Origin of the sequence: Halochromatium roseum (assembly GCF_016653315.1) — a bacterium.
GTDB classification, from domain to species: domain Bacteria; phylum Pseudomonadota; class Gammaproteobacteria; order Chromatiales; family Chromatiaceae; genus Lamprobacter; species Lamprobacter roseus.
Genome location: NZ_NHSH01000061.1, coordinates 340174 through 392152, shown reverse-complemented (window position 1 = coordinate 392152; position 51979 = coordinate 340174). Strand labels below are relative to the sequence as shown.

At 64.0% G+C, this 51979-nt stretch carries 43 protein-coding genes (1 of these 43 cut by a window edge); 25 read left to right on the top strand and 18 right to left on the bottom strand.

What is annotated here, in order from left to right:
• Window positions 1-264, bottom strand: a 264-nt coding sequence (locus tag CCR96_RS15300; protein WP_201220968.1) for a helix-turn-helix domain-containing protein, incomplete at its 3' end; no start/stop codon positions are given.
• 192 nt (window positions 265-456) lie between these two features.
• Window positions 457-1653, bottom strand: a complete 1197-nt coding sequence (locus tag CCR96_RS15295) for an alpha/beta hydrolase (protein WP_201220967.1) — start codon at window positions 1651-1653, stop codon at window positions 457-459.
• A gap of 806 nt (window positions 1654-2459) precedes the next feature.
• On the opposite strand from CCR96_RS15295, the gene CCR96_RS15290 reads away from it, so the two are divergent.
• The 3 genes from CCR96_RS15290 to CCR96_RS15280 all read left to right on the top strand — a co-directional run bounded on the left by CCR96_RS15290 (window position 2460) and on the right by CCR96_RS15280 (window position 4857).
• Entirely contained in the window at window positions 2460-2858 is a 399-nt protein-coding gene (locus CCR96_RS15290; protein ID WP_338035890.1) for a Rap1a/Tai family immunity protein, read from the top strand.
• Window positions 2859-2979: 121 nt separating this feature from the next.
• Window positions 2980-3213, top strand: coding sequence for a glycine zipper family protein (locus CCR96_RS15285; RefSeq protein ID WP_201220966.1), 234 nt, complete (start codon window positions 2980-2982; stop codon window positions 3211-3213).
• A gap of 117 nt (window positions 3214-3330) precedes the next feature.
• Window positions 3331-4857 carry an esterase/lipase family protein gene (locus CCR96_RS15280; protein WP_201220965.1) on the top strand — a complete coding sequence of 509 codons (1527 nt, stop codon included), beginning with the start codon at window positions 3331-3333 and terminating at the stop codon, window positions 4855-4857.
• A 15-nt stretch (window positions 4858-4872) separates the two neighbouring features.
• Here the strand turns inward: CCR96_RS15280 and CCR96_RS15275 are convergent, their stop codons facing one another.
• The 3 genes from CCR96_RS15275 to CCR96_RS15250 form a co-directional block, all read right to left on the bottom strand.
• The gene (locus CCR96_RS15275) at window positions 4873-6801 is read right to left on the bottom strand and encodes a V-type ATPase 116kDa subunit family protein (RefSeq protein ID WP_201220964.1); all 1929 of its coding nucleotides are present in this window, start codon (window positions 6799-6801) and stop codon (window positions 4873-4875) included.
• 77 nt (window positions 6802-6878) lie between these two features.
• Window positions 6879-10163 (bottom strand): translocation/assembly module TamB domain-containing protein, encoded by a 3285-nt coding sequence (locus CCR96_RS24665; protein WP_242519104.1) that lies wholly within the window; start codon window positions 10161-10163, stop codon window positions 6879-6881.
• A gap of 25 nt (window positions 10164-10188) precedes the next feature.
• On the bottom strand, window positions 10189-12222 hold the full coding sequence (locus CCR96_RS15250) for an autotransporter assembly complex protein TamA (RefSeq protein WP_201220959.1): 2034 nt from the start codon (window positions 12220-12222) through the stop codon (window positions 10189-10191).
• Window positions 12223-12574: 352 nt separating this feature from the next.
• Here CCR96_RS15250 and CCR96_RS15245 point away from each other — a divergent pair, with 352 nt between their 5' ends.
• On the top strand, window positions 12575-13681 hold the full coding sequence (locus CCR96_RS15245) for a phospholipase A (protein ID WP_338035889.1): 1107 nt from the start codon (window positions 12575-12577) through the stop codon (window positions 13679-13681).
• Here CCR96_RS15245 and CCR96_RS15240 read toward each other — a convergent pair.
• Both CCR96_RS15240 and CCR96_RS15235 read right to left on the bottom strand, forming a co-directional pair.
• Window positions 13626-14132 carry a DUF3037 domain-containing protein gene (locus CCR96_RS15240; RefSeq protein ID WP_201220958.1) on the bottom strand — a complete coding sequence of 169 codons (507 nt, stop codon included), beginning with the start codon at window positions 14130-14132 and terminating at the stop codon, window positions 13626-13628. The two genes, CCR96_RS15245 and CCR96_RS15240, sit on opposite strands and share 56 nt — an antisense overlap.
• On the bottom strand, window positions 14129-14863 hold the full coding sequence (locus CCR96_RS15235; RefSeq protein ID WP_201220957.1) for a HipA family kinase: 735 nt from the start codon (window positions 14861-14863) through the stop codon (window positions 14129-14131). The genes CCR96_RS15240 and CCR96_RS15235 overlap by 4 nt, the downstream gene beginning before the upstream one ends.
• A gap of 31 nt (window positions 14864-14894) precedes the next feature.
• Here CCR96_RS15235 and CCR96_RS15230 point away from each other — a divergent pair, with 31 nt between their 5' ends.
• The 7 genes from CCR96_RS15230 (at window position 14895) to CCR96_RS15200 (ending at window position 22405) form a co-directional block, all read left to right on the top strand.
• Window positions 14895-15047, top strand: coding sequence for a hypothetical protein (locus CCR96_RS15230; RefSeq protein WP_201220956.1), 153 nt, complete (start codon window positions 14895-14897; stop codon window positions 15045-15047).
• Window positions 15048-15289: 242 nt separating this feature from the next.
• Entirely contained in the window at window positions 15290-17476 is a 2187-nt protein-coding gene (gene katG / locus CCR96_RS15225; protein ID WP_201220955.1) for a catalase/peroxidase HPI, read from the top strand.
• Window positions 17477-17588: 112 nt separating this feature from the next.
• A complete protein-coding gene (locus tag CCR96_RS15220; protein WP_201220954.1) occupies window positions 17589-20174 on the top strand; it encodes an ATP-binding protein in 2586 nt (861 codons plus the stop codon).
• A gap of 172 nt (window positions 20175-20346) precedes the next feature.
• The gene (locus CCR96_RS15215) at window positions 20347-21147 is read left to right on the top strand and encodes a response regulator transcription factor (RefSeq protein WP_201220953.1); all 801 of its coding nucleotides are present in this window, start codon (window positions 20347-20349) and stop codon (window positions 21145-21147) included.
• 70 nt (window positions 21148-21217) lie between these two features.
• Complete coding sequence (locus CCR96_RS15210) at window positions 21218-21757, top strand: hypothetical protein (protein WP_201220952.1); 540 nt, start codon at window positions 21218-21220, stop codon at window positions 21755-21757.
• A 136-nt stretch (window positions 21758-21893) separates the two neighbouring features.
• Complete coding sequence (locus CCR96_RS15205; RefSeq protein ID WP_201220951.1) at window positions 21894-22118, top strand: addiction module protein; 225 nt, start codon at window positions 21894-21896, stop codon at window positions 22116-22118.
• Window positions 22115-22405 carry a type II toxin-antitoxin system RelE/ParE family toxin gene (locus CCR96_RS15200; protein ID WP_201220950.1) on the top strand — a complete coding sequence of 97 codons (291 nt, stop codon included), beginning with the start codon at window positions 22115-22117 and terminating at the stop codon, window positions 22403-22405. Before CCR96_RS15205 ends, CCR96_RS15200 begins: the two co-directional genes overlap by 4 nt.
• A gap of 110 nt (window positions 22406-22515) precedes the next feature.
• Here CCR96_RS15200 and CCR96_RS15195 read toward each other — a convergent pair whose 3' ends face one another.
• Together CCR96_RS15195 and CCR96_RS15190 are read right to left on the bottom strand one after the other, a co-directional pair.
• A complete protein-coding gene (locus tag CCR96_RS15195; protein ID WP_201220949.1) occupies window positions 22516-23640 on the bottom strand; it encodes a baeRF11 domain-containing protein in 1125 nt (374 codons plus the stop codon).
• 224 nt (window positions 23641-23864) lie between these two features.
• Window positions 23865-25793 carry an SLC13 family permease gene (locus CCR96_RS15190; RefSeq protein ID WP_201220948.1) on the bottom strand — a complete coding sequence of 643 codons (1929 nt, stop codon included), beginning with the start codon at window positions 25791-25793 and terminating at the stop codon, window positions 23865-23867.
• A gap of 205 nt (window positions 25794-25998) precedes the next feature.
• Between CCR96_RS15190 and CCR96_RS25110 the strand changes: the two genes are divergently transcribed.
• From CCR96_RS25110 to CCR96_RS15170, 5 genes are all read left to right on the top strand, one after another.
• The gene (locus CCR96_RS25110) at window positions 25999-26133 is read left to right on the top strand and encodes a hypothetical protein (protein ID WP_274601123.1); all 135 of its coding nucleotides are present in this window, start codon (window positions 25999-26001) and stop codon (window positions 26131-26133) included.
• Window positions 26134-26146: 13 nt separating this feature from the next.
• Window positions 26147-26929, top strand: a complete 783-nt coding sequence (locus CCR96_RS15185) for a 3-hydroxybutyrate dehydrogenase (RefSeq protein WP_201220947.1) — start codon at window positions 26147-26149, stop codon at window positions 26927-26929.
• A 40-nt stretch (window positions 26930-26969) separates the two neighbouring features.
• Window positions 26970-27581: a rhodanese-like domain-containing protein gene (locus CCR96_RS15180; RefSeq protein ID WP_201220946.1), complete on the top strand. Its 612-nt coding sequence runs from the start codon at window positions 26970-26972 to the stop codon at window positions 27579-27581.
• Window positions 27582-27616: 35 nt separating this feature from the next.
• Window positions 27617-31273 (top strand): mechanosensitive ion channel domain-containing protein, encoded by a 3657-nt coding sequence (locus CCR96_RS15175; protein ID WP_201220945.1) that lies wholly within the window; start codon window positions 27617-27619, stop codon window positions 31271-31273.
• 183 nt (window positions 31274-31456) lie between these two features.
• Window positions 31457-31741: a hypothetical protein gene (locus CCR96_RS15170; protein ID WP_201220944.1), complete on the top strand. Its 285-nt coding sequence runs from the start codon at window positions 31457-31459 to the stop codon at window positions 31739-31741.
• On the opposite strand, the gene CCR96_RS15165 is transcribed toward CCR96_RS15170, so the two are convergent.
• On the bottom strand, window positions 31663-32613 hold the full coding sequence (locus tag CCR96_RS15165) for a hypothetical protein (RefSeq protein ID WP_201220943.1): 951 nt from the start codon (window positions 32611-32613) through the stop codon (window positions 31663-31665). The genes CCR96_RS15170 and CCR96_RS15165 overlap by 79 nt on opposite strands.
• A gap of 6 nt (window positions 32614-32619) precedes the next feature.
• On the opposite strand from CCR96_RS15165, the gene CCR96_RS15160 reads away from it, so the two are divergent.
• Window positions 32620-32892: a hypothetical protein gene (locus tag CCR96_RS15160; RefSeq protein WP_201220942.1), complete on the top strand. Its 273-nt coding sequence runs from the start codon at window positions 32620-32622 to the stop codon at window positions 32890-32892.
• Here CCR96_RS15160 and CCR96_RS15155 read toward each other — a convergent pair.
• Both CCR96_RS15155 and CCR96_RS15150 read right to left on the bottom strand, forming a co-directional pair.
• Window positions 32858-35869 (bottom strand): class I SAM-dependent DNA methyltransferase, encoded by a 3012-nt coding sequence (locus CCR96_RS15155; protein WP_201220941.1) that lies wholly within the window; start codon window positions 35867-35869, stop codon window positions 32858-32860. The genes CCR96_RS15160 and CCR96_RS15155 overlap by 35 nt on opposite strands.
• Before the next feature lie 342 nt (window positions 35870-36211).
• The gene (locus tag CCR96_RS15150) at window positions 36212-36550 is read right to left on the bottom strand and encodes a PBECR2 nuclease fold domain-containing protein (RefSeq protein ID WP_201220940.1); all 339 of its coding nucleotides are present in this window, start codon (window positions 36548-36550) and stop codon (window positions 36212-36214) included.
• A gap of 315 nt (window positions 36551-36865) precedes the next feature.
• Here CCR96_RS15150 and CCR96_RS15145 point away from each other — a divergent pair, with 315 nt between their 5' ends.
• The 4 genes from CCR96_RS15145 to CCR96_RS15130 all read left to right on the top strand — a co-directional run bounded on the left by CCR96_RS15145 (window position 36866) and on the right by CCR96_RS15130 (window position 41448).
• Window positions 36866-38452 (top strand): GntP family permease, encoded by a 1587-nt coding sequence (locus tag CCR96_RS15145; protein WP_201220939.1) that lies wholly within the window; start codon window positions 36866-36868, stop codon window positions 38450-38452.
• Between the two features lie 164 nt (window positions 38453-38616).
• Window positions 38617-40041 (top strand): dihydrolipoyl dehydrogenase, encoded by a 1425-nt coding sequence (locus CCR96_RS15140; protein ID WP_201220938.1) that lies wholly within the window; start codon window positions 38617-38619, stop codon window positions 40039-40041.
• A 143-nt stretch (window positions 40042-40184) separates the two neighbouring features.
• A complete protein-coding gene (locus tag CCR96_RS15135; protein ID WP_201220937.1) occupies window positions 40185-40712 on the top strand; it encodes a hypothetical protein in 528 nt (175 codons plus the stop codon).
• A gap of 244 nt (window positions 40713-40956) precedes the next feature.
• Window positions 40957-41448 carry a Uma2 family endonuclease gene (locus CCR96_RS15130; protein ID WP_201220936.1) on the top strand — a complete coding sequence of 164 codons (492 nt, stop codon included), beginning with the start codon at window positions 40957-40959 and terminating at the stop codon, window positions 41446-41448.
• A gap of 46 nt (window positions 41449-41494) precedes the next feature.
• On the opposite strand, the gene CCR96_RS15125 is transcribed toward CCR96_RS15130, so the two are convergent.
• A complete protein-coding gene (locus tag CCR96_RS15125) occupies window positions 41495-41650 on the bottom strand; it encodes a hypothetical protein (RefSeq protein ID WP_201220935.1) in 156 nt (51 codons plus the stop codon).
• A 407-nt stretch (window positions 41651-42057) separates the two neighbouring features.
• Window positions 42058-43116 carry a patatin-like phospholipase family protein gene (locus tag CCR96_RS15120; RefSeq protein ID WP_201220934.1) on the bottom strand — a complete coding sequence of 353 codons (1059 nt, stop codon included), beginning with the start codon at window positions 43114-43116 and terminating at the stop codon, window positions 42058-42060.
• A gap of 389 nt (window positions 43117-43505) precedes the next feature.
• Between CCR96_RS15120 and CCR96_RS15115 the strand changes: the two genes are divergently transcribed.
• The 3 genes from CCR96_RS15115 to CCR96_RS15105 all read left to right on the top strand — a co-directional run bounded on the left by CCR96_RS15115 (window position 43506) and on the right by CCR96_RS15105 (window position 45595).
• Window positions 43506-44408, top strand: coding sequence for an alpha/beta fold hydrolase (locus tag CCR96_RS15115; RefSeq protein ID WP_201220933.1), 903 nt, complete (start codon window positions 43506-43508; stop codon window positions 44406-44408).
• Window positions 44409-44641: 233 nt separating this feature from the next.
• On the top strand, window positions 44642-45328 hold the full coding sequence (locus CCR96_RS15110; RefSeq protein WP_201220932.1) for a hypothetical protein: 687 nt from the start codon (window positions 44642-44644) through the stop codon (window positions 45326-45328).
• A 21-nt stretch (window positions 45329-45349) separates the two neighbouring features.
• Complete coding sequence (locus tag CCR96_RS15105) at window positions 45350-45595, top strand: hypothetical protein (protein WP_201220931.1); 246 nt, start codon at window positions 45350-45352, stop codon at window positions 45593-45595.
• A gap of 173 nt (window positions 45596-45768) precedes the next feature.
• Here the strand turns inward: CCR96_RS15105 and CCR96_RS15100 are convergent, their stop codons facing one another.
• The 3 genes from CCR96_RS15100 to CCR96_RS15090 form a co-directional block, all read right to left on the bottom strand.
• On the bottom strand, window positions 45769-46005 hold the full coding sequence (locus tag CCR96_RS15100; RefSeq protein ID WP_201220930.1) for a DUF433 domain-containing protein: 237 nt from the start codon (window positions 46003-46005) through the stop codon (window positions 45769-45771).
• Between the two features lie 178 nt (window positions 46006-46183).
• Window positions 46184-47656, bottom strand: a complete 1473-nt coding sequence (locus CCR96_RS15095; RefSeq protein ID WP_201220929.1) for an alpha/beta hydrolase — start codon at window positions 47654-47656, stop codon at window positions 46184-46186.
• A gap of 98 nt (window positions 47657-47754) precedes the next feature.
• Window positions 47755-50169 (bottom strand): alpha/beta fold hydrolase, encoded by a 2415-nt coding sequence (locus tag CCR96_RS15090; RefSeq protein ID WP_201220928.1) that lies wholly within the window; start codon window positions 50167-50169, stop codon window positions 47755-47757.
• 123 nt (window positions 50170-50292) lie between these two features.
• Here CCR96_RS15090 and CCR96_RS15085 point away from each other — a divergent pair, with 123 nt between their 5' ends.
• On the top strand, window positions 50293-50847 hold the full coding sequence (locus CCR96_RS15085; RefSeq protein ID WP_201220927.1) for a hypothetical protein: 555 nt from the start codon (window positions 50293-50295) through the stop codon (window positions 50845-50847).
• Window positions 50848-51217: 370 nt separating this feature from the next.
• On the opposite strand, the gene CCR96_RS15080 is transcribed toward CCR96_RS15085, so the two are convergent.
• Window positions 51218-51979, bottom strand: partial view of a cation:proton antiporter gene (locus CCR96_RS15080; RefSeq protein WP_201220926.1) — the 3' portion only. Its footprint extends 504 nt past the window's final position; 762 of the gene's 1266 nt are visible here — the last part of the coding sequence; its start codon lies off the right edge, out of view; its stop codon occupies window positions 51218-51220.

Below are 51979 nucleotides of genomic sequence, written 5' to 3'. Positions count from 1 at the left end.
ACCAAGAATATCGAAGGTTGGGTAGTTCTTTAAGTAAAACAAAACAAAGAAAAGTTTTAGCTCAGGAGTAGATAAAACACCTAAACGTCCACCACCCGGACGTCTTTGACGGCTTGCTCGATTTTTTTGGTAATTTTTTCGCCTATCTTGATCGAGAGCGCGAGTGAACTCAATCAGCAATTTATCAAAATCCTCTTCAGAAATCCCTGTGAAAGCAAGAAATTGCCGCTTGTTTCTGATATTGATCGATTTGAATTTTCTCATTTTGAGTTTTATTAAAAAATGGTTGCCATTCAATTATTAATAGGGTCGAATTATAACTTTTCAAGGTTAAGCTGTTGTTTTGAAAAAGCTTACTGAAAGAATGCTCGTCAGGTTACTGAAAAATAAAAAAATATTATTTAGTCACAAGTCTATTATGAGTCTGTGATATGAGACTGCGATCCGGATCCTGCGTCAGCGACCGCGGGTGAGGACCGAGTAGAGCCGGCCGTCGGCTGTGCGAAATTGGTAGCGCTGACGGTTCAGCGGACTACCAGGATTGGTTAGGCGCAGAAACATGTCGTCGAAATACTCAGGCACCTCGAGACTGAAGTTATGGAAGTTGCGCGTGCGATTGACTGGCGTCACGTCGACCAGCGCGACCCGGCCGTCGTTGCGATCGACCTCGACCAGCTCCAGCAGTTGCTCGATCTCATCGATGAGTTCGGCATCGGTCTTATCGAGCGTGCTTTGCCCGAGTCGGCGCTGCAGATTGACCAGTCGACTCAACAGCAGGGCGCGGTCGTTCGATGAGACGTAGATGGTTGTGTCGTCGACCAGCGCTGCGAGCTGATGCTTGAATTGCGCGTTAAATCGGCTGCTGCTGATGTCGGGCGCGGTCAGGATGACATCGCTGATCTCGCGCTCGGCGTCGGCGAGGTCCGGGGCCTGGGCGAGCAGCGAAATCGCGTCGACCACGACCTGTGAGCCTAAGCTGTTGGCCACCACCCAGAGACGCTGCGGGCGGACCTCATCGATCAGCAGGCGCAGCGTCGCCGCGAGTTCGGCGCCAGAGGCGGTCGCGATGCGCTGTGCTTGGCGGTAGCCGCGCAAGCTGTCGCCTTGGTTTCCCGGCCAGTCGAATACAAGCACCGGGGCATTGATGTCGAGGATGTGGGCGAGGAAGGCGGTGCCGCGCATCGCGTAATTCATGTCCGTGCGCAACCCATGCACAAGCACAAGTATCCCCCGATGCGGTGAGGCCGAGACCATGCCGCGCAGCTGTTGGATGAAGGCGGTCTGGTCGAGCCGGGTGATGTTCCTGATCTGGATCTCCTCATCGAGGAGCCAGCTGCTTTCGTCCAGCCACATGCCCAGGCCCAGGGTCGGCTCGATCTCGGTATCGAAGGAGCCGAACAGCAGCTCGGACGAGCGCTGGTTGCCAATCCGCTCGATCAGTGGCTCTGGGCCAGGTTCAGCGGTCCGGTTGCTGACAAAGAAGAAGCGAAAGACATTCTCAGCTCCGACGCGTGCGACCTGCATGCGCCGAAACTCGAAGGCTTCAGCGCGGCTCAGAGCGGCATTGGTCGAGATGAAGAAGACGTAGCCGCCGAGCGCGGCGAGCAGCGCCAAGACCAGACCACCGATCCAGAGCACCCGTTTCTTTGTCATCTTCATCGCCTGACCTAATTACTGAATCCTGTACTGAATCCTGCTGCGAGAGGGTAACTGGATCAGGGCCGTCGTCCAAGCGACTGCGAGCCCAGCACCAACGATCGGTTTTGCCAGTTCATGGTCGCCTTGCTCTTTGGGCGATCGCTGCGGTGCTAGCACGCCGTTACGGCCGCGATGTTGATCCATTCACAGACCTTGTGCACAACCCTGTTGATGGATTGCCGATAACGAACGCAATTCATTGGCTGAACAGGGCGTTGTAGGCTTCATTGTCGATATGCGCAGGGGTTGGTCAGCCGATATTAAATCAATGACTTGGCGCGCTTGCGCGCTCCCGTCACGAGAACGCTCGAGCGGTTCTTGTCAAGCTCGGGTTATCCACGGTGCCTGTGGATAACCCTGTTCGTAACTGGCGGACCTAGGCCGCCCGACCCTTGCTCTGGTTACTGTTTTGTGACGTGCCGCTTAGATCGGTCAATCGCTGAACAGTGCGGAACTTTTTTCGAACCCCGCTGAAAGGCGAAGTGGGATTCGGTCCCAAGCTGCGGCCAGACACTCGAAGCCAGGGTCACGGCTATTTTTTAAGCCCGAAGATGCTAACCCAGCGCTGGCGCGGTCGCGTATGATTCGATCGCTTAGGCCTGAGGATTGCTCTGCGGCTCGATCGTCCGATGCCAGTTGGCAAGTCACCTGTTGCTCAGCCGACGTCGACGGCAGTGCAGTGATGTACCTTGACTGCACTGTTGCAGCCACCTCATCGAAGTTCAGATCCGTTTCTCTCAAACTAGCGAAGGAGTCCCGCCGTGTCTTCTCCCCGTCGTTTTGGTCGTGAGACCGCCGCTTTGACCTCTGTGATTGCCTTGGTTGGAATGATGGCCGGTCCAGCCATCGCCGTTGAAGCCGAGGATCTGCGTTTCGACACCACGGAAGACCTCTATCAAGTCTGCGCCGCTGACCCAAGCTCGCCAGCCCAACTGGCCTGCACCGGCTTTATCGAAGCAACCGTCCAGTATCACGATGGGGTCGCGAACAAGCGCGATATGAAGCGTCTGATCTGCTACCCGGAGGGCACCACGGTTGCTAACGGCCGCACGGTTTTCGTCGCCTGGGCAGAGGCGAACAAGGGCGACGCTGAGCTCATGGGTGAGCAGCCGGTGGTTGGCTTGGTGCGGTCATTGGCTAAGGCCTATCCCTGTCGCTGAGCCTGTTATGGCGCCGGGGCGCGCATCGATGTCATAAAGAGCGCGACGGCTGCCGATGATGCAAGGCCGCGCGAAGCAATGTCGACTTAGCGCTATATCGACTTAGACTGGAGTGTTAACGATGAACCGTATTGGCCTCCTGGTTGTAGTGATGATTGTTGCAACGCTGGTGTTGATAGGTTGTGGCGAGACCACCACCAGCCGTGCCGGCAGCGGCGCCCTGATGGGGGCGGCTGGTGGTGCTGCGATTGGCTCGCTTAGTGGTAATGCGGGCCGTGGCGCTGCGATTGGCGCCGGTACCGGCCTGATCGGCGGCTATCTATTCGACCAACATCGGCGCGGCAATATCGACTAGGTCGCTGCTTATGTGAACAGACCGAGTACATCTGCTGAGCATATCGGCTTCCGATTCGCTTTGGCACTGATTCAACAAGCCATAGAGCGACTTCCGCGACCATTTGAGCGGCGGGCCATGTCGTGGCTTGTCGGGCAGTTGGGATCACCGTCGCCAGCATGGCTTGCGTTGGCGCTGATGGCACTCGCACTCAGCGGCTGTCAGTCCCTCGCGCCAACCAAGCCAGCGCCGGAACTGGCTCGGGAGCATCTCGAGCAGTCCCTCGCCATTCTCGGTTCGACACAGGCGAGCGATGCCGAGCGCACTCGAGCGCAGACTCAGTATCGGCGCACACTGGAGCGCGTTCTGCCCGCGGTTGCCGAGGGTGAGGTTGCACCTGAACTGATCATAGCCCCCGCTGATCCGCCGAACTGGCGCGATCCGCAGGACTTGGCCGAGATCGATCCGGTGCGCCGGCCCGCCAAGGCCGATTCAGGGCTACAGCGGCCTGGATTGGGGGCGCCCGCGGTTGGCTCGATCATTCCGGGCGGGGCCAACGCACCCAGACGCGGCTACCGGGTTCCGCTCACAGCGCTGGCCTTACCGGCACCGAAGGCCGATCAACTCCGGGTCGCTCTCGCTGATCCGCTGCGCGTGGAGTCGATTGATCTCGGTCCTGTCGCGGGTCCGCGAGACCAACGCCAGCCGCTGCCGGTCGCGATGGATCTCGAGGCTCCGCTCGATGCCACTCGCGCACTGGGGCCGGGGCCGCTCGCTGGTCTACATTATCTGCTGCGTGCCGATCGCTTTGCGGGTGAGTCGCGGCTGACCTTCTTGCAGCCGTTTGATCCCGAGAAGCGACCGCTGGTGCTGGTCCACGGCTTGATGACGACGCCGCAGATGTGGAACCGACTGGTGCGCGAGTTGATGGCGGACCCGAGCGTGCGGGAGCACTACCAGTTCTGGTTCTTCTATTATCCAACCGCACAACCGGTACCGCTTTCGGCCATGCAGCTCCGCGCGGAGCTGGATCAGGCGGTGGCGGTTCATGGGCCGACCAAACCGATCGTCTTGGTCGGCTACAGCATGGGCGGGGTGTTATCCCGAGCCCAGATTACGGGGTTGGACGCCGTTGCGGCGGAGCAGATCCTGCCCGGAGTCTCGCAGCTGCCGGCCAGCAGTCCGGTGCGGCAGGCGCTGATCTTCGAGCCGCGCGACGACATCAGCCGTGCCATCTTCATGTTTACGCCGCATCGCGGCAGCAGGCTTGCCACGTTTAATCTCGCGCTCTGGGTCTCGCGCTTGATCCGGTTGCCAAACTGGGTTCGCAATGAGCTCGAGTTGGTCACTGATCGTCTGGCGGGTCTCGACGCCGACCGTATTCCAACCAGCATCCAAGGGCTCTCGCCCGATTCTCCATTCCTGGCCTTACTCGATCAGGCCGAGATCAGCGTGCCGACGCATTCGGTGATTGGTAATCGGGGGCGGCGCGGCGAGATCAGCCGCAGCTCCGATGGGGTCGTCCCCTATTGGAGTGCCCATCTGCCGAGTGCCGAGTCTGAGGTGATCGTGCCGACCGGCCATGGTGGTTTCGCGCATCCGCTTGCGGTGCAGGAGCTGATCCGGATCTTGCATGAGGATCTCGCGTTAGTGAGTAGTGAGTAGTGAGTAGTTGAGGACTCATTGGGTGGTGGGTGGTTGATGGACTGGCTGATAGATGCGGCCATCGGCATGCAAGAAGCGGATGAAGAACTCGAAGAGCACCAGTCGTGTGGTTTGCACGAACACGATGAGACCCTCGAGCACGACGGCGAACAGATTGCCGAGCACTAGGATCAGTAGCCAGCCCAGGGGATGCTGCACGCTGTCCGTGTCCGCGAGCGTCATGATCGCGTGCGAGAGGGCCGCATGGGCGAGCGCAAAAGCGCCGACCCGAAGAAAGGACAGGGTGTTCAGCGCCAGCTCGAAGAGACTCAGTAGCAGCCTGCCAAGCGCTTCGCCCAGCGCCGCGCCAAGCACCGCGAGCCGTTGCGCCCTCGCCTGCATGGCACTGCCGACGAAGTAGTGCAGCAGCGCCAAGGGCACCAGCCAGAGGATCTCATGGACGAATGGGGTCAGTAGGAGCAGTAGATAGAGCACGAGGACTGCCGCGTCTACCTCCAGCCATTGTTGTAATGTGCCGCGCCACTGCGCCTCTAGGCCAGCAAAGACGAGGCCGAGCAAGAGCAGCAGGACGCCGAACAGCAGTGGCACGCCCAGCACGATCATCGGTGCCTCGAGCGGCTTCAGCCAGAGCGCCGGGATGAGAGTATCGAAGCCGAACAGGTCACCAAACAGCAGGCCGAAGAGCATCGCCGAGAGACCACAGGGGAGCAGGAAGCGGATCGCTGGCCAGCGCCACCAGAAGAACAGGGCAAAGGCGACCAGCATCAGGCCGTGGCCGACATCGGGAAACATGTAGCCGAACAGCAGCGGCACGATGAGCGCGAGTACGCCACTGGGGTCGACCTCGGCCTGGCCTGGCGTGCCCCACATCAGCAGCAGCGGCTGAAATGGCTGCGCCCACCAGGTATTTAGAGTCATCACCGGCGATTTGACCGAGGGTGGCGGCTCGGGGAAGCGCATGATCGCGCGGATATCGGCATCCCATAAGCGCTGCTGGAGTTGGCCTGGCTCGGGCGCGACGGTCCAGCCGGTGATGTGGCAGAGATCGTGCGCGCCGAGCTGATGTGCCGCATGCTCCAGATACCACGCCAAGGTCTCGAGATTGGCGTGGGCGGCGGCGATCTTCGGATCAGCACGGAGCCTGGCCAGTTCGGCCTCGATGGCCTCCAAGCGCGCCTGCTTTTCTCGTCGCAGCGAGTCGATGTCGCGGCGTTGTTGGCCGCGATCGGCGCTCAGCCAGGAAGGCATGCCGAGCGGCTCGCAGCCTTGCTCCAAGACCATGCGGCGCACGATGTCAGCATCTTCGGGCTTGCCGAGGAGGAGCGCAAAGTCATGTCGGGGGCCGTGGGCGACCCGATGTACCAGCGCTTGCAGGGCGGGCTTGCCATCGCTGTGGGTCTCGGTATCGCTGTCGGTCTCGGTCTCGGTCTCGGTCTCGGTCTCGCTGTCGCTGTCGCTGTCGCTGTCGCTGTCGGCGTCGTCTTGCGGGCAGGCGAACAGGCATTTGCATAGAAAGTGGCTGTGATGCGTCAGGCCCTCTAGATCGATACCTGCCGCATGCAGGGTCGCGAGGCCTTCATCCAGCAACCTGAGATAGTCGAGTTCGGCCTGCGCTTGCTCCTGGTGCTGGTGCAGATAATCGACGCGCTTGGCCCAGGCCTGTAGCTGATGCAAGGCGGTCCGGGCCAGAAGCGTTGGGCTGCCGACGAGCGCGGTCGGCTGCGCTTGACTGTTGGGGAGATCCTCGCGGTGCGCCTCGGCCAGCGCCCGGTAGCCTTGAATGGCGTCGTGCAGCTTGCGGGTATCGACGCGCTCTGGTACCCGCGGGTCGAGTTCCAGCTGGACCGCCCCCGAGCTGGCGAGCAGTTCAGTGGCGAGCAGGGTCTGCTCGCGCGGAACATAGGTCTCGAACCAATGGGCTTGGATCGGACGCAGTCTGAGCATGACGGATGGCCTCTCGCGCGTGCAGCTGTCTCCTTTAAGCCTAGCTCAGTTGAGCGCGCGCGTGCGTGCTCGCCTGATCAATACTCGAACTCGAAGGCCGCGCCGGCGCGCGCGCCGCTGTTGGCGCCAACATCGGTCTCGAGGCGAATGCGCGGGCCGACCTGCATGCGCAGGATGCCTTGGGTGTCGCCGACTCTGGTGCCTTGGCGGGCGCCGAGATAGACACGCTCGCTGAGGTAACGACCGCCTTCGAGGATGGCGTCGCCGCGGCCGTGGCCCTCTGCGCCGTGATCGAGGCGAAAGCGATCGAGCCCGAGTCCGCTACGGGTGCGCTCGAGCAATCCGAGTGCAGGGTTGTCGATGCCCGCCAGTGAGGTTGCGGCCAGACCGAGTCGTGCGATTTGCAGCGCCGAGAGCCGGGAGCGCGAGAGGCCAAAGAGCAACCGGGCGAGCACCTCGTCCTCGGGCATCTGCGGCTCGCCGGAGAGCCGGATCCGAGGTCGGCGTGCGCTGCCTTCGACGCTGAGGATGGCGGTGGCGCCCTCGGCCGTGACCCGCGCCTCGAGGTCGAGCGTCGGGTCGAGCATCGAGGCGCCATCGAAACCGATGCGTCCGTGGCTGAAGCGCAGCGGCTGACCGAGCAGCGCGTACTCGCCGCGCAGCAGCCGGAAGTCGCCGATGATGGCCGGATTGGCGAGGGTGCCGCGGGCGTTGATCTCGCCGCCAAGCTCGGCATCGACCCCGCGTCCGGTCAGGGTGATGGCGCGTGGGGCATCGATGCGCAGGTCGAGCGCGACCCTGGCTGGCGAGCCGAGTTCGATGCCGCTCCTGGGTCGCGGATCTCGCCGAGCTTGGCGACGCGGCCCGATCTCCTTTACCTCCAGCGTCGCAACGGTCGCCGGAAAACGCTCCGGGATGCGCAGCGCGATCTGGTCGAAACGAAGGCCGCCTTCGAGTCTCATATCGCCCGCTAGCTCGCCGCTGAGCCGAAGGTCGGCATCGGCTTGGAGCTTGAGTGCGTCGCGTCGCACAGGGCTCGCCTGGCGGGCAATGAGGCTGAGGTCAATCGGCTGCCTGGGTGCCTGCCAGCCGAGGCTGCCGCTCAGCTCGATCGTTCCTGGGTCGGCCCGTGCGCTCAGCCGCGTCAGTCTGAGACTGTCGCCGGACAGGGCCATCTCGCCATCGATCTGAGTCAGGACCAGGCCGCTGAGCTGATCCTTCCAGGCACCCTCGCTGAATCGAACGACGCCCTCGAGCCGCGGCTTGTTGAGTCGGCCGCCGAGGCCGAGATCCAGTGCGAGCTGACCCTCCAGTGTGCGGCCACTGGCGGCAAGTTGAGGGTTGAATAGCCCCGCGTCGAGACGGCCGCGTGTGTGTAGCGAGAGGGTTCCGAGCGTCGTGAACGGCGAGCCGTCGATTTGGCCGCGTAGGTCGAGATGAGCGTGCCTGCCAGCCAAGGCCGATGCCTCGATGGTCGTCGCTTGCGAGCCGACGCGCAGCGCGATCCTCAGCTCACCACTTGGCAGGCCGACTGCGGCACCGTTCTCCGAACGGATCTCTCGTGCGAGCAGATCCAGACGACCGCTTGGTGCGCTGTGCTCACCCTCAAGACGCGTCTCGAGGTCGATAAGCCCATTAAACCCGCGCACAGGCTCGGGCAGTGCGGCACTGCCTGGCAGGAGGTCGATCAGGGTCGCGAGCGGGATGTCGATTGCGCGCGCATCCAGAGCAAGCGCTGGTGCGAGCCGCCCGCTGAGCCTGACGCGGCCACTGGTCCCAGGCCATCCGCTCGCCGTCGGCGCCGAGAGCGCAAATGTCAGTGTGTCGATGTTCAGGCCATCGCTGAAATCGATAGACCCTGACTCGATCAGCTGCACTCCAAGGCCGTTAGCAGTGACCGCCGGGGTTCGCGCACGTGCAGACCCGAGCGCAGACCCGTTGTCACGGAGCCCCTCTCTCTGTGGTGTCGATTGGTCTGGTGCAACTTGGTCTGGTGCAACTTGGTCTGGTGCAACTTGGTCTGGTGCATCAGGCCTGCGCCGAATGAACTCGAGCGAGGCTGCGCTCAGCCGCAGCAGACGGTCGAAGGGCTTCAGCTCGCCAGTGGCGCTGAGCTGGAGCTTGGCGTCGCCGCTCAACGGCTTCAGGCGCAGTCTGGCTTCGGTATCCAGCAGCAAGTTGGTGATCGGTCCGCTGACCTCTGCGTTGAGGTCGGCGTCAACGCCGGGCGAACTCAGCTCAACCAGCTTAAGGGCCGAGTGAATCCGGGGCTGCTCCAGCACATCCTCGATCTCGGTTCGCAGCGCCAAGCGCCCCAGCCGGACCTGCTGCAGAAGCTGCAATCCCTCACCCTCAAACTCGGCGATCAGCAACCCGTTCGGGTCTGAGATCAGCTCGACGTTGAGACGTCCGGACAACGCGACAGGCGCGGAGATTGGGAGCCAAGGCGCGAGCAGCGGATTCAGCGCGTCCAGCTTGGCGACCTGAAGACGGATGTCGCCGAAGGGGAGGGGGTCCTGGCTTGGCCATCGCAGCTGGCCCGAGGCGCCGATTCCGGACCAGTGGCTGTCGCCCAGTGAGAGTTCTAGCGTCTTGTCTTGGTCGCGGCGCAGCTGCATCTGCACCGTGATCGGTTGACCGGCCCAGTCACCATCGAGCGCCAGGCTGGCCTCGGATGTCGCGGGGCGGCGCTCGAAGCGAAGGTTGACGGTCGCGAGACCTCTCAGGTCGGACGGATCGAGCGGCCTGATCGCGAGCGTGGTCTCGAGCGAGCCTTGGCGCGAGAGCACGGCGGAGCCCTGAATCGACAGGATTGGCGCCGCTGCGATCAGGCCGTTCAGGCGCAGTCGGTCGATCTCCAGTCGCTGTAACTTGAGAGCGAGCGGGGGTGACCATTCACCGTTGGAGCCGGTGTTGCCCGACGGCAGACGCCGCAGGTCAACGGCAGTGGCGGTGAGCGCGCGGATCTCGAGTGTGGCGACCAAGAGTGCGGTGGGATTGAGCTCCAGCTGAGCCTGTTCGATCCGCAGCCAGCATCCGTCCGCGTCGGCGAGTTCGAGCGACGCCAGCCGCGGTGCGAACGGCAGCGAGCCGCCGAGGCCGCTGATCCGCACCCGGCCGGCGGTTCCGGTGTTGATTGCGCTTGCGATCAGGTCGCGGCCGCGCTCGCTGTTGAGGCCAATCAGCAGGCCAACGCCAAGCAGGAGCGCGAGGGATGGACCCAAGGCCAGCCTCAGCCAGGCCCAGAAGCGCTCCCGGCGCCGTCGGCGTTGCCGTTGGCGTTGGCGTTGCCGATGCTGATGCTGATGCTGATACTGATGCTCGCGCGAGCGTTTCGGTGGCATCGTTTTCTTGCGCGTCATCGTCGGGATCTCGGCTTGCTCGGCATCAGAATGCCTGACCAATGCCGATGTAGAGCTGGACCGAGGCCTCGCCTTCGGCCTCGGTCAGCGGGCTCGCCAGATCGAGCCTGATCGGACCCACTGGGGTATGAAATCGCGCACCGAGCCCGACGCCCACGGCAAGGTTGCCGAAACCCTGGAAACCGTCCGCGGAGACGTCGGCGACATCGACGAAGGCCGCGACCCCCCAACGAGCGCCGATCCGCTGACGCAGCTCGAGGCTGCCCTCGAGCAGGGCATCGCCGCCCGCTGGCGAGCCGTTGGCGGTGCGCGGGCCGATCGACTGGTAGGGATAGCCGCGCACCGAGCCGCCGCCACCGGCATAGAAGCGCCAGTCGGGCGGGATGGCGTTGGCGTTGGCGCCGAAGATGCGGCCGATGGCGAGTCGCAGGGCTAAGACCCGGCGTCCAAGCCGCTTGGGCCTGGCCCCAACAGTCGGCGATGCGGGCGATAAGGGCAATGCGGGCAATGCGGTCGATGCGGGCGCTTCGTTGCCGACGGTTGGCGTTGACAGGTCGAAGTAGATCGCGCCGGACAGCCGTGTGCGCACGAAGCTGTCGCCCTCATCGCCTTGAACCCAAGGGGTCGGCGTGAGCTGCGCCGCCAGCCGCCAGCCACGGCGTGGATCGAGTGGGTCGTCGCTGGAATCCCAGTCGGCGGTGATCGGGAGCGACAGCAGTCGAAGCGCTTGAGCCGGTCCGTCCTGGACGATGCGCGCGTTCTCGACACCGATCCCGGCGCCCAGGCTGAGCTGTGCCGAGACCCGCTGCTCGAGCAGGGCCGACGCGGTCACCGCGTCGCGGTTGTAGGCATCCAGGCGCTCGCTGACCGCGCCCAGCTCAAGCCGCAGATCGAGATCGCGACGCCAGAGATCGGGAATCCGCAGGCTGGCGCGGACAAAATCGTTGATGTCGCCGATCGGCCCGGCGGAGAGCTGACTGACCTCCGCACCCAGGGTCAGGTGCTCGGCGCCACCAAAGAGGTTGCGATGGCTCCAGGACGCCGCGAGGCTGCCACCCTCATCGCTCGAGTAGGCGCCCGCAAGTCGCAGCACCCGCGGCGGGCGCTCAACCACCTCGAGTCGGAGCGGCAGACGTCCGCTCGCATCCGGCGCGGTCGCCGGGGTCAGGCGCGCCGAGGCGAGGGCGTCGTTGGCGAGCAAGGCCCGTCGCGCGGCCTCGAGCCGGCTCGGGCTGAACGGCTCGCCCGGCCTCAGGCCAAGCCGACGCCGCACGGTGCCCTCGCGCAAACGCTTAAGGCCGATGATCTCGATCTCGCCGAGGGGCAGGCGTTCGCCAGGCTCGACCTGATAGGTCACCGCCATGGTCCTTGTCCAATGGTTGACGATGACCTCGGGTGGGGGGACTTGCGCGAGCGGAAAGCCGTCTTCTAGGAGTGCTTCAAGCAGTGCGAGGCCGGCGGCCAGCACCTCGGGCGCGGTGGCTGGCGCGCCAGGCTTTAGCGTAAAGGCGGCGCGGGCGACGGCTGGCACCGGACCCGCGAGCTGCACCGAGTCAATCCGATACAAGGGGCCGGGATCGATCAGTAGGTCAACCATCACGCTCGTTGCCGGCGGCAACGCTTCGAGCCGTGACAGCAAGCTGGGATCGCTCAGAGCGCGGCCGTCGATGCGGATGCTGATCAGGGCATCGTAGTAGCCAAAGCTGCGCAGGACGTGATCGATGCGATCGAGGTCGCTGTTGGCGCGCGCGATCAGCCCGAACGGGCCGACCGGCGCCGATTCGCGCAGGCGCTCGAGCACCGATGTCTCGGCGATGCTAGGCTCCAGCAGCGGGTTTGAAAGCGGCGCGATGTTCAACTGATAGGGCAGGTGCAACGGATAGGGCAGGTGATCAGTCCCTGTCTCGCCATTGCTTTGGATCGCATCCACGGGTTCGCTGTTCGAGTGCTCTGGACTGCTGCCGCGCGGGTCGCGGCCTCGGGGTCTATCCAGCTCGATGCCTGTTGGTTGGCCGTTCGACGCATGGCTCGCCAAGGCGAACAGGAACAGCAGTAGCAATAGAGGTAGGGCACGTGGCGCGAGCCAAAGGCCTGCCGGGACAAGCCTGTAGAGTTCTGGCCCAAGAGCGCGATTGAGACCGCGCCCAAGCCTAGGCCTGAGACCAAATCCGACAACAGGCTTGAGACATGGTCTTGAACCTGGCCTCAGATCAAGTCCTGGTGTGAGACCTGGCCCGAGATCAGGGGCGCGCCTCTGGCGCGATCTCGACACTGGGCGTTGATGGCGAAAAAGAGGTTTCAGAAGGTTGTTCTCAGCAGCGACGCCCGAATCGCACTCTCGCCGCCGAGAGTCACGGACGATGATGCTATCGTTTTCCGACGCATTCTTCACACGCAGGAGGCGAGAAATCGTGCTTCAAACAACAAAGACTGTGCAGCGGCTGGGTTTGCCAATGCTGCTGCTGGCGACCTCTTGCCTCGCGCTGCCAGAGGTCGCCAGCGCGGCGGCAGGGATGCAGGCTTGCGCCCAGATTCGCGATGATCAGCGCCGCTTGGCCTGTTATGACCAGATCAGCGGCCGCGCGACCGCGCCGGCCCCGACGGCGAGGCCTCTCGATGCGGACCCAGCAGCCCGCAAGCCCATGCGGATCGCCGATGCACAGACCCCGAAAGCGGAGTTCAGCGATGCGGCCCCGAGCGCATCCGACCCGTCCGGATCGCTGTTGGATCGGGCCTGGAGCTTTGAGCCGGACAGCGATCGCTATCTGATCAAGCTCTATCGCCCAAACTATCTCAATCCGGTGCGCTATCAGAGCCGCACCAACGACAAGCCTTTTGATCCGCTGTTCAACGCCTTTGATACCGCCGACGGTGATCTCGACAAGGTTGAGGCCGCGTTTCAGATCAGCTTCAAGAGTCGCGTTTGGGCGACCGATGATCGGCGTCTCGGGTTCTGGTTCGCCTACACCCAGCAGAGCTTCTGGCAGGTCTACAACGGCGACATCTCGAGCCCGTTTCGCGACACCAACTATAGGCCCGAGCTGAAGGTCGCCTGGCAGCCGCAATGGTCCTTCGGTGGTTTCGATTGGCGCCTGCTGAGCCTGGGCTATACGCACGAATCCAATGGCCGCTCTGATCCGATCTCGCGCAGCTGGGATCGCCTGGTGGCCGAGATCGGGCTCGAGAAGGACAACTTCGCGCTGCTGATCCGGCCTTGGATCAGGATCGACGATTCAAGCTCGGACAAGGATAACCCGGACATCACCGATTACTACGGCTACGGCGACATCACCGCCATCTACAAATGGCGTGGCCACAGCTTCACGCTGATGGCGCGGGGCAATCCGGCCGAAGCAAAGGGCGCGGTCAGAGCGAGCTGGATGACACCGAGGCTCCTCGGGCCGTTGCGCGGCTATGTGGTCGGCTTCAGCGGCTACGGTGATACGCTGATCGATTACAACTTCAAGCAGAATGCAATCTCGATCGGGGTTGCATTGAATGACGTGCTTGATCGCTAACCAAGACTGTTTCGCGAGACTCTTTCGTGACGAAATTGCGTTCGATGTAGTACGCAAACAGCTCTTTCAGGGTTTGTATTGGATCATCCGCTAACACCACGCGCTGCTCGCTAAATCGGATAATCGTCTCGCGCGGGCGTAGAACCTCTGCGAACATTCGTTTTGCGAACTCGCTATCGTTGGTATTGGGGTGTCGATCAAAACCCTCGGACTTCAGCAGTCTGTGAACGCGTTCCAGCTCCTCTTGGAGCTCGAACATGGCCTGACGAAATACCTTAGCGTCGAGCGCTGCGAAGAACTTCGTGATCCGTCCATGGCGACGGGTCAGCAGCTCGAAACCGAAATACCTCGCGGCCGGCGCCATCATCACGATACCCACGTTGGCGAACTCGCCTGTCTCCACGAATGGCATGAAGCGCACGATGGCGTATTGGCAGGGTGTCTTGCTCATGTCCAAGTCCAGAAGTCGTCGTTCTCGAAGCCCCTGAGCAATGCCTCGACCGCTCGTGTATCGAAGTCCACCGGGACCGTCTGCTCGTTATCGACGAACCACCAGGCATTGGGGATTTCGCTGAGGATCGTCGGCCAGGCATCCAGGGCGTTCGACAGCCGCTCATGGTATTCATCGCGCCGAAAGAAGTCACCCGAGAGCTGACGTGCTTGCGCCGCAAACACATGATGCTCGGAAAAATCGGTTCGTTCGGCCGCTGGATCGAAGGCTTGGTTGTGGTCAATGACGACCAGTTCTCTCGCGCCCGGCTCCCAGAACAGATTGGGGTTGCCGCCGTATTCCCCGAGGCATCGATCCGCGTTCCGTACCCACCAATCGAAGATCAGCACGTCCTGCTGCAACGAGTCGGGCACCTGATCGATGCCAGAGATCGTCAACTCGGTCACTTGGCGCTCCAGCGAACCGAAGGCCAACCCTGCCCCGAGTCCGTCCAGCGGCGTCCCCACATTGAACTCGGCCAGATCCTCCGGCACCAAGACCTGCTGAAAGGGTGCCACGGGCAAACCCATCAGCACAGCCAGCCGGCCCGCGACCCACTCGCAGATCTGGCTGCGTCGCCCTGCGTCTTTGCCTTTGACGAAATACACCTTGCCGTCGTCACACCGGCAGATGAAGGGCCGGGTCATGCCTTGCTCGGATCGGCGCAGGATTTCGACGATCTCAACCGGCACTTGTTGCTCCAGTTGAACCAAGAATCGGTGAATGAGCACGACCAGTAGCCTGAGCACGGTGAACGGCGCGCGTGCCGATCGTCAGCGCCAGCAACAGGAGCGCGATGAGCAGATCGATTGGCATAACAATACGTTGTCGATGCTAACACCATGGGAAGCTGGCAGCCGAGTCTGGGGATATTAGGCGAGCTGGGCAATCGGCGGTGTCGATCAGGTACATGCAGCAAACCGATTAGCCACCCATGCTGCCCACGCGTAGCCTGAAATCCTGCCTGGAGTCCTCCGTGAAGACCTTCTTGAAGTCCTCCTCAAGGTCCTCCTCAAGGTCCTCACTGGCAGGCATCTCACAGACAGGCGTCTCACAGTCTCACAGACAGGCACAGGATCGCCAAACCACGTTCATTGACACCACAAGCAGAGGCAACGATGACAAACACCCCAACGAGCACAGCCGGCCAATGTCCAGTGATGCACGGCGCCAACACCGCCGCTGGGTCCACGGTCATGGACTGGTGGCCAAAGGCGCTGAACCTCGACATTCTGCATCAGCACGACCGCAAGACCGATCCGATGGGCGAGGCCTTTGATTATCGCGAAGCGCTCAAGCAACTCGATGTCGATGCGCTCAAGCGCGATCTGCACGCGCTGATGACCGACAGCCAAGCCTGGTGGCCGGCGGACTGGGGCCACTACGGCGGTCTGATGATCCGCATGGCCTGGCACGCCGCCGGCTCCTACCGCATCGCCGATGGTCGTGGTGGCGCTGGCACCGGCAACCAACGCTTCGCGCCGCTGAACAGCTGGCCGGACAACGTCAATCTGGATAAGGCACGCCGGCTGCTGTGGCCGATCAAGAAGAAGTACGGCAACGCGATCAGCTGGGCAGATCTGATCATCCTCGCCGGCACCGTCGCCTATGAATCCATGGGTCTGAAGACCTTCGGCTTCGGCTTCGGCCGCGAGGACATCTGGCATCCGGAGAAGGACACCTACTGGGGCTCTGAGAAGGAATGGCTGGCGACCAGCGACAGCGAGGGCAGTCGTTATTCGGGCGAGCGTGACCTGGAGAACCCGCTCGCCGCGGTGATGATGGGGCTTATCTACGTCAATCCCGAAGGCGTCGATGGCAAGCCCGATCCGCTCAAGACCGCGCATGACGTGCGCGTCACCTTCGCGCGCATGGCGATGAACGACGAGGAGACCGTGGCCCTGACCGCCGGCGGTCATACCGTCGGCAAGTGCCACGGCAACGGCGACGCGGCGCAGCTCGGCCCCGATCCAGAGGGCGCCGAGCTGGAGGATCAGGGCCTCGGCTGGATCAACAAGACCCAGCGCGGCATCGGTCGTGACACCGTCAGCAGTGGCATCGAAGGCGCCTGGACCAGTTATCCGACGCGCTGGGATAACGGCTACTTCAAGATGCTGCTCGACCATGAGTGGGAGCTGAAGAAGAGCCCAGCCGGTGCCTGGCAGTGGGAGCCGGTCGACATCAAGGAGCAGGACAAGCCGGTCGATGTCGAAGACCCCTCGATCCGCTACAACCCGATCATGACCGACGCCGACATGGCGATGAAGATGGACCCGGTCTATCGCGAGATCGCGGAGCGGTTCTATAAAGACCCGGACTCTCTGTCCGAGGTCTTCGCCCGCGCCTGGTTCAAGCTCACCCATCGCGACATGGGTCCGAAGGCGCGCTACATCGGCCCCGATGTGCCACAGGAAGACCTGATCTGGCAGGACCCGGTGCCCGCCGGTCGCACTGACTATGACATCGAGGCGGTCAAGGCCAAGATCGCCGCCAAGCTCAGGGCGGGCGACCTGAGCATCAGCGAGCTGGTCGCGACCGCCTGGGACAGCGCGCGCACCTTCCGTGGCTCGGACATGCGTGGTGGTGCCAATGGGGCGCGCATCCGTCTGGCCCCGCAGAAGGACTGGGCGGGCAACGAGCCCGAGCGGCTGGCCAAGGTGCTGGCCGTGTTCGAGGACATCGCTGCCGACAGCGGCGCTAGCATCGCCGATCTGATCGTGCTTGGCGGCAATCTGGGCATCGAGCAGGCGGCCAAGGCGGCGGGCATCGAGATCAGCGTGCCCTTTGCACCGGGCCGTGGCGATGCCACCGAGGCGATGACCGATGCCGAGTCATTCGCGCCGCTGGAGCCGATCCACGACGGCTATCGCAACTGGCTGAAGAAGGACTATGTCGTGACCCCGGAGGAGCTGCTGCTCGACCGCACCCAGCTGATGCGGCTCACCGCCCCGGAGATGACGGTGCTCATCGGCGGCCTGCGCGTCCTAGGCACCAACCACGGCGGCACCAAGCACGGCGTCTTCACCGATCGCGAGGGCGTGCTGACCAACGACTTCTTCGTCAATCTGACCGACATGGCCTACCGCTGGCAGCCGGTGGGCGGCAATCTCTACGAGATTCGCGACCGCCAGACCGACGCGGTCAAGTGGACCGCCACCCGGGTCGATCTGGTGTTCGGCTCCAACTCGATCCTGCGTGCCTATGCCGAGGTCTACGCGCAGGATGACAACCAGGAGAAGTTCGTGCGCGACTTCGTCGCCGCTTGGACCAAGGTCATGAACGCCGATCGCTTCGATCTCGGCTAGATCGTGGCCCCAGCCTTCACGCCGGCATCGGTCGGTGTGAGGGCCTTGGAATGGTATCGTTGAGCGCGATGTTCGCGATTCGATGTTCGCGATTCAACGATGGGCCAGCAAGATGGCAGAGACGCACGCGCTCTGGACGATGAGGGGCATACCCTGGCTGTTACTGATCGGGCTGAGCCTGGGGCTTTCTATTCCTGAGGCCGCGAGCGCGCAAGCGAGCCACGCCGGCACACCACCGCTCACCGATCAGGAGCGCGCTTGGCTGGCCGCTGGTCACCGGGTGCGGGTGCGGATCAGCGACTATCCGCCCTACATGATCAAGGCGCCGCGACCAATGGGACTGGCGGTCGATTATCTGGATCATATCGCGGCGCAATTCGGCATCGAGATCGACTACGTCCCGGCCAACATGACCTTCGGTGCCGCCGTGGCCGACGTTGCCGGCCGTCGTCGGCACTATGATGTGCTGCCCACTTTTACGCGGACGCCGGAACGGGAGAAACAGTTCGCGGTCAGCGCCGATTACCTGAGCGCGCCTTGGGTCATCTACAGCCGTCAGGATAGCCCCTATCTGGTCGGCCTCGAGAGCCTGGACGGGAAGACGGTGGCCGCCGAGAAAGGCTTCTTGATCATCGACAAGCTCAAGCGCGATATTCCGGGCGTCAAGATCCTTGAGGTGCCAACCGCTCTGGATGCCTTGACCGCCTTGGCGACCGGGCAAGCCGACGCCTATGTCGGCAATCTGGCCGTGGGCAGCTATCTGGTCAAGGAGCATCGGCTCACGAATCTGATGGTGGCCGCGCCGACGCAATACGGCATCAACACCCAGGCGATGGCGGTGCGCGCCGACTGGCCGGCGTTGGCCAGCCTGATCAGCAAGGGCATTGCCTCGATGACGTTTGAGGATCGCAATGCCATTCTCGGCAAGTGGATTCATCTCGAGATGCGCCCGCAGCAGGACTATACCCTGGCGTTCGGCATCCTGGCCGCGGCGCTGCTGGTCCTGAGCGCGGTCTTTTTCTGGAACCGACAACTGGCGCGAGAGATCCTGGTGAGGGAGCGTGTCGAGTCCGAGTTGCGCGGCTCCGAGCTTCGACTGCAGGCGGAAAAGCGCGCGCTCCAGCAGACCAAGACCGAGCTGCAGCAGAAGAAGGAGGCGTTGCAGGATCTCAACGCCTCCTTGGAAGCGCGTTTGACCGCGGCGGTGAAGGATCGCACCCGCGCGCTCAGCGAAGCGGCGGCCCGGGCGCAAGAGAGCGACCAGGCCAAGTCGGCCTTTCTGTCCGCGGTCAGCCACGAGCTGCGCTCGCCGCTGCACGACATCCTTGGCTACGCACAGCTGCTCGCCCGGCGGATCAGGCCACCGGCCCGTGATCAGCTCAACATCATCTTAGACAGCGGCCATCAGCTCCTCAGGCTGATCAACGACATCCTCGACTACAGCCGCGGCGAGGTCAGCTCCATCGTGCTTGAGCCGGGGCCGCTGTCGCTGGTCCGCTTGACGCAAAACCTGACCGCGACTTACCAGCCAGTCGCTGCCCGCGGCGAGAATCAGTTGGTCGTCAAGCTCGAGATCGGCAGCCACGACTGGGTCGTCGCCGATGAGCTGAGGCTGACCCAGATCCTGCGCAATCTCTTGGATAATGCCTGCAAGTTCACGCGCAATGGACGCATCGAGCTGGCGATCGAGCGAAGCGAGAGCGCCGCGGAGGCAGCTCCCATTGCTGAGCCGGAGAGCGCTGTCGTGGCCGCTCAACAGCCCGCCGACTGCCTGCTGCGCTTCAGCGTCAGCGATACCGGCGTCGGCATCCCGGCGGCGAAGCGGCAGGCGATCTTTCAGCCCTTCCAGCGCTTGGAGCGGCATCGAGGTCTGCCCGGCGTCGGTCTCGGGCTGGCCATCGCACAGCAATTGACCATGGCCATGGGCGGACGCATCCAGCTGCGCAGCAGCGTTGGGCCAGAGTCCGGCAGCTGCTTCCGTTTCGAGCTGCGGTTGCCGATCGGCTCGGCGCTCGAGCAGCGCGCCGATGAGGACCGGATCATCACGGGCTACGCGGGTCCGCGTCGCACCCTGCTGATCGCCGATGATCAATCGACCAGTCGCGGCTTCTTGTCGGAATGCTGTCGCGGCTGGGGCTTCGAGATCATCGAGGCCGCCGATGGTGCCGAGGCCATCGAGCGTTTCCGGGCGCAGGAGGCGACGGTGGATGCGGTCTTGGTCGATCAGTTCATGCCCCGGCTCGACGGTTGGGGATGCCTGCAGGCACTGCGTGCTTCGGAGCGCGGTCGTCAGTTGCCGGTGATCCTGATCTCGGCCGTGCCCGCGCAGCGACCAGACGGTCATCCCGAAAACCTGGACTTTGATGGATGCGTGATGAAACCGCTCAACGAGTCGATCTTGGCGACCCTCTTGGGCGAAGCGCTGGCGCTGGATTGGGAGTATGAGACCACCGCCCCAGTCATCGAGGCAGCGTCGCCCGATGTCGCGCTCCTGTCGGCCGCGCTGAGCGCCGATGAGCGCGAGCGTTTGCTAGCCATGGTCGCCATGGGCCAGGTCGTCGGTCTGCAGGGGTGGGCGCAGGCGATGGCCGACAAGGACCCGGAGCGCAAGGCCCTGTGGCTGGGCATCGAACAGCGCTGTCGCCTGCTGGATCTGCAGGCGTTGAAACAGCTGGCTGCCCTGGACGCGCGAGATTGAGCTCGCTTCACCCGCTGGCTGATGTCTCTGAAGGGTTAAGGGGCTTTTGCAGTCTGATGGACTTTGCAGCCTCAGCATAAGACTGTGCAGCGAGCCCTGTGCCTGCTGCGATCAATGGCCTTGCTCAGTTACTATCGGCGCCAGTATCGATGACAGCAGAGTCTCTATCAGCATGGCCGACAACCTGGCGCGTATCTTGATCGTCGATGATCAGCCGGCATCGATCGGCCTGCTGATCGCCTATCTCCAAGGGCGTGATATCGATCTCTTAGTCGCGCAGACTGGCGAAGATGGTCTGCGGATCGCCGCTGAGGGTCAGCCCGATCTGATCCTGCTCGACGTGCGCATGCAGGGGCTGGATGGCTTTAGCGTGTGCCGACACCTCAAGGCCTCGCCGAGCACCCGCGCGATCCCGGTGATCTTCCTCTCCTCGGCGATCGAAACCGAGGATAAGCTGCGCGGATTCGCCGCTGGCGGCGCCGACTACATCACCAAGCCCTTCTCCGAGCAGGAGGTGCTGGCGCGGGTCTATCTGCAGATCGGTGGGCCTGAGCAGCTGAGTGCGTTGAGCAGTCAAGCGCTCGAAGAGCTTGAGGACATCCCGCTGTCGGCCTCGTCGAATCGGCTCGACCAGCGTCTGTTCACGGACGCGGTCGCGGTGCTGACCAAGCGGTTGGTCGATCCGCCGAGCGCGGTCGAATTGGCCCACCAGGTCGGTACCAACCAACAACGGCTCACCCGCATCTTTCGCGAGCAGGTCGGGATGAGCGCCTACGAATACCTGCAGGAGATGCGCCTGGAGCGGGGGCGGAGTCTGTTGCTGGATACCGATCTCCAGGTCCAGTTGATTGCGGATCGGGTTGGCTACCGCAATGCCGGAGATTTCACCCGCGCCTTTCGGCGCCATTTTGGGGTGACGCCACGGCAGTACCGGCAGGGTCGACTGCAGCCGGATGACAGTGATGAAGACTGATGACCAGTTTTGTGGACTCAACTGTATGGACTCAACCGCTAGGCTCAACCGCTAGGCTCGCGCACTGACCATGGCTACAGCACCCCGTCCCGCCCAGATCGACATCCGCATTGGACGGGTCGATCAACTCTTCCAGACCTTCGATCCCTCGCCCTTTCGCGAGCGCGATTTGGACCCGGATGCGACCGCCTTCATCGTCGACTGGGCGCGTGAACTGAACCGCCGGGTGCCGATTGAGATCCATCTCAATGTGAAGGATTCAGGACCCGAGCGGGATGCGCCTGAAGATGTCAGCGCCGCTGTGCGTTGCTACTTCGAGCACCGTGCCGAGGTCGCCGAGCGTGAGCTGCGCGAGCTGTTCCGCTTTGGCCGGATCTACCTTGCGATCGGATTGCTGATCCTGGTGCTCGCCCTCTTTGGCGCGGAGATCCTAGTGCTCAAGTTCGGCGAGAGTCCATCACTTTCGCTGATCGCCGAGAGCCTGATCATCCTCGGCTGGGTGGTGAACTGGCGGCCGTTGGAGATCTTCCTCTACGAATGGCGCCCAATGCGTCGCGATGCCAACCTGTTTAGGCGCCTGGCCGCGGCGCGGATCAAGGTTCAGGGTTGAGTGGGGCGGTTGGTAGGCTGGGCTTCACCGTCGCACCTCAACTTGCCCGAGAGCCTCTGGTCGACCCAACATGCTCGGTCTGATGCATCCTGTCACACTGATGTTCCGTCAAGCGCCCAACCCAAGGTGATGCCCGATGAACACGAAAGAACTGATTGATCAAGCGATTGCGTTGCCGGTCGAGGAGCGCGCCTTGGTCGTGGACTCCTTGCTGCGAAGCCTGAACCCACCAGAGTCCGAGATCGACGCACAGTGGACCAAGGAATCAAGGCGCCGGTTGACTGAGCTACGGTCCGGTCAGGTCGAGGCCGTCTCCGGCGAGGTCGTGTTTCAGCGGGTCTGGGACCGCTTCAAGCGATGAGCTATCGGTTCCATCCCGAGGCAGAGGCCGAGCTCAACCTGTCGATCGACGACTATGAGGCCATTGAACCTGGCCTGGGCTATGACTTCGCGCTCGAGGTCTACGCGGCCATCCATCGTATTCTAGACTTCCCGAAGGCGTGGGCCGCCCTTGATGACGAGGTGCGCCGTTCGCTCGTCAAGCGCTTCCCGTACGGCGTGTTGTACAGCGAAGCGTCCGATGGCATCTTGATCCTCGCGATCATGAACCTTCACCGAGCACCAGACTACTGGAAGCATCGAATCTGATCCTGCTGCAGGCCGCAGCAAGATCCAGGGTTCATTCATCCACGCCATCGGCAACAAGGGCTGCCGCTATGGCGAGCAGCAGGTTGCCGACGACCTGTCACTCCTCTGGCTCAGACGGGATACCGCAGGATGGCCGCGACCGCCTTGCCGGATTCCGGCAGATCCTCGGCGCGCACGCTGAGCACCTCACCGCCGGTGGCGAGCACCCGCCGTGCGACCTCATCGGCCACGCCATAGGTCTCCGCGCTGGCCTCGTCGGCGAAGGTGACGCGGCCATCGGCGTCGTCGACGGTGCCATTGACCACCTGATCCATATCGACCAGCAGGCTGGCGACAGCGCCGGCGCTCGCGGCACGGGCAGCGCGCACCAGATCGCTGGTGGCGCGGTCTTCGTTGATGCGCTGGCGGTAACGCCCCTGCCAATCGGCGATCTTGGCCCGATAGACCTCATCGAGTAGGGCGCGAGCGGCGTTGGCCAGCTCGGCCGGGCTCTGGCGCTCCGGGTTGCCGCGTAGGCCTTCCGCGAGCAGGTGCGGATAGCTGTTGACCGAGCGGTAGATGGCATCCAAGGCATCCACCGAGGCCAAGATCAGCGGCTCTTGCCGACCAGCGAGGATCGCCCGCACCGCGGTGTCGACCTGCCGCGCGTATTGACGCAGCCGCACCTTCTTGCCCTCGCTGCCACCGATGCGGCCGCTGTAGGAGCGGGTTGAGATGGTGCGCTTGCCGACCGCCGAGGCGGCATCGGTGGGCAGGTCCGGCACCGCCACCTCGACCGCCGGCGCATCCTTGCTGACCTCGATCAGACGCACGCCGCCATCGGCCAACGCGAGCACATAGCCAGCATCGCAGAAGGTGGTCGAGCGCAGCAGCGACTTCAAATGAAACCGATCCGAGACCTTGACCAGCGGTTGCAGCGCATTCGGTACGCGGAAGCTGCGCAGGTTATCCGGGGTGGCATAGATCATCAGCCCGCGCGCCTGATAGGCCCAGAACACATCGTCTTCGAGCAGGTCGTCGAGCTCTTCGATCAAGTCGCGTAGGCGGCGCTTGTCGGCGCCCGCGGCCTCGAGCTGATCGACGGCCTCCTTGACCAGATTCTTCAGCTGGATGCGGTCGGCCTCGGTGTCATCGGTGACCGGGGTGGTCGGTAGCGCGATGGAGACGGCCATGTCGCCGCGGAAGGCGGCCAGGTCGGCGTAGTCATCAGCGGTGGGGATATCAAGGTAGAGCATTGAGGCCTTCCGGGGTTCGGTTGTTAGAGAGGCGCGTTTCAGCGCGATAGCGTCGCGATCGGGGTCGTCAGCGCAGCCGGAGCAGCATGCCGGTTGCGAGATCGACACTGAGATCGCTCAGGGTGTCGATGATCTGAAGTGTCCGCATGTCACAGTGCACAGCTCACGCCGGCTCGCTCAGGCTTCGAGCAGCATCGGTGCGATCTCGGTTCGATCAGGTGCGATCAATAGAACGGATACAACCAGGGCAGCAGGGTCAAGGTCAGGGTGAACACCAGCAGCACCAACGGCAGGCCCAGCTTGGCATAATCGCCGAAGCGATAGCCGCCGAGGGTGCCGACCATGGCATTGGCCGGCACCACCGGCGTCATGAAGGCGCTCGAGGCGGCGAGCGCAACGGCCATCGCGAACGGGTAGGGCGAGGCACCGATCTCAGCGGCGAGTGCCATCGCCAAGGGCGCCATCAGCACCGCGGTGGCGGCCGGTACCACGAACATGCCCAAGGCCAGCGTCATCAGAAAGACCGTCGCCAGCACCAGGTAGGGACTGGCGGCGCCGAGCACGCCGACCAGCGCGTCGGCGGCTAGCTCGATGCCGCCGGTGCGCTCCAGCGCCATGCCGAACGGCAGCATGCCAGCGATCAGCACCAGGGTGCGCAAGCTGATCGCGCGGTAGGCATTGTCCAGATCGATGCAGCGGAACAGCAGCATCAGCAACACACCGACCAATGCGGCATGCATCGCCGGCAGCAGCTCCGAGACCATCAGCCCGACCGTGACCGCCAGCGCGAGCACCGCATAGGGCGCGTGCTTGGCGGCGGGTAGGCGCTCATCCAACTCTTTCGGCAGGTTGGTCGTCACCAGATCATGGTCCTGACCGCGCAGTTGCTCGATCGCGGGCCAGGCGCCGATCAAGAGTAGGGTGTCGCCGGCTTGCAGCCTGGTCTCAGCCCGCGCCTCGGCATTGAGCACGCTGCGGCCCCTGCGCAGACCGACGGCATGCAGCCCGCGCTCCAGCTGCACCCCGGCCTCATCCAGGGTCTTGCCGAGCAGCCTGGAGTCGGCGGGTAGGATCACCTCCGCCATGCCGATCGATTGGGCGCGGTCGGCGAAGTAAAGGCCGGAGAGCGGCAACGGCTCGAGTCCAAGCTCGGCGCATTGGGGTAGGGGTGGCGACTGGGACAGCCGCGGTGCCTCCTGCTGGGCCGCTGGCTCAAGGGCGAGCCCTGACAGGGGTCGGGTTTGCATCTGCGCGTCATCAGTGGCGGTCGAGGTCGCGCGATCGAGCAGGAGGATGTCGCCGGCGGCCAGGAGCGTTTCATCATCCGGACCGATGGCGCAGCCGCTGTACGCACGTCTGCGCTCGAGGGCGATGACACGCAGACCGCGATCCGGCGTCAGCCCAAGCGCGGCGAGCGACTGGCCGATGGCCGGCGAGTCAGGCAGAACCCGGGCGCGCAGCTCGCGCTCGGCAAGCTGATACTGCTCGACCCAGCGGCCGAGCCGTGGCTTGGGGTTCTCATCGTTCTGCGCGCCGGCCTTCGCCTCCGCGCCGAGCCAGCGACTGGCGATCATCATATAGAGCATGCCGAGCAGCAGCACGGGGATGCCGATCGGCGTCAGGGCGAGAAAATCCAGCCCCTCGGCACCGGTGCGGGTCAGCTCATAGTTGACGATCAGGTTCGGCGCGGCGGCGACCAGGGTCAGCATGCCGCTGATCAGCGCCGCGTAGGAGACCGGCATCAGCACCTGCGCCGGGCTCATGCCGGTGTTGCGGGCAATGCGCAAGGCCACCGGGATGAAGATGGCGACCACGCCCGTCGAGTACATCACCGAGCCTAGCGAGCCGACGATCAGCATCAGCAGCGCCACCAACCGTGCTGGCCGGTTGCCGCCGCGGGTCACCAGCCAATCGCCGAGGCGCTGGGCGACGCCAGTGCGCGCCAGGCCCTCGCCGATCACGAACATGGCCGCGATCAGGATGATGTTCGGATTTGCGAAACCGGAGATGGCCTCCCGGGCGCTGATCACGCCGGTCAGTGGCAGGGCCACCATCATCAACAGGCCAACGGCATCGGCGCGCGGACGGCCGAGCATGAACATCAGGATGGCGCCGGCCAGCAGGGCGAGCACCAGGGTCAATTCGAAGGTCACGTACACTCCTCGTTCAGCCGCTGGCCCAGAGTCGACGACTATAGCAATTGGCAAAGCGGACGAGGCCGGTCCAGCCTTCACGTTTCTATGCCGTGAGACGTAAAAAATGAGCTGGCAGCAACTATCGCGCCTTTGCGGCTTTCCTCGCACTGAGTCGCATGACTATGGTCTTGACCCATCGCCCCGATCAATGAGCCGGCCGTTGATGATCCGCGCGACCAGGTTTGGCGGCGTCGCCAAGCACATGGATCAGATCGGGATCAGATCTGGACCAGATCTGGTTCAGATCCGTGCCGAGGTGAACGACATCGATCAAACCCCTGTCTCCAATCCCAACTGAAGAGGAAGCAACCATGTTGAACGGTAAAACCGCCATCGTCACCGGCTCGACCAGCGGCATCGGCCTAGGCATCGCGCGGGCGCTGGCCGCCGATGGCGCGGACATCCTGCTGAATGGCTTTGGCGATGCTGCTGAGATCGAAGCGCTGCGCCGACAGCTGTCGAGCGAGTTCGGCAGCAAGGTCGCCTACTGCGCTGCTGACATGACCAAGGCCGCCGACATCGAGCGCATGATCGAGACCGCCAATCGGGAGCTTGGCAGGATCGACATCGTCGTCAACAATGCCGGCATCCAGCATACCGCGCCGGTGCAGGCGTTCCCGGTCGATCGCTGGGACGCGGTGATCGCCATCAATCTGACCGCCCCGTTCCTGATCACGCGCGCGGTCCTGGGCCAGATGCTCGAGCGCGACTGGGGCCGCATCATCAACATCGCCTCGGTGCATGGCCAGGTGGCCTCGGCGGACAAGTCCGCCTATGTTGCCTCCAAGCACGGCATCATGGGCTTCACCAAGGCCGTGGCGCTGGAGACCGCCACCACCGGCGTCACCTGCAATGCGATCTGCCCCGGCTGGGTGCTGACCCCGCTGGTGCAGAAGCAGATCGATGCCCTGGCCGAGCGTGAGGGGCTCTCTAACGAAGATGCCAGCGTCAAGCTGCTCGGCGAGAAACAGCCCTCGCAGTCCTTCACCTCACCAGAGCAGCTCGGGGCGCTGGCGGTCTATTTGTGCTCGGATGCCGCCTGCAATGTGCGTGGCGTCGGCCTGCCGGTCGACGGCGGCTGGCTGGCACAGTAGTGGTGCGGCGATCAGCCGAAGACCCTTGGAGGCTAGAGTGATGCAAGAGACACTGTATTGGGACGCGCAACGGCTGCGCAGCGCCATGGCGGCGAATCCTGCGATTCGCGTGATCGATGTCCGTTCCGCAGCGGAGTTCGAGTCGGAACATATCCCCGGCTCGTTGAATATTCCGATGGGCACGCTGGAAGAGCACGTCGGGGGCATATTGGAGGTGGTCAGCGACCCGATCGTCTTTGTCTGCCAGATGGGCGGGCGTGCGCAGAAGGCACAGCAGATGGCAGGCGCCGAGCGTGACGCCGATGCACTCGCCGACGGCGGTCTCGGGCATATCCATGTGCTCGCGGGCGGCCTGCGTGCCTGGGAGCAGGCCGGTGGCGAGCTGAAACGCGGACGGCGTGTGTGGAGCGCCGAGCGGCAGGTGCGCTTCATTACAGGGTCAATCGTGGTGATCTCGATCCTGCTGAGCGGGTTCGTGCCGGCGCTGAAGTGGATTGCGCTGTTCATCGGCGTTGGGCTGATCGTTGCGGCCTGGACCAACTTTTGCGGCCTTGAGCAGCTCTTGGCGCGGCTGCCATGGAACCGAGCAACCAGACCGAGTCCGGATGTCGTTGTCGAGCAACTGATCTCAGCATCGCGCAGGTCGGCTTGATCGCTAGGGCATGCGCATCTTGCGCTCGAATAGGCTTGAACGCTGGCAGGGATAACCGTTGCTGGGCGCAAGCTGATCCGGCAGGAGGGGCTACCCCATCGGGAGCCCTGCTGCCCCGCTTCGGCCGCACTGCCAGCCATGGCGGCTGGGGCCGCCGCTGGTCGGCAAGCCTGGCCGGCTTCCTCCTGTTGCTCGTCACCGCTGGCGCCGCGTCGGTCCTGGCGGACTCGTCGCCGGCTGCCAACAGCAGCGGGCTGTTCGGCTCCGCGCCGACGCCGACCGAAGTGGCCGCTGCCCGCGACAGACTGGCCGATGATCCAAGCCTGACCACCGAGGAGCGCGCCCGACTCAATGCGGATCTGGATCGGGTGCTGGCCAATCTGGATGCCCTGGCCCAGGCCAATGAGACGGCGCTCGAGCTGCGCGAGACCCAGGCCACCGCGCCTGGGCGGACCGCGACCATCCGCGCCCGCTTGGCGGCGGCCGAGCCCCGGCCTGATCCGCCGGTGGACCTGCCGGCCGACGCCGATCTGGACCTGGTGCAACAACAACTGGCGCAGGAGACCGCAGCCGTTGCTGCCCAGCAAGACCGGCTGGCGGCACTCGAGCAAGAGCTGACCGAGGACGCTGAGTCACTGCCCGGTTGGCGCCGTCAGCGTGAGGAGCTGCGCCAGCAGGCCCTGGATGTTGATGATGAGCTTGCCGGCGTCCTGGCCGCCGTTGCCGATGGCGCAAATCGTTTCGATGGTAGCAATCGTTCGGATGGCAGCAGTCGTTCGGACGGGATTAATCGCTTCACGGGCATCCAGGCCACCGATGGTGCTGATGCCGCCAATACTGCCGATCCCAACATCGAGACGCTGATCCGACACTGGCTGCTGGAGAGCCAGCGCGATCGTTTACGCGCCGAGGCGCTGGTGCTGGAACTGAAGGTGGCTGGAGCCGATGTGCGCCGGGCGCTGACCCAGGCCCGGCGCGATGAGGCGCGGCTCGCCCTGGATCAGGCCCGCGGCCGCCAGACCTGGCTCACGCTGGCGGTCGACGAGCGGCGCCGCGAGGAGGCCGCCCAGCTCCGCGCCGAGACCGAGGCGGCGCGGCTGGCGGTGGCCGACGCCCATCCGCCGGTGCGGGAGCTGGCGCGTGCCAATGCCGAGTTGGCCGAAGCCATCCAGGCGGTCGATCAGCGCACCGCGGCCGTGACCGACCGGCTCGCCGTGACCACCGCGACCACCGCCACGCTGGCGCAAGACTTCGCCAACGACCGCCAACGGGTCGCCGCCGCGGGCATGAGCCGTGCCCTGGGCCAAGTCTTGGTCGACCAGCGCGAGCGTCTGCCCGATCCGCGCGAGCTGCGTCGAGAGGCGGCCGAGCGCGCCGATGCCGAGGCCGAGGCCCGGCTGGCCCAATTGCGCTGGCGCGAGGAGCTGCTGATGCGGCGCACCGGGTCCGAGCCGCTGTCCCCCGCGACCCTGGCCGGCCTGGAGCCGGCCGACGCCGCCGGCATTGAGGCCCAGCTCAGTGAGCTGCAAGCGCGTCGCTTCGAGCTGCTCGAGCGTGCCATCGCGGCCGCGGATCGGCACCTGAAGGTGCTCGCGGAGCTGGACCTGGCCGCGGCCGATCTGCGCGCGCTGAGCCTCGATTACGACAACTTTCTGGCCGAGCATCTGCTCTGGCTGCGCAGCCACGTGCCGCTGGCCCAGCAGAGCTTTGCCGCCCTGCCGGCGGTGCTCGCCGAACTGCTGCGGCCGGCCCATTGGCTGGGGGTGATGCGGACCTTGGGCGCCAGGCTCGCCGACGCCTGGTCTTGGTGGGGCGGGCTGGCGTTGGTGGCGCTGTTGCTGGCGCTCGAGCGGCCCTTGCGCCGGCGCATCCGTGCCACGGCCGAGCCCTTGCGTCGTATCCGTACCGACCGCTTCGGCTATACCTTGTCGGCGATCGCGCTGACCTTGTTGCTGGCGGCGCCAGTGTCGCTGTTGCTGGCCCTCGCCGGCTTGATGCTGACCGGCGCTCCAGGGGCCGACGGCTTTGCCGACGCGGTCGGATACGGTCTGCTGCAGGTCGCCTCGGGGCTCTATTGTCTACGCGCGTTCCGGTTGCTGTGCATGCCGGGCGGGGTGGCCGAGCGGCACTTCCGCTGGCGTGCCGATACCCTGGTCCGGTTACGGCGCAGCCTCAATCTGGCCATCTGGACACTGTTGCCGATTGGCTTTCTTGCCGCGACCGTCAACGGGCTCGGGGAGATCCAGGCCGCGACTCTGGGGCGGCTGTTGCTGACCGCCGTGACCCTCGGTTTCGCGCTGCTGCTCGCCGCTGCCCTGCACCCCACCCGCGGGGTGCTCAGGGAGCTCTTGCGATCGCGACCCGGCGGCCTGGCCAGTCGCACGCGCTGGCTCTGGTATCCGCTCGCGGTGGTGGTGCCGCTGGCCCTGGCCGGGCTGACCTTGGCCGGTTTTCAATACACCGCGACGACCCTGTTTCAGCTCTGGATCAGCCAGCTCTGGCTGGTCCTGGGGCTGGTGGTGTTGCAACAGGCGATCCTGCGCTGGCTGCTGGTGACCCGACGGGCGTTGACCCTGCGCACAGCGCTCGCGCGCCGCGCCCGGCTCGCGGCGCTCAGCGAGTTCGGCACCGAGGTTGGCGATGAGGGGATGGGCGAGGGCGAGGGTAGTGCTGGGGGCCAGGGTGGCGCGGCCGCCGCGAAGACCGAGGCGGCGTTGGACCTGATGGCGCTCGACGGTCAAACCCGCAGCTTGATCAGTGCCCTGTTGACGCTCGGCACGGGCCTCGCGCTCTGGATGCTGTGGTCCGATGTGCTGCCGGCGCTGGGTGTCCTGGAGCGTATCCCGCTCTGGTACAGCACCCGCTTGGTCGAGGGCGAGAGCCGCCCGTGGCCGGTGACCCTGGCCGATTTGGGCATCGTGCTGATCATCGCTACCGGCGCCATCGTCGCCGTGCGCTATCTGCCGGCGCTGCTCGAGATCCTGATGCTCAAGCACACCGGCGTCAGCGCCGGCGCGCGCTACACCCTCATCACCTTGACCAGCTACGGCATCATCGCGCTGGCCGTGATCAATGGGGCCGGGCGGCTGGGGCTGCACTGGGAGCAGGTGCAATGGCTGGTCGCGGCCCTGGGTGTCGGCATCGGCTTCGGCCTGCGCGAGATCGCGGCCAATTTCATCGCCGGGCTGATCCTGCTCTTCGAGCGCCCGGTGCGAGTCGGCGACACCGTCACCGTTGGCCTCAACGAGGGCATCGTCACCCACATCGAGGCGCGCGCGACCACGGTTCGGATCAGGGACCAGCGCGAGCTGCTGGTGCCCAATAACCAATTGATCACGCAGGAGGTCATCAACTGGTCACTGACCGATCAGGTCATCCGCGGCGAGATCCGTTTGAGCATCGAGTACGGCAGCGACATCGAGGCCGCGCTGCGCATCCTCGCCGAGATCGCCGCTGCCGATGCGCGCCTGCTGACCGACCCGGCACCCGTAATCACCGCGGCCGAGTTCGGTGAGCGGGGGATCGAGCTGCTCTTCCTCTATTTCCTGCCGACGCTGGCCAACCGCATCCAGATCCGCGGCGAGCTGATCGTTGCCATCGATCGGCAACTGCGTGCCGCGGGCATTGCGATTGGGCTGCCGCAGCGGGATGTGCGACTGCGCGATGAGCTGCGGTCAAGCAGCTCGCGGTAGCCGTTGAAGCACTTCTCGGGGCCGTGCTTGGCGCTGAGCGGGATCACCGCGGCCGCGCCGCAGTGGGTGCAGGTGAGGCGCAGGGCGCGGATGGCGGCGATGGGGAGGATGGTGGGGGCATGGTTGCTGATCTAGGGTGCGTAGGCTAGGCTTTGAGGTATCAACATGTCAGAGGGTGTCAGCATGGAGACGATTTTTGACCATGAGCCGACGGCTGAAGAGTTGCGGTATTTCGCCGGGCCGTTTAGCCAGGCTGACTATCTGAACGGTTTGAGCGAAGAGGAGGCGGTCAAGGACTTGTGTCGGCTGTTTGGAATGCGCGGCGAGGTAGAGCGCGCGCTCGCGTATGCCGAGCAAATCGCCGACCGTGATTATGTTCGCTTTACCCTTTACAACGGCGATTTGATCGCTCCAACCGCCGCTGAAAACAACGCTTCTCGCGCGTCGAGCAGGTCTAAGGCGGCTTGAATCCGCGCTGGCGCCGCTCCGCTTTTCTTCGCTAGAAGGCGGCTGACGATCGCCGTTCCGAACAATAGGTCGGCCTGCGCGTTGATGGTCGCCAAGTCGCCTGCTAGCGCTTCTGTCGTCAAGCCAAGCGCGATCGTTACCCGCAAAAACCGCCGCACCAACGGCGCATAGCCATAGCCGTTTCCCATGACCCACGCTTGGTGTTGGGCTTTTCCGCCTAGCCGCTCAATAAAACGCGGATAGGTCAGCCGAGCGACGACTTGATTCAGTGTCTCCGCGAACAGGCGCGCCAGGTGCTCCTTCGGCAGCTTCGCCGCCTGATCCATCCCTCTCTGTCGGTTGTGCCAGATTTCATGCCATAAGGACTCCAGCGCGTACTCCTCCTCGCGCGTCATGGCTTGCTGTGCGGCACAGGCCGCTAGCCCACCAAATAGATCACGCCGCGAGTTGAAGCCTTGATAGTCGATCTCGCGGAACCAGAAGCCGCCTTTCCCGTCCGTGGCCATGTAGAAATCGTCATTCGGGCCACCTTCGCGCACAAACTTGACACCATGCGGCAGGTCGCCGGGTAGGCGATAGGCATACTCGCGCAGCAATACCTCGAGCGTGGCTAGGTCTTTTGCGGGGAAGCGGCGCGCAAGGCCGCGGATCGGCCAGGCGGCAAGCGCGTCGTCAGCGTTGGTTTCAAAAGCGGCCATCAGCCGATTGTCGACCTTTTGGCGCTTGCCCTCAATCGTCCGCCTAAGCCCCCCGGTCGGCTCGGCGTAGGGGTCATAGTCCCAACCCTTGTCCGGCTGATCCGGCAGTTCGTTGCGATGCCGCTTGGGGCCGGCGACAGTGCCGAGGAGCAGCTCACCGGTCAGGCTGAGCACGGTGGCTTGCAGATCCTGGTCTATCCGATGAAGCGCCAAGCGTATCGGGATCTGCTGAGAAAGCGGGAACGACAGCGGAAACGTCGCGAAAAGGCGATGATGGACTTTGGTCTGCAGGATGTTTGCGAGAGCGCTGCCGGTCCTGGCCCACCTCAGATGGCGCTGGCGGCAGGGGGACTGATGACGCAGGCGATCGAACGCGATCCCTATGGCCTCGACGCCTGGGACCAGTCGGGGTGTTGCTTCACGGGCGTCTGGCGTGACTGGACGGTTGGCTAGTGCGCTGTAGATTCAGCGCCAGCAGTCGACTCAGGATCTCCTCGTCTGACATCTCTGGCCTGTAGTCATCCCAGCCATAGGCTGCGGCGACCGCTGCATCAAGCGCTTTGTGGGCATTGTCGAGCCACGCTGGACGCTGGTTGTAGAGGTTGGTCAGGGTGCGCTTCTTTAGCTCTTTCTCATGTTCTGGCTTCGGGATGATGCGATCCGGGTAGCCGGGCACCACCTCAGGTACGAGGTCGATCCAGTCGGGCGGGTTGAGCCAGCGCTCGCGCAAGCGGTTGAGTTGGCTCGCAGCCTTGGCGATGGCGATCCAGTGCCTGACGACGGTGGTATCGGGATCAGGCAGCGGGGGCAGGCTGTCGCCGGGCTGGTCACTGAGCAGCGCTGGTTGTTCCGGGTTCCTGGTCGCCATGGGCATCGAGACCAAGGGGTCGGCTTCGTCTTGTTCAGCCGGGCGGGTGTCGGCTGGGGTGTAGCCCTCGGGAAAGGCGAAGGTCTCGAAGCAGGTTCCTGCGTTGTAGGTCGGACGGCCGCCCTCGTCACCGTCACCGTGCCGTGAGCCCTTCGCCAGCGCCCAAACCAGATGCAGCCGAGAGGAGAGGATGCCGAAGGTGATGTCGTCATCGCGGCAGATCACACAGAGCCGGGTATCGGGCAGGACCGATGCAGGCAGCCAGACGAAGAAGCGGTGCTTGGCGACCCTTGGTGTGGCGATGAATCGCGTCAGCCCAGCGAGTGATTGCCGGAGCGCGGCCCTGGGCCTTTCGTGAATCCACCAGTATGTCCGTGTGTGTTCGTTATTCACCTGACTGCGACTTGGCTTCACGCGCGTCAGCACATGCTGATAAGGCCGCTCGAAGAGCGCTGCATCCGCTTCAACGCGATCCACGCCGAAGTCGATGATCCAGTGATCAGCTGGTCGGCGTGCCAGATCCTGCCCATTCCGCCACGGCTTCAGCACCTCTCGGTTCGAGCGACCATCAGGGTTCGGAGCCAGCAGCCATTCCCGCGCCACGTCTCCAAGGATGTCGAAGTCACCGTACTTCTTGGTGCCCTCAAAGGCGACGGCATTGCTCGGTAGCGGTTGCGCTTGGCCGAGATCAAGATCAAGACCACCTTCCGCGTTGCCCGTGAGGTCTGCATAGATCGCTGCAACAGGCTGGCCGTTGAGGCGGATGCTTTGGCTTGCGCTCGGAGGCGCAAAGGCGATCAGCGAGACCCGCACATCAGCGCCCTCGTTGATCCAGGGCTCATCGGACCATGCCTCGAAAATGACGCCAGTCTCGGTGATCCGCGTCAGCACCTTTTGGTTGGAGCCACGGCGGATCGATTGGGTGGCGACCAAACCTGCGCGTTGCGTCTTTGCCGACGCGAGCTGCGCCCGTGCCTTCTCAAACCAGTAGGTCACTAGATCGGCGCCTGCAGGAACACGACCGGCATAGCGTTTAGCGAGTGCATCGAAATAGGCGTCACCGAGCGTTCGGCGCTTCTTGCTCCCACCGACAAACGGCGGATTGCCGACAATCGCATCCGCCTCCGGCCACTCCGGCTCGCTGCCATCCGCATTCAGCACGGCATCCCGGTTCTCGATGGTGTCGAGCGGCTTGAGGATCGGGTTGCGGTTGAGGCTGAAGCCGTGCGACAGCATCCACTGAATCTCACCGATCCAGACCACGACCCTGGCCAGCTCAGCGGCAAAGGGGCTCAGCTCGATGCCGAGCACGTTCTCCGGGCCGATCATCGGGAAGGCACGCGGCAGCCCCATCGCTTCGGCTTCGAGGATGATCTGGTGCTCCAGGTCTTTGAGCCCGAGCAGCGCCAACAGCAGGAAGTTGCCGGACCCGCAGGCGGGATCGAGGACGCGATAGCGCCGCAGACGTTCGAGAAAGCCCTGAAAGAGCGCGATCCCAGCGTGGGTCGCCTTGGTGCGGGCGGCTGGGCTCTTGGCGCTGGCGGCCTTGTCCAACTGTGCCTGGATGTCGAGCTTGACGGCGCTCCAAGCCTCCCGCAGCGGCTGCAGAACGACCGGGTCGACCAGGCGCATGATCGAGACAGGATCGGTAAAGTGGGCGCCGAGCTGGCTACGCTTGTCGGGATCGAGCCCGCGCTCGAACAGGACGCCGAAGATGATCGGATTGATGGCGGACCAGTCGAGTCGGGCGACCTCGATCAGCAGATCGACATCCTCGGACGTCAGCGGCAAGGTGGCATCCGAGCTGAACAAGCCGCCGTTGAACCAGTCGATCACATCGACGCCCATCAGACCGCCCTTGGCCATGGCGCCAAACAGGCTGCCGAGCATGCCCTCGAGTTGCGCGGGTGACTGTTTGCCCGCCTTGAGCAGCCGTGAGAAGAGCTGATTCGGCAGCAGGTCGATGTCTTCGGCGAATAGGCAGAACAGCAATTGCTGGCTGAAGTGCGCGACGGCATCGGCCGACTGTCCGCGCGAGCGCAAGGCCTGCGCCAGCTCAGCGAAACGCCAAGCGGCCTCTTCGGTGAGGTTCGCGGTGGTCTGCGCCGGCTTGAGCTTGCCCGGATCAGCGAATGCCCATTTGAGTAGTCGCCGCTTGGCCTGGTCGCGCAAGTCCTCGAGCTGCAGGCGATGCACGACTGGCACCAGGCCGGTGAAGGCGGTATGCAGCTCGATCGTCTGCACATCGGAGACGATCAGCAGCGGTGGGTACTCGAGCGCGGGCGTGTAGAGCTGGAGCTGTTTGAAAGCCTGTTTCAGATCCTTGCCGGGACTCTTGTACTCCCAAGCAAAGCAGCCTCGGCGCCAGACATCCGCCCAACCATCGCCGCCGCCGGCCTTGTCGGCGCCCTTCTCGAAGCAGAACCGCTCACCAGTCGGGTCGGCCTCGGCGGGCGTTGGTTCTTCGAGCAGATGGCATAGGTCGAGAAAGTGCTCCTGGGCGGAGGAGCGTTCCTTGAGGGTGACCCCGGTCCATTTTCTGACAAACTGGTCTGCGTCCATTGATGTGCTTTCCTCATGATTGGTGCTGAGATACCGCTTGCGACTAGAACACGACCATCTCTCTGGTTGAAAACAGACGGAGAAAGCGCTAGGTTAAAGGCGTAACGGTTGATTGCGAGGTCGGGACGTGGCTCACCAGTGATCATCCCGGATGGGGGCAACGCCCTGCCCCTAATCCCACCTCCGATAGATCAATTTTCCCTCGACGATCTCCTTGTCACGCTTCCGTTCGGCTAGCCGTACTGTGTAGTCGCGAAGTTTGTGCGTCCAGACCAAGCGCCGCTGGCGTCTTGAGCACGCTCAAAGACCGCGAGACAGGCTAGCCAACCCCGCATACCCACATCAGCTCAGATAGTAACGCTTGTCTGGTCCGCCGCGGCGACCTGGCTCCAGCCAAATCTCGTCCGGGCGCTGGATGTTGATGGCGGTAAAGAGCAGCCATTTCGCCCGCTCGCCTTTTTGGATCTTCCAACGCCCCTTCAGATCGAGGAATAGCGAAGCGTCGATGATGAGTTCATGGCCGACCATATCGGTCACGACCGCAGACTCTTCATCACCAAACTCGCGCATGAAGCGTTCAAACAAAGCCGGCTCTGAGAGTGAAGGTGACAGGCGTTCGACTCCGCTGATACAGCGCGGCTTTGGCATTTTGCCGCCGCTGGAGGGCTCGGTCTCACGCATCTTGGATTGATCGCGAACTGCGCCTCACTGGCGACGCACTTTTTAGCTCCGGTTGCGCTTGCGGGATAACAAGACCGCGGCAGACGCTACTTCGTTGCTCGGGTTCTGGGTCCCAGGCAACTGGTACTGGACCTCGGGCAATCGATAGTATGCAGTGCGGTGCCAAAAACTGCGCTCTCAGCAACTATCGCGCTCCTAGCTCTTCTTTCTCCTCAGTCCGCTCGCTATCGTGCCATGGCAGCGGCAGACAGACCATGAGCCTGTTTGTCGCCAGTGAATAAGACGGGATCTTCAGCGTAGTGCGAGGGGGCTCTGATGGCGGCTGACTGGATGGGTTTGTTGGGTATCTTGGCTGGCCTCGGCGTGTTGATCGCCTTTGCCTACCGCGGTTGGAGCGTGCTGCTGGTCGGGCCCGCTGCGGCACTGGTGGCTGCCGCGATTGCCGGCGAGCCGCTACTGGCGAGCTGGACCCAGACCTTTATGACCGGCGCCACCGGCTTCATCGCGCAGTTCTTCCCGTTGTTTCTGCTCGGTGCGCTGTTCGGCAAGCTGATGGACGATAGTGGCTCGGCGCTGGCGATTGCGCATGGGCTGACGCGGGCGCTGGGCACCCAGCATGCCATCCTCGCGGTGGTCATCGCCTGTGCGCTGCTGACCTACGGCGGCATCAGCCTATTCGTCGTCGCCTTCGTCATCGTGCCGGTCGCCGCGGCGCTGTTCCAGCGTGCCGAGATCCCGCACCGGCTGATCCCGGCAACGGTCGCGCTTGGGGCCTTTACCTTCACCATGACCGCGATGCCGGGCACACCGGCGATCCAGAACGCGATCCCGATGCCCTGGTTTGGCACCACGCCCTTTGCCGCGCCAGGGCTCGGCATGATTGCCGCGGCGATCATGCTGCTGTTCGGGCTCTGGTGGCTGGGGCTGGTCGCCGCGCAGGCGCGGCGCCGGGGAGAGGGCTATCAGCCGGCAGTGCAAGCTGATCCGAGCAAGGATGATGCGATGCTGGCCGACACGCAACCGGCTGGCACAAGCCGGACTGATCCGGCGATAAACCCTGCCGGGCCAGCGCCAGCAGCGACCGCGCTTGAGTCTCGCTCGGCGGCGGATCTGGCCGCGGATGGGCTGCTGCGCGAGCGTGCGAGCACGACCGATGTCTTCGATCCAGCCGAGTGCGACCATGGCCAGCGCAGCGCACAGGAGCCGGTCTTCGTGTTGGCGGTGCTGCCGATTTTGGTGGTGGTCGCCACCAACCTGCTGATGAGTCTGGTGGTGCTGCCCTGGTTGGATACCGACTTCCTTGCTGAGCCAGCTTGGGGTGCGACCTCGTTGGCGGCGGTCGGCGGTATCTGGTCGGTGGCGACGGCATTGCTGGCCGGCATCCTGGCGCTGATCGCCGGTAATCTCCAGCGCCTGAAAGCACTGCGCGCAACCCTGGATGCGGGCGCCAATGCCTCAGTGCTGCCGGTCTTGAATACCGCGAGCATGGTTGGCTTCGGCGCCGTGATCGCCGCGCTGCCGGCGTTCGAGCTGATCAGCGCCGCCTTCCTCTCGCTCGACGGTGGGCCGCTGGTCTCGCTGGCGGTGGCGACCAACGTCGTCGCCGGCATCACCGGCTCGGCCTCGGGCGGGCTGATGATCACGCTGCAGGCACTCGGCGACACCTATGCAGAGCTGGCAGTGGCCGCCGGCATCGATCCGGAGCTGATGCACCGGGTCGCCTCGATCGCCTCGGGCGGTCTTTCGAGCCTACCGCACAACGGTGCCGTGGTGACGCTGCTCGCCATCGCGGGCGTCAGCCACAAGGGCAGCTATCGCGACATCGCGGTGGTGATGATCGGCGGCACCCTGGTTGCGCTGATCACGATCATCGTCCTTGGGTTGTTGTTTGGCTCGTTCTGAGGCGGTGATGATCTGTTCGAATCCGCAGTTTTTTCGGTTAGCGCTGTCGTCGTCTCATGGGCCTTTGGGGTCTGCATTCTGCAGTGCGAGTCTTTCCGGCAATCACCTTATTACTCCTCTTCCATACTGATCATCGCCCGCTGAGATCGGGCTGGGGTTGAACCATGCAAGAACGTGACATCGATATCGTCATCATCGGCTCCGGCAGTGCCGGGCTCAATGTGATGGCCCAGGCGCGCGCCGCCGGGCGCACCTTTGTCCTCATCAACGGCGGTGAGCCTGGAACCACCTGCGCCCGCATCGGCTGCATGCCCTCGAAGGTGATGATCCAGATTGCCGAGGAGTATTACCGTCGCACCCATTTCGGCCAGTTCGGCATCGACGGCCACGACGGACTCAGCATCGATCACAGCGAGGCGATGAAGCATGTGCAGGAGCTGCGCGATGGCTTCGTCCAGGGCGTGGTCAGTCGTAGCACTGACAAGCTGCCCGCTGACGTCTTCATCCAGGACTATGCGCGGCTGCTCGAGCCGACGCTGGTGGAGGCGGGCGGTCAGTGCTTCCGCGCCAAGGCGGTGGTGATCGCGACCGGCTCGACGCCGATCCTGCCGGCACCCTGGCGCCAGTTCGGCGACCGCGTGATCACCACCGATGAGGTCTTTGAGCTTGAGGATCTGCCGGCGAGCATGGCGATCATCGGCATGGGCACCATCGGCCTGGAGTTGGGCCAGAGCCTGGCGCGCATGGGCGTGACCATCACTGGCTTCGATCAGATCGAGCGTGTGGCGGGTATCGCTGACCCCGAGGTCAATCGCACCGCGATTGAGCTAATGCGCAACGACTTCGCGATCCATCTCGGGGCGACGGCGACGCTGGAGTCGGTGGGCGAGCAGATCCAAGTGACGGCCGGCGATCAGAAGGTGCTGGTCGACAAGGTGCTGGCTAGCATCGGTCGGGTGCCGGCGGTCGAGGGGCTGGGGCTGGAGGTGCTCGGGCTGCCGCTGGACGCCCGTGGCGTGCCGCCGTTTGATGATCAGACCATGCAGGTCGGCGACCTGCCGGTGTTCCTGGCCGGCGATGTGACCGGCGAGCGTCAGGTGCTGCATGAGTCGACCGACGAGGGCAAGATTGCCGGCTACAACGCCGCGCACATCGATCAACCCGCCGAACGCTTCCAGCGCAAGACGCCGTTCTATGTCAACTTCTGTGATCCGAACATCATCGCCGTCGGCGCGCGTTTCGATCAGATCGACGCCGACCGCAGCGCGGTGGCCGAGGTCAGCTTCTCGACTGTTGGCCGGGCGCGGGCGATGGGCGCGGCACGCGGCGTGCTGCGGGTCTACGCCGACAAGGCCAGTGGGCGGCTGCTCGGCAGCGAGATGATCGCGCCGCGCGGCGAGCATCTGGGGCATCTGCTGGCCTGGGCCATCGAGCAGCGCATGACCGTCGGCGAGGTGCTGCGCATGCCCTTCTATCATCCGGTGATCGAGGGCGCGCTCAAGACCGCGTTCAGTCAGCTCTATGCCGAGGTCGAGGCCAAGAATCCGGGGCCGGTGACCGAGGTGGCGCCGCTTCGCCAGTCGTCCTGATCACGCGGGCGGTGCTGCCGCCGTTGCTCGAGCGCAACCGCGGCGCATCATCACGATCAACCTCAAGGAGCCGTGCGTGACGCATCCAATGCCTGTGATCCTCGATCAGCCACGGACCGACAATCCTGCCTCACCCAGCAGCGTTGGCGATTGGTCCTGGCAGCGCCGTCAACATCAGCCATCACGCATTCGACGACACCGTACCGGCCTATCTGGCGGGCATCGACCCAAGCAGTTACGACAACGTGCTGCTGCTGCGCAGTGAGCGGCTGCGAAAAAGCACCGAATCCGATTCGCGCACCATTCTCGCCTATCTGCTGCTGCGCGAGGTGACCGCCCATACGGCGGGGCCCAACGTGCTGATGGAGCTGACCGACGCCGATAACAGCCGACTGTTCGAGAACCGCTTGGAGAACGAGCACACGGAGATCGTCGTCACCTCACGCATCGTCAGTCATATGCTGGCTCGGGTTGCATTGCGCCGCGAGCTGCGTTGCGTGTTCGATGAGCTGCAGAAGGCCGTGGATGCGCGCGACAACATCGCTATCGGCATTCGTCGGCAGCGGTGTCGACGCGACAAACATGGCGGTGTGCTGATCAATCCTGGCCGCGATCAGACGCTCGAGCTTGGCGCCGAGGACGAGCTGATCCTGCTGTTCAAGCCTGATTGAGCTCTGCAAAAACCTCGTCTCGGACTGGGAGCGAGGCGTTAAGCTTCCTGGCGGGCCGGCGCCTCGGCGCCTCCAGTGTGTCAACGCAGGGGTCAGGTTGGTATCGCCGCTGTCGCCAATGCCTAATGCGGAGGCGCGGCTTGGCCTTCTCGGCAGGCCTTGACCCGCCTTCTGGCCCTCGCTAGCCTCTCGTAATGACCCTGCCGGGGCGCGCAGGAACGATCGGATTTCCGCCACTGACCTCATGAGCATCGACCCTCAACTGCTTCGGGCTAACGAGCTCGGCATCCGCTTGGAGATCGTCAACGGGCTGGCGATTTGGGAAGCGCAACCCCTCTATCGACACCAGAAGCACGTCGAGCGGATCAGCGGCAGCATTCGCCCCGCCGAGGATGCGGTCGACTGCGCCTGTGTCCATGCGATGGACGTCTACATCCAGTTCCCGAACGGCCTTAAGCGCCCCGATATCTCCGTATTCTGCCGCGAGCCCAGCGAGGAGGAGCAGGATCGCGCCCTGACGCTGATCCCAGAGGCGGTGATCGAGGTGGTGAGCCCTGGCTACGAGGCGAAGGATCTGGAGATTGGTCCAACCTTTTATCTCTCGCAGGGCGTCAAGGACATCATCGTCTTCGACCCGCGCACCCTGCTGGTGCTGCACGTGCGACAGGGTCATGTCAGCCGACAGGTTGCCCCGCACGAGATCCGGCTTGAATGCGGCTGTGTGCTGACCGTCTGAGGGAGCCTCGACAATGAGGACCGGCGGCTACAGCGACGCCTGTCGGTCAGCTTGGGCGCGACCTCCTCTTCGCAGCGCCATGCCATCGATGCCGATTGTTGATCGCCTCGTGCAGCGCGGTGATGGTGGGCATGCGGTCGTCAAGCGCGGCCAAGTTGGCCATGATCGCCTGCAGGCCGATGCCGCCGCCGATCGCGGCCACTAGCAGGCTGCCCGACTTGCGCTCAGAACACGCTGCTACGCGAAATCCAGATCGCTCGCAGAATCTCTCAGGCCGCTATATTTCAGGCAGGCGCTCCGAAATCGGCGAGTTTCTGTACGATCAGCGGCCCTTAGCCTACAAGTCGGACAGCCTCCTAAGAGTGCAGATCCCGTATCCAGGGTCAGCGTCTGGATCAGATAGGCCTCCAGCAGCTGCAACGCCTCGTTATCGAGCAGGTGGCGCACGAAGGCCTCCCAGCCCGGCACGTTCTGGATCTCATCTGCGGCGCATGCCGATGATGGTGTCGATCTTGCCGGGCAGGGCCGGTGAGACGGCCGCGCGCGGCGTTAGGGTAGGGAAGGATGATCGACTCGACCGATCAGTGAGCCGCTACGTCGAAGGCGAGCTTAGACCTCCTCGAGCAGGGTGTCGAGATCGATGCTGGCGCGCTGTCCCAGGTCGTCGCCATGCTCGCTCAAGAAGGCCTGGGCGCGACGGCGGCCCTCGTCGCGCAGCGTCAGCAGAAAGGCCCATTCCGCATTGAGCTTGGAGGAGTAGCCCAGCTCGAGCATCGCCGGGCTTGAGATGCGATGCAGGCGCATCGCCGCCCAGCGCGCGCCCTCGCAGTCGCCGGCATTAGCGACCCGGCGCAACAGCGCGATCATGCGCAGTTCCTTAAGCAGCGGCGCGTTGAAGGCGATCTCGTTTTCGCGGTTGAGGATGTCGCGCGCGGTCTTCGGCGTGCCGGGGCGCTCCACCGGGTTGATCTGCACCAGGATGGTGTCGTGGGCATCGGACTCGCGCACCAGCGGCGAGATGGTCGGGTTACCGGAGAAGCCGCCGTCCCAGTAGGCCTCGCCGTCGATTTCGATGGCGCGGAACATCATCGGCAGACAGGCCGAGGCGAGCAGGGCATCCGGGGTCAGCTCGGCATTGCGGAAGATGCGCGGGCGACCGGTGCGCACGTTGGTCGCGGTGGCGAAGACCTTGATCGGCGATGCGGCCAGACGGCTGAAGTCGATGCAGTCCGCGAGGATGTCGCGCAGCGGGTTGATGTCGAGTGGGTTCAGGTCGTAGGGCGAGAATAGCCGCGAGGCCATGTCCATGCCGAGGAAGAACGGCGAATGGTCCATCGTCCACTGGCCCATCAGGATGTCGACCGGGCTGCGCTGCAGTGGGCTCAGCCGGGCGGCCTCGGAGACGCGGCGCCAGAAGCCTTCGAGCGCGGCCTGGGCACCCGCGGCACCGTCCGCCGCGTAGCCGTCGCTCATCACCGCCGCGTTCATTGCCCCGGCCGAGGTGCCGGAGATGGCCTCGATGCGCAGCCAGGGCTCCCGCAGCAGTCGGTCGAGCACACCCCAGGCAAAGGCGCCGTGGGCGCCGCCGCCTTGCAGGGCGAGGTCGACCGCGAGTGGCTCGCGGTCCCTCCGCGAATGCGCGTTGGAGACGGGTTTAGCGGTGCTCATTGGTGCTCATCGGTGCTCATTGGATGTTGGATGTTGCATTAGCGGGCGTGTTGATCCGGCTGGGATGCGAGCCGGCCATCTTGGCTGGGCAGAGATCGGTCAGACCGATCGATGCCTGTCGATCCAGTTGGACAGTTCGAATGGGTCACGCATCTTGGTCAGCAGGTCTTGATGATACGTGGTGATCGGTGTGATCGGTGTGATCGGTGTGATCAAGCGGGATCAAGTGTGCAGAATGCCCCGAGTGTGGCGGCTGTTCATGACCATCATGCGGTCTCTCCCCAGTCTCTTGCTTGCGGCTCGGTTTCCGATCGTCACGGCTCAGTTTGGCTCGGGCTCCGAGCGAGTACCATGGCTCGCTCAACGACCAGCGTCTGGAGCCCAAGGCAATGCCACGTATTCAGATCGGCGAGATCGCAATCAATGTCCTTGACCACGGAGGCAGGGCCGGCGCCGATGTTGGAGCGGGTGACGGATCGGGCAATCGGACGTTACCGGTGCTCGCCATCCATGGCAACCTTGGCTGCGCCCATTGGCTGGATCTCGCCGTGCCGCTGCTGCCGAGCCCGTTGCGGGTCATCGCCAGCGAGTGGCGCGGCTGCGGTGATTCCGACAAGCCCGAGCCCTTTCCGGACTTCGCCAACTACCGGATGGCCATCCATGCCGCCGATCATCTTCGACTACTCGATGCGCTCGGCATCGAGCGTTGTCATCTGTATGGCCATTCCACTGGCGGCATCATCATCTCGCATCTGCTGACGCTGGCGCCGGAGCGCTTCGCCAAGGTGTTGATGCTCGATCCGGTGAGTCCATTTGGCCTCGAGCTGCATCCGGCCCAGCTCGAGGTGCTGCGGGCGATGCAGGCGGAGCGGGATCTTGCTTACGCCGGCTTGGCGACCGCCGCGCCGACCCTGTTCGAGCCATCGAGTCTGGCCGCAGGCCAGCAGCCGCAATTTGCCGCCTCGGCGACGCACGCCCAGCGCGAGCTGTTCGCGCTCCTCGTCGACAAGACGCGTATCCTCTCCGATGGCATCTGGTTCGGCACGCCGCGCGACCTGGGACGGGAATGGTCCGAGGGCGCGCTGGCCGAGCGCATGCCAGCGATGCGCCACGAGCATCTGATCCTCTATGGTGAGCAGGATCTGTGGATTCCCTCGGAGCATCTTGAGCGCATGGTCGAGCGTCTGCCGAATGCCCGACTGGAGCGCTTCGCCGAGGTTGGTCACTCGATGAACCTGGAGCAGCCCGAGCGCTTCGCGCGGATCTTCGCGGACTATTTCGGTGCGATTTGATGCGACTGCTGTTCACCCTGATCACTGGGCGAGCGTGATCGATCCGCTCAGTCCCTGGCCTGTTGGCTCAGACAGTCGGCTGCCGCGGCGCGCAGCGCTTCAAGACGGTTGCGGAAGAGGATCGCGCTGCTCGCCTTCAGTGCTCGTGGACGCGAGCATCGTCCTTGCGGATCGACCCCCATGCCGTTGACGGGATAGACTCAACCAGAGATCACAGAACCGAGGAGAATATGATGGCCGTCGTCGCAGAACGCGTTGACCGCTTGGAGGCCGCGCTGGCCGACTTCACGACCAGCGTCGGCATCGAATTCAACAAGCTCTACAACGTCCAGATTCAGACGCAAAAGGGCCTGCAGCGATTGCAGGACGAGATGCGTGAATTCAAACAAGAGATGCACGCGTTCAAGGACGAGATGCACACCTTCAAGGACGAGGTCCGCGCCGACCAAGAGGCGAGCCGCCGCGAGCGCATCGAAATGAATCGCAAGTGGGGCGATCTAGCCAATAAGCTTGGCACCATGGTCGAGGATCTGGTCTATCCGAGTCTCGCCCGCATCGTCAAGGAACGCTTCGGCCAAGAGCCGCGGGACCTCGTCGTCCGCTTCAAGCGCCGTCTTTCGGACGGCCGCCGCGAGGAGATTGACGCCTTGGCTGTCACCGACGAATTGATCCTGCTGAACAGCACCAAGGCGACGCTGCGTAGTGCCGACGTGGATGGCTTTATCGAGCAGATCACACGCTTCCGTGAATTTTTCCCCGAGTACGCCTCGCTACCCGTGGTCGGCCTGCTCGCGACCCTCAGCGTCGATGACAGCGCGCTGCGTTACGCCGAACGCAGTGGCTTCCTGGTCGCGGCCGTTGGCGAGGAGGTCATGGAGCTGAAGAATCGTGTCAACTTCGAGCCGCAGCGCTGGGTTTGAAGGCGCGCTCGAGCGCCTGGGGTGTTATTCCCCTCCCTGATCCGCAAACCACCGTCAAGTGTCAATGGCAACCACATCTGGACCTGGGTCAGGCATCAGAAAAGTGACAGTCAGTCGCGTAACCGCGCAGTCGACCGATTGGTGGCGGCCTACGATGCCGACCTCGTCCGGCGCGACGCGGCGGTCGCGAACCGTCATGGCGAGGTCGACCAGGCGCGCGCACGGGTGCGTGCCGTGGCAAAGCGCATTCGCCCCTACGCGTTGTAGTCTCAAAACCGCCCAATCGAGGAAAGCGAATCGATGACTGCCATACAATTCAAAGTCCCCGATCAGGTAGATATTCAGATACTGCAATCATCGTCTGAGCGGCAACAGACGTATCCGATGGCGTCTGGGGTCGATGACTACCAACGCCCCTTCAGCTAAGGGCTCGGCGGGTTTCATCCAGCTTTGAGCGGCAGATCGTACTCCTCTGCCCGCCAGGCTGCATAGGCCAGCGCGGCAAAAATGTCCTCCCGCTCCAGATCTGGGTAGTAGGAGAGAATGCCCTCGATACTCTCGCCAGCGGCGAGCAAGCCGGTAATGGTCCCGACCGTGATCCGAATACCGCGGATACAGGGCTTTCCGCCCATCTTGGCCGGGTCGATGGTGATGCGATTAAGCTCTGGATAAGTCATGTTGTCATCTTGTTTGAGCTGGGCGAGAACATCCGCGGTTTCTCCAAACTCCGATTCTGGCACGCTTGGCTTGAATCTGCGCGCATGCCGTGGATAGCGAGGACACTGCGGCCTTGCATCGGTGCCCAAGGCCGCCCATTGGCGGCCTGTGATGCCGTGATGGCGATGATGCCGGCGACTACTTGGCCAGTCCCGCCGGCCGCTCCTCCGCGCTCGCCTGCTGGCCAGTGTAGGCGGTACCGGCAATGCCCGGCAGATGGGTGGTGAAGCGATCGTCGATAAAGGCGCCAATCGTCTCCGCCAGCACATTGGGCGCGCGAAACACGCCGTAGTGGGCGGTTGGGTCCGGGAAGCTGGCGAAGACCGCGCCATCCACGGCGGCGGCCGCCTGACGCGCGTTGTCCACCAGCAGCCATTTGTCGGTCTCGACATGGACCACCAGCGTGCGCGCCTGTATCCGCCCCGGCTCGGCGTTGATGTTGTAGCGGAAGCCGGCGTCGTTCCGGTACCAGAAGTCCACCGCGTCTTCGTGCTTGGTGCGGGCGATGAAGGCGGCGGTCTGGTTACCCTCGGGCTGCCAGTGGAAGACCTCGCGCTCGATCTCGGACCAAGGCGCCGCCGAGCGCAGCGGGAAGCTGAAGCCGGTCAGTTGCAGCCGTGACCACATGAACTGCAGGCCCTGGCGCGGATGCTGCTCGATCGGCAGATGGTAGTAGTCGCCCTTGGTCTTGCGCCACACCGGATCGCTCTCCAGCGCGGCCTGCGCGAGCAGGAAGGTCCAGGCCCCAACCGGATCATCGCCGTCGGAGGCCGTGGTGCCGCCGATCGGCAGGATCGCCTTGACATAGCCGCTCGGCGAATGCATCAGCCCCCAGACCCAGGCCTGGGTGGCGCCCATCGAGACACCGGTGACCACCTCGACCTGGGCGATCTTGAGATGCTCGCGCAGCAACCGGTAGTTGGCCTGCACCATGTCGAAGTAGCTATAGGCCGGGAACTGGCGCCCGAGTCCATCCGAGGGCTTGGAGGCGCCCCAGAGGCCGATCGCATCGAGGAAGACCACATAGTAGCGATCGGTGTCGATGACCCGGCCCGGCCCGACGATGGGGCCGCCGGAGAAGGCGTTGCCGGCCTGGCCCTCGTACCAGAAGTTGTACATGTTGGTCGCGTCGCCGGAGTAGAAGGTATTGATCACGATGGCATTGGTGATCTCACCGGCGTCGTTGCGCTTGGGCGTGCCGACAGCGATATAGGCAACCCGCAATGGCTCTGACCCCAAGGATTCGAGCGTCGTGCCGCCGGCGCCGCCATCGTGCCAGCTCGCCGGGTCGGCATCCAGATCATAGGTTCCGCCGAGGCGGAAGTTGGGGATTGTGTAGTAGTGCTTGACGTGGTCGAGGGCCATGATGCCAGAGCTGGGCGTGAGCGCATCGGCTGGGGGTCTGAGCCGCTGATGGGGTGGCTCGCTAGCGGCGGTCTGAGCCGAGCTGGGCGTCTGGTTCGCATCAGCGGTCGCTGCCATGCCGGGCAGCGTGAGACCGAGAACAATCGCGGCGAGCAATGATCGAGCGACGGGTGCGATCGCGGTTGCGACCGAGGATGCGACCGGAGTGGTCGCCGCGGCTGAGGTCACAGCTTTGGCCGCGGTCATGGCTGAGCCTGTGCTCAACGCCTGGCCCCTCACCGCTGTCGTCAGTGGCGCCAGCATGCCTCGATGGGTAGTCGCTTGGTTTCTGTACATCACACACCTCACTTGGAAAGGCCGGCGGGTTGATCGGAGACCCCCGCGTTCGAGGGGGCCGCGCTCGGCGCGGTGCCATTGATCAGCGCGTCGATCACCTCCGGCGTCACCGTATCCACCTGACCCGTCTGGATGAACGAAACCAGATCGCGAGCGAATTCATCGGGCACATCGGTATGGATGAAGTGACCGACATCCGGATAGAGCTTGATGGTTGGCGGGTTGCCGGCCGCGGCCATGCGCTCGCGGAAGGGGATGATGATGTCCCCGGCCAGGTCGGTGAGCCCGTTCAGCGAGGTGCTCGGGATGAACGGCTCGCGGGCGCCGAAGGCGAGGAAGATCGGTACCTTGATCTGTGGCAGGCGCTTGTACAGCGACTGCTCATCCTCGATGGCGTTCTCTGCGCAGATGGTGAAGAGATCATAGATGAACAGGAAGGCCCATTGCTCGAATTCGCGTTGGTTGCCACTGATCATCGCGATGCGCTGATCGGTATGCAGGCGGGCGTATTCGGTGTCGTTGACGAAGTAGCCGAGCGGACTCGGTACCGCATTGCCGGCCGCATCGCGCGTCTGGAAATAGAAGAAGTCGCGGATGTCCTCGGGCGTGCGATCGAGCTCGATCTGGACCAGCCCGAGTGGATCATAGGCGGCATGCCATTGATCGAGATCGTAGGCGATGTTGATGTCGCAGATCGGCAGAGACTGCTCGCCGAGCTGGAAATGCGTTGGGTATTCTTCGAGACCGGCCGGCCCCTCCAGGATCAATCCTTGCACCGCCTCGGGATAGCGCAGCGCGTAGCCGAGCACGGTTTGACCGCCGAGCGAGTGGCCGTAATACCAGGCGTCCTCGACCCCGAGCTCGCCGACGATCAGGGCATGGAAGGCATCGCGCACATCATCGAGCGTGCGCGCCTGGAGCTGGTCGAGATTGCCCGGACCGGAGACGCCGGCCAGCGGCATGTCTGGCACGATGACGCGGAAGCCGCGCTCGACCGCATAGCGCATCAGATGACCGTAATGGCCGCCGAAGGCGCCCTTGCCGTGGACGATGACCAGTGTTGGCGGGTTCTTGTCGTCGCCGCAGTATTCATCCATGTAGCCGATCTCCCAGTCGACGCCGCGCTGATCCTTGACCCGCGTGAACTTGACCGGGAAGGGCATCAGCATCTCGTCGAGCCAGAACGACTGCGCTGGGTCCGGGCTCCGATTGACGCGCGGCCGGCGGTAGTTGATGGCCTCGCAGACGACATCCTGATCGGTAATGATCCCGGCCGAGCGCAGGAAGGCGTTGAAGGTCTGGTCTTGCGTGAGCACATTCGGCGCCTTGAACACCGCATAGTGCGCGATCGGGCTGGCGAAGTCGGTGTAGAGCCCGCCCGGGATCTGCTCAGCGGCCGCCCGTGCTTCGCCGGCGAGCAGCCATTGGTCGTTCTCCACGTGCACCACCAGGGTGCGCGGCTGCATCCGTGGCAACAGGGCGTCGAGATTGTGGCGCTCGCCGACCGTATCCCGATACCAGAGATCGACCGCGTCGAACTGGGCGGCGAGCTGCTGCAAACGACTGCCGGCATTGGCGCCCAGACGCGGGTCCGGGCTCCAGGTGAAGACCTCTTTTGATACCTGATCCCAGCCCAGGGATTGGCTGTGCGCCAAGTCGAAGCCAGTCAGCGCCAGGTTCGACCAATGGAACGCGACCCCTTGGTTGGGATGCAGCGCCTTCGGCAGCTCGTAGTAATCGGCGTTGGTATCGATCCACACCGGATCGGACTCCAGCGCCGCCTTGGCCAGCTGGAAGGTCCAGGCCGCGACCGCGCCACCCTCGCCATCGGTGGCCGAGGCGCCGCCGATCGGCATCACCGCCCTGACGAAGTCCGGGTACATCAGGCCCCAATAGTAGGCTTGGGTGCCGCCCATCGAGACCCCGGTGGAGAGCAGCACCTGGCCGACCTTGAGGTGATCGCGCAGCAGGCGGTAGTTCAGATGCACCATGTCGTAGTAGTTGTACAGCGGGAATTGGCGCCCGAGCCCGTCGGACGGCTTGGATGCGCCCCAAAGCCCGAGGGCATCGACGAAGATCACATAGAAGCGATCGGTGTCGAACAGCAGCCCAGGACCGACCAGGGCGCCGCCCGAGAAGGCGTTGCCGGCGCCGCCGGCGAACCAGTTCGAGTACATCGAGGTCGCGTCGCCGGAGAAGAAGCTGTTGATGACGATGGCATTGATGATCTCGCCCGCGGCGTTGCGCTTGGGCGTGCCGACGGCGATATAGGCGGTACGCGCCGGTGCGGCACCGAGCGACTCGAGCGTGGTGCCGCCGCTGCCGCCGTCTACCCAGAGCTCGGGGTTGTTGAGGTCGTAATGGCCGCCGATGCGGAAGTTCGGCACCTCGTAGGTCTGCTTCAGCGCGTCGAGATCCGCCACGGCGGAGCGCTCGGTGATGGCCGTAGGCGTGACGGCTGCAGCAGTCGCGGCAGCAGAATGGCTGCCTTGCGTCGGCGATTGGATGCGCGCCGTTCAATTCAGCGACCTTAATGGGTGAATGCGATGATCGATTCAGCACTGTATGATCAAACCCGCGATCGAGTCGCCAAAGCCGGCTTCACCGCGGCGATACAGACCAAGATCACTGTCTTCATCAATGCGGCCAAGGGCGGCAATGTCGCCTACCATTCTGGGGTGCAGTGGATGGCCGGTCTGAATGTCGCGCAGCAACAGGTATTGTCGCAGTACACCCGCGAGCTTGAGGCGATCTCCCTGTTGTCGCGGACTGCGCGCTGGTCGACGGACCCTGCGCTGTTCTTGCGCGCTCAGCAGATCGTCGCGCCATTGGTGACGGCCTGGAGCCATATCATGCTCGCGCCACTCGGGCCATTGCTGAATCGCGATGCCGCTTTCCGTGGAATGGCGTTGGGTCATGCGCAATTGGCCCGTATCCGGCTGACGCCGATCATCCCGGAGACGGCCGATGCACTCGAGCCATTCGTGGTCGCACTGCGACGGATCGAACAAGAGAATGCGCGCATGCTGCAGCTACAGATTCGCCTATTGAAGAGCATGGAGAGCGAGCTCCCAGTGCAGACGCGCGAGGCGCGGCTTTAGTCCTATCAAAGACTCGTCGATGAGGTGTTTCGTGAATTCCTGATCTGGATCGCCGAGCCCTGAGCGTTGCGGCACGTGCCCGATTAGGCGCCTGTGAAGAAACCAGCACGGACTCATTTGCTGATCGCTCGACTCGTGCCCTCACGAGCATCGCACTGCGCCAGAGCCACCCGGGCAGATGAATCGCGCGCGATCGACCAGCACGGCGGGCGCACACTGCCGATCGCACCGAGCATCCAGTAGCGGTAGCCCTGATCGAGCAAGCCGCTGCCACGGGCGTTGATCAGCCAGGCGTTGAAGAAGTGTCGGGATCGCTGGCTGGCGCGGTGCTGTCCGCGCCAGGCTCTAGGACGGTCGTCAGGCTGGGGTCTCAGCCGTCAGCGCTATCGGACGCGCGTTGGCCGCGAGCGGCGACGGCCCGCACCAGCGGCCCAATGGTGAGTCCTTGCACCAGCACCGAGAACACGACCACGAAGTAGGTGACGGTCAGCAGGATGTCGCCGGTCTCGCCCTCGGGTAGCGACAGCACCAGGGCCACCGAGATGCCGCCGCGCAGTCCGCCCCAGGTCAGGATCGGGACCACGCCCGGCTCGAAGGTGCGCGAGCGACGCATCAGGCGAACCGGGACGGCGATGCTGATCCAACGGCCGGCGAGCGTTAGTGGGATCGCGATCAGGCCCGCCAGGATCAGCTCGCCGCTGACCTGAATCACCAAGACCTCGAGGCCGATCAGCACGAACAGCACCGCGTTCAGCACCTCGTCGACCAGTTCCCAGAAGTCGTCCAGCCGGTGCAGGGTGGCCTCGTGCAGGGCAGCGGTCCGGCGATGGCTGCCGATCAGCAGGCCGGCGATGACGATGGCGATGGGGGCGGAGACATGCGCGTGGGCGGCGATCGCATAGCCGCTCATCGCCAACGCCAGGGTCAGCATGATCTCGACCTGGTAATTCTCGGTGCGCCGGATCATCTGCAGCGCGAGCCATCCCATCAGCCACCCAAACAGCAGGCCGCCGACGATCTCCTGGAGCAACAGGATCAGGGTGTCGAGGATGCTTGGGCTGGTGTCGCCGACGGCCAGCGTGAGCAGGACTATGAACAACACCACCGCGACGCCGTCGTTGAACAACGACTC

Bases quoted from the DNA above. Each gene is read 5' to 3' on its own strand.
- CCR96_RS15295 (WP_201220967.1), bottom strand. From the start codon at position 1,653: ATGACAAAGAAACGGGTGCTCTGGATCGGTGGTCTGGTCTTGGCGCTG.
- CCR96_RS15285 (WP_201220966.1), top strand. From the start codon at position 2,980: ATGAACCGTATTGGCCTCCTGGTTGTAGTGATGATTGTTGCAACGCTG.
- CCR96_RS15280 (WP_201220965.1), top strand. From the start codon at position 3,331: ATGTCGTGGCTTGTCGGGCAGTTGGGATCACCGTCGCCAGCATGGCTT.
- CCR96_RS15275 (WP_201220964.1), bottom strand. From the start codon at position 6,801: ATGCTCAGACTGCGTCCGATCCAAGCCCATTGGTTCGAGACCTATGTT.
- CCR96_RS24665 (WP_242519104.1), bottom strand. From the start codon at position 10,163: ATGACGCGCAAGAAAACGATGCCACCGAAACGCTCGCGCGAGCATCAG.
- CCR96_RS15240 (WP_201220958.1), bottom strand. From the start codon at position 14,132: ATGAGCAAGACACCCTGCCAATACGCCATCGTGCGCTTCATGCCATTC.
- CCR96_RS15230 (WP_201220956.1), top strand. From the start codon at position 14,895: ATGAGCACGACCAGTAGCCTGAGCACGGTGAACGGCGCGCGTGCCGAT.
- katG (WP_201220955.1), top strand. From the start codon at position 15,290: ATGACAAACACCCCAACGAGCACAGCCGGCCAATGTCCAGTGATGCAC.
- CCR96_RS15220 (WP_201220954.1), top strand. From the start codon at position 17,589: ATGGCAGAGACGCACGCGCTCTGGACGATGAGGGGCATACCCTGGCTG.
- CCR96_RS15215 (WP_201220953.1), top strand. From the start codon at position 20,347: ATGGCCGACAACCTGGCGCGTATCTTGATCGTCGATGATCAGCCGGCA.
- CCR96_RS15210 (WP_201220952.1), top strand. From the start codon at position 21,218: ATGGCTACAGCACCCCGTCCCGCCCAGATCGACATCCGCATTGGACGG.
- CCR96_RS15205 (WP_201220951.1), top strand. From the start codon at position 21,894: ATGAACACGAAAGAACTGATTGATCAAGCGATTGCGTTGCCGGTCGAG.
- CCR96_RS15200 (WP_201220950.1), top strand. From the start codon at position 22,115: ATGAGCTATCGGTTCCATCCCGAGGCAGAGGCCGAGCTCAACCTGTCG.
- CCR96_RS15195 (WP_201220949.1), bottom strand. From the start codon at position 23,640: ATGCTCTACCTTGATATCCCCACCGCTGATGACTACGCCGACCTGGCC.
- CCR96_RS25110 (WP_274601123.1), top strand. From the start codon at position 25,999: ATGATCCGCGCGACCAGGTTTGGCGGCGTCGCCAAGCACATGGATCAG.
- CCR96_RS15185 (WP_201220947.1), top strand. From the start codon at position 26,147: ATGTTGAACGGTAAAACCGCCATCGTCACCGGCTCGACCAGCGGCATC.
- CCR96_RS15180 (WP_201220946.1), top strand. From the start codon at position 26,970: ATGCAAGAGACACTGTATTGGGACGCGCAACGGCTGCGCAGCGCCATG.
- CCR96_RS15170 (WP_201220944.1), top strand. From the start codon at position 31,457: ATGGAGACGATTTTTGACCATGAGCCGACGGCTGAAGAGTTGCGGTAT.
- CCR96_RS15155 (WP_201220941.1), bottom strand. From the start codon at position 35,869: ATGGACGCAGACCAGTTTGTCAGAAAATGGACCGGGGTCACCCTCAAG.
- CCR96_RS15150 (WP_201220940.1), bottom strand. From the start codon at position 36,550: ATGCGTGAGACCGAGCCCTCCAGCGGCGGCAAAATGCCAAAGCCGCGC.
- CCR96_RS15145 (WP_201220939.1), top strand. From the start codon at position 36,866: ATGGCGGCTGACTGGATGGGTTTGTTGGGTATCTTGGCTGGCCTCGGC.
- CCR96_RS15140 (WP_201220938.1), top strand. From the start codon at position 38,617: ATGCAAGAACGTGACATCGATATCGTCATCATCGGCTCCGGCAGTGCC.
- CCR96_RS15130 (WP_201220936.1), top strand. From the start codon at position 40,957: ATGAGCATCGACCCTCAACTGCTTCGGGCTAACGAGCTCGGCATCCGC.
- CCR96_RS15120 (WP_201220934.1), bottom strand. From the start codon at position 43,116: ATGAGCACCGCTAAACCCGTCTCCAACGCGCATTCGCGGAGGGACCGC.
- CCR96_RS15115 (WP_201220933.1), top strand. From the start codon at position 43,506: ATGCCACGTATTCAGATCGGCGAGATCGCAATCAATGTCCTTGACCAC.
- CCR96_RS15110 (WP_201220932.1), top strand. From the start codon at position 44,642: ATGGCCGTCGTCGCAGAACGCGTTGACCGCTTGGAGGCCGCGCTGGCC.
- CCR96_RS15100 (WP_201220930.1), bottom strand. From the start codon at position 46,005: ATGACTTATCCAGAGCTTAATCGCATCACCATCGACCCGGCCAAGATG.
- CCR96_RS15095 (WP_201220929.1), bottom strand. From the start codon at position 47,656: ATGACCGCGGCCAAAGCTGTGACCTCAGCCGCGGCGACCACTCCGGTC.
- CCR96_RS15085 (WP_201220927.1), top strand. From the start codon at position 50,293: ATGATCGATTCAGCACTGTATGATCAAACCCGCGATCGAGTCGCCAAA.